Annotated in this window: 47 protein-coding genes (1 of these 47 only partly in view); 25 read left to right on the forward strand and 22 right to left on the reverse strand. The window is 64.7% G+C overall.

Features of this window, described 5'->3' with window-relative positions; translation table 11 throughout:
• Positions 1-421: 421 nt before the first annotated feature.
• Positions 422-760, reverse strand: coding sequence for a DUF6124 family protein (locus CAG31_RS08125; RefSeq protein ID WP_085579703.1), 339 nt, complete (start codon positions 758-760; stop codon positions 422-424).
• 130 nt (positions 761-890) lie between these two features.
• Between CAG31_RS08125 and CAG31_RS08130 the strand changes: the two genes are divergently transcribed.
• Positions 891-1,547, forward strand: coding sequence for a LexA family transcriptional regulator (locus CAG31_RS08130; protein WP_085580093.1), 657 nt, complete (start codon positions 891-893; stop codon positions 1,545-1,547).
• A gap of 39 nt (positions 1,548-1,586) precedes the next feature.
• On the opposite strand, the gene CAG31_RS08135 is transcribed toward CAG31_RS08130, so the two are convergent.
• From CAG31_RS08135 to CAG31_RS08150, 4 genes are read right to left on the reverse strand one after another with little or no spacing between them, the layout of a single operon-like run.
• The gene (locus CAG31_RS08135) at positions 1,587-3,536 is read right to left on the reverse strand and encodes an acetyl/propionyl/methylcrotonyl-CoA carboxylase subunit alpha (RefSeq protein WP_085579705.1); all 1,950 of its coding nucleotides are present in this window, start codon (positions 3,534-3,536) and stop codon (positions 1,587-1,589) included.
• Positions 3,536-4,351, reverse strand: coding sequence for a gamma-carboxygeranoyl-CoA hydratase (locus CAG31_RS08140; RefSeq protein ID WP_085579707.1), 816 nt, complete (start codon positions 4,349-4,351; stop codon positions 3,536-3,538). The genes CAG31_RS08135 and CAG31_RS08140 overlap by 1 nt, the downstream gene beginning before the upstream one ends.
• 13 nt (positions 4,352-4,364) lie before the next feature.
• On the reverse strand, positions 4,365-5,972 hold the full coding sequence (locus CAG31_RS08145; protein WP_085579708.1) for a carboxyl transferase domain-containing protein: 1,608 nt from the start codon (positions 5,970-5,972) through the stop codon (positions 4,365-4,367).
• Positions 5,973-5,984: 12 nt separating this feature from the next.
• Positions 5,985-7,148, reverse strand: a complete 1,164-nt coding sequence (locus tag CAG31_RS08150; protein WP_085579710.1) for an isovaleryl-CoA dehydrogenase — start codon at positions 7,146-7,148, stop codon at positions 5,985-5,987.
• Positions 7,149-7,463: 315 nt separating this feature from the next.
• On the opposite strand from CAG31_RS08150, the gene CAG31_RS08155 reads away from it, so the two are divergent.
• Positions 7,464-9,161, forward strand: a complete 1,698-nt coding sequence (locus tag CAG31_RS08155; RefSeq protein WP_085579712.1) for an AMP-binding protein — start codon at positions 7,464-7,466, stop codon at positions 9,159-9,161.
• Positions 9,162-9,798: 637 nt separating this feature from the next.
• Here the strand turns inward: CAG31_RS08155 and CAG31_RS08160 are convergent.
• The 3 genes from CAG31_RS08160 to CAG31_RS08170 form a co-directional block, all read right to left on the reverse strand.
• Complete coding sequence (locus CAG31_RS08160) at positions 9,799-10,698, reverse strand: hydroxymethylglutaryl-CoA lyase (protein WP_085579714.1); 900 nt, start codon at positions 10,696-10,698, stop codon at positions 9,799-9,801.
• Between the two features lie 146 nt (positions 10,699-10,844).
• Positions 10,845-11,246: a MerR family DNA-binding transcriptional regulator gene (locus tag CAG31_RS08165; protein WP_085579717.1), complete on the reverse strand. Its 402-nt coding sequence runs from the start codon at positions 11,244-11,246 to the stop codon at positions 10,845-10,847.
• 186 nt (positions 11,247-11,432) lie between these two features.
• Positions 11,433-12,362 (reverse strand): LysR family transcriptional regulator, encoded by a 930-nt coding sequence (locus CAG31_RS08170; protein ID WP_085579719.1) that lies wholly within the window; start codon positions 12,360-12,362, stop codon positions 11,433-11,435.
• 159 nt (positions 12,363-12,521) lie between these two features.
• Between CAG31_RS08170 and CAG31_RS08175 the strand changes: the two genes are divergently transcribed.
• Positions 12,522-13,751 carry an acyl-CoA dehydrogenase gene (locus tag CAG31_RS08175; protein WP_085579721.1) on the forward strand — a complete coding sequence of 410 codons (1,230 nt, stop codon included), beginning with the start codon at positions 12,522-12,524 and terminating at the stop codon, positions 13,749-13,751.
• Between the two features lie 46 nt (positions 13,752-13,797).
• Here CAG31_RS08175 and CAG31_RS08180 read toward each other — a convergent pair whose 3' ends face one another.
• The gene (locus CAG31_RS08180) at positions 13,798-15,138 is read right to left on the reverse strand and encodes a substrate-binding domain-containing protein (protein WP_085579723.1); all 1,341 of its coding nucleotides are present in this window, start codon (positions 15,136-15,138) and stop codon (positions 13,798-13,800) included.
• Positions 15,139-15,343: 205 nt separating this feature from the next.
• A complete protein-coding gene (gene xthA, locus CAG31_RS08185; protein WP_085579725.1) occupies positions 15,344-16,156 on the reverse strand; it encodes an exodeoxyribonuclease III in 813 nt (270 codons plus the stop codon).
• A gap of 198 nt (positions 16,157-16,354) precedes the next feature.
• Between xthA and CAG31_RS08190 the strand changes: the two genes are divergently transcribed.
• From CAG31_RS08190 to CAG31_RS08220, 7 genes are all read left to right on the forward strand, one after another.
• Positions 16,355-17,005 carry an N-acetyltransferase gene (locus tag CAG31_RS08190; protein WP_085579727.1) on the forward strand — a complete coding sequence of 217 codons (651 nt, stop codon included), beginning with the start codon at positions 16,355-16,357 and terminating at the stop codon, positions 17,003-17,005.
• Positions 17,006-17,071: 66 nt separating this feature from the next.
• Positions 17,072-18,799, forward strand: coding sequence for an autotransporter assembly complex family protein (locus CAG31_RS08195; protein WP_085579729.1), 1,728 nt, complete (start codon positions 17,072-17,074; stop codon positions 18,797-18,799).
• Positions 18,796-22,470 (forward strand): translocation/assembly module TamB domain-containing protein, encoded by a 3,675-nt coding sequence (locus tag CAG31_RS08200; protein ID WP_085579731.1) that lies wholly within the window; start codon positions 18,796-18,798, stop codon positions 22,468-22,470. The genes CAG31_RS08195 and CAG31_RS08200 overlap by 4 nt, the downstream gene beginning before the upstream one ends.
• Positions 22,471-22,731: 261 nt before the next feature.
• Positions 22,732-23,214, forward strand: coding sequence for a MarR family winged helix-turn-helix transcriptional regulator (locus CAG31_RS08205; protein ID WP_085579733.1), 483 nt, complete (start codon positions 22,732-22,734; stop codon positions 23,212-23,214).
• Positions 23,204-24,673, forward strand: coding sequence for an efflux transporter outer membrane subunit (locus CAG31_RS08210; protein WP_085579735.1), 1,470 nt, complete (start codon positions 23,204-23,206; stop codon positions 24,671-24,673). The genes CAG31_RS08205 and CAG31_RS08210 overlap by 11 nt, the downstream gene beginning before the upstream one ends.
• Before the next feature lie 15 nt (positions 24,674-24,688).
• Positions 24,689-25,891, forward strand: coding sequence for an HlyD family efflux transporter periplasmic adaptor subunit (locus CAG31_RS08215; protein WP_085579737.1), 1,203 nt, complete (start codon positions 24,689-24,691; stop codon positions 25,889-25,891).
• 120 nt (positions 25,892-26,011) lie between these two features.
• Positions 26,012-27,541, forward strand: coding sequence for a DHA2 family efflux MFS transporter permease subunit (locus CAG31_RS08220; RefSeq protein WP_085579739.1), 1,530 nt, complete (start codon positions 26,012-26,014; stop codon positions 27,539-27,541).
• A gap of 74 nt (positions 27,542-27,615) precedes the next feature.
• Here the strand turns inward: CAG31_RS08220 and lpxH are convergent, their stop codons facing one another.
• Entirely contained in the window at positions 27,616-28,368 is a 753-nt protein-coding gene (lpxH, locus tag CAG31_RS08225) for a UDP-2,3-diacylglucosamine diphosphatase (RefSeq protein WP_085579741.1), read from the reverse strand.
• The gene (locus CAG31_RS08230) at positions 28,365-28,871 is read right to left on the reverse strand and encodes a peptidylprolyl isomerase (RefSeq protein ID WP_085579743.1); all 507 of its coding nucleotides are present in this window, start codon (positions 28,869-28,871) and stop codon (positions 28,365-28,367) included. The genes lpxH and CAG31_RS08230 overlap by 4 nt, the downstream gene beginning before the upstream one ends.
• A gap of 253 nt (positions 28,872-29,124) precedes the next feature.
• Here CAG31_RS08230 and CAG31_RS08235 point away from each other — a divergent pair, with 253 nt between their 5' ends.
• Both CAG31_RS08235 and cysS read left to right on the forward strand, forming a co-directional pair.
• Positions 29,125-30,822 (forward strand): glutamine--tRNA ligase/YqeY domain fusion protein, encoded by a 1,698-nt coding sequence (locus tag CAG31_RS08235; protein ID WP_085579745.1) that lies wholly within the window; start codon positions 29,125-29,127, stop codon positions 30,820-30,822.
• An 18-nt stretch (positions 30,823-30,840) separates the two neighbouring features.
• Complete coding sequence (gene cysS / locus CAG31_RS08240; RefSeq protein ID WP_085579747.1) at positions 30,841-32,223, forward strand: cysteine--tRNA ligase; 1,383 nt, start codon at positions 30,841-30,843, stop codon at positions 32,221-32,223.
• A 201-nt stretch (positions 32,224-32,424) separates the two neighbouring features.
• On the opposite strand, the gene CAG31_RS08245 is transcribed toward cysS, so the two are convergent.
• Positions 32,425-34,257, reverse strand: coding sequence for a sigma-54-dependent Fis family transcriptional regulator (locus tag CAG31_RS08245; protein WP_085579749.1), 1,833 nt, complete (start codon positions 34,255-34,257; stop codon positions 32,425-32,427).
• Positions 34,258-34,507: 250 nt separating this feature from the next.
• Here CAG31_RS08245 and CAG31_RS08250 point away from each other — a divergent pair, with 250 nt between their 5' ends.
• Genes CAG31_RS08250 through CAG31_RS08275 form a run of 6 tightly spaced genes read left to right on the forward strand, consistent with a single transcriptional unit; the run spans position 34,508 to position 40,463 of the window.
• The gene (locus CAG31_RS08250) at positions 34,508-35,602 is read left to right on the forward strand and encodes an ABC transporter ATP-binding protein (RefSeq protein ID WP_085579751.1); all 1,095 of its coding nucleotides are present in this window, start codon (positions 34,508-34,510) and stop codon (positions 35,600-35,602) included.
• Positions 35,602-36,717 carry an ABC transporter ATP-binding protein gene (locus CAG31_RS08255; protein ID WP_085579753.1) on the forward strand — a complete coding sequence of 372 codons (1,116 nt, stop codon included), beginning with the start codon at positions 35,602-35,604 and terminating at the stop codon, positions 36,715-36,717. Before CAG31_RS08250 ends, CAG31_RS08255 begins: the two co-directional genes overlap by 1 nt.
• Positions 36,714-37,580, forward strand: coding sequence for a carbohydrate ABC transporter permease (locus tag CAG31_RS08260; protein WP_085579755.1), 867 nt, complete (start codon positions 36,714-36,716; stop codon positions 37,578-37,580). The genes CAG31_RS08255 and CAG31_RS08260 overlap by 4 nt, the downstream gene beginning before the upstream one ends.
• Positions 37,581-37,589: 9 nt before the next feature.
• Positions 37,590-38,390, forward strand: a complete 801-nt coding sequence (locus CAG31_RS08265) for a carbohydrate ABC transporter permease (RefSeq protein WP_085579757.1) — start codon at positions 37,590-37,592, stop codon at positions 38,388-38,390.
• Positions 38,391-38,400: 10 nt separating this feature from the next.
• On the forward strand, positions 38,401-38,673 hold the full coding sequence (locus CAG31_RS08270; RefSeq protein WP_085580095.1) for a DUF2160 domain-containing protein: 273 nt from the start codon (positions 38,401-38,403) through the stop codon (positions 38,671-38,673).
• A gap of 47 nt (positions 38,674-38,720) precedes the next feature.
• The gene (locus CAG31_RS08275; RefSeq protein ID WP_085579759.1) at positions 38,721-40,463 is read left to right on the forward strand and encodes an ABC transporter substrate-binding protein; all 1,743 of its coding nucleotides are present in this window, start codon (positions 38,721-38,723) and stop codon (positions 40,461-40,463) included.
• Positions 40,464-40,522: 59 nt separating this feature from the next.
• Here CAG31_RS08275 and CAG31_RS08280 read toward each other — a convergent pair whose 3' ends face one another.
• The 4 genes from CAG31_RS08280 to CAG31_RS08295 form a co-directional block, all read right to left on the reverse strand.
• Complete coding sequence (locus CAG31_RS08280; RefSeq protein WP_085579761.1) at positions 40,523-40,900, reverse strand: type II toxin-antitoxin system VapC family toxin; 378 nt, start codon at positions 40,898-40,900, stop codon at positions 40,523-40,525.
• On the reverse strand, positions 40,897-41,328 hold the full coding sequence (locus tag CAG31_RS28665; RefSeq protein WP_256575478.1) for a type II toxin-antitoxin system Phd/YefM family antitoxin: 432 nt from the start codon (positions 41,326-41,328) through the stop codon (positions 40,897-40,899). The genes CAG31_RS08280 and CAG31_RS28665 overlap by 4 nt, the downstream gene beginning before the upstream one ends.
• 177 nt (positions 41,329-41,505) lie before the next feature.
• Positions 41,506-42,906 carry a heavy metal sensor histidine kinase gene (locus tag CAG31_RS08290; RefSeq protein WP_085579763.1) on the reverse strand — a complete coding sequence of 467 codons (1,401 nt, stop codon included), beginning with the start codon at positions 42,904-42,906 and terminating at the stop codon, positions 41,506-41,508.
• On the reverse strand, positions 42,903-43,577 hold the full coding sequence (locus CAG31_RS08295) for a heavy metal response regulator transcription factor (RefSeq protein WP_085580099.1): 675 nt from the start codon (positions 43,575-43,577) through the stop codon (positions 42,903-42,905). The genes CAG31_RS08290 and CAG31_RS08295 overlap by 4 nt, the downstream gene beginning before the upstream one ends.
• 467 nt (positions 43,578-44,044) lie before the next feature.
• Between CAG31_RS08295 and CAG31_RS08300 the strand changes: the two genes are divergently transcribed.
• The 7 genes from CAG31_RS08300 to CAG31_RS08330 all read left to right on the forward strand — a co-directional run bounded on the left by CAG31_RS08300 (position 44,045) and on the right by CAG31_RS08330 (position 51,763).
• On the forward strand, positions 44,045-45,325 hold the full coding sequence (locus tag CAG31_RS08300; protein ID WP_085579765.1) for a TolC family protein: 1,281 nt from the start codon (positions 44,045-44,047) through the stop codon (positions 45,323-45,325).
• A 58-nt stretch (positions 45,326-45,383) separates the two neighbouring features.
• Positions 45,384-46,583: an efflux RND transporter periplasmic adaptor subunit gene (locus CAG31_RS08305; RefSeq protein ID WP_085579767.1), complete on the forward strand. Its 1,200-nt coding sequence runs from the start codon at positions 45,384-45,386 to the stop codon at positions 46,581-46,583.
• Between the two features lie 24 nt (positions 46,584-46,607).
• The gene (locus tag CAG31_RS08310; protein WP_085579769.1) at positions 46,608-49,757 is read left to right on the forward strand and encodes a CusA/CzcA family heavy metal efflux RND transporter; all 3,150 of its coding nucleotides are present in this window, start codon (positions 46,608-46,610) and stop codon (positions 49,755-49,757) included.
• 223 nt (positions 49,758-49,980) lie between these two features.
• The gene (locus tag CAG31_RS08315; RefSeq protein WP_085579771.1) at positions 49,981-50,181 is read left to right on the forward strand and encodes a co-regulatory protein PtrA N-terminal domain-containing protein; all 201 of its coding nucleotides are present in this window, start codon (positions 49,981-49,983) and stop codon (positions 50,179-50,181) included.
• An 80-nt stretch (positions 50,182-50,261) separates the two neighbouring features.
• Positions 50,262-50,594 carry a DUF2790 domain-containing protein gene (locus CAG31_RS08320; protein ID WP_085579773.1) on the forward strand — a complete coding sequence of 111 codons (333 nt, stop codon included), beginning with the start codon at positions 50,262-50,264 and terminating at the stop codon, positions 50,592-50,594.
• A 213-nt stretch (positions 50,595-50,807) separates the two neighbouring features.
• A complete protein-coding gene (locus CAG31_RS08325; protein ID WP_139831330.1) occupies positions 50,808-51,281 on the forward strand; it encodes an antitoxin Xre/MbcA/ParS toxin-binding domain-containing protein in 474 nt (157 codons plus the stop codon).
• Positions 51,278-51,763, forward strand: coding sequence for an RES family NAD+ phosphorylase (locus CAG31_RS08330; RefSeq protein WP_085579777.1), 486 nt, complete (start codon positions 51,278-51,280; stop codon positions 51,761-51,763). Before CAG31_RS08325 ends, CAG31_RS08330 begins: the two co-directional genes overlap by 4 nt.
• Before the next feature lie 125 nt (positions 51,764-51,888).
• On the opposite strand, the gene CAG31_RS08335 is transcribed toward CAG31_RS08330, so the two are convergent.
• From CAG31_RS08335 to nuoL, 5 genes are all read right to left on the reverse strand, one after another.
• Positions 51,889-53,214, reverse strand: coding sequence for an OprD family porin (locus tag CAG31_RS08335; RefSeq protein WP_085579779.1), 1,326 nt, complete (start codon positions 53,212-53,214; stop codon positions 51,889-51,891).
• A 174-nt stretch (positions 53,215-53,388) separates the two neighbouring features.
• A complete protein-coding gene (locus tag CAG31_RS08340; RefSeq protein ID WP_085579781.1) occupies positions 53,389-53,703 on the reverse strand; it encodes a DNA-binding transcriptional regulator in 315 nt (104 codons plus the stop codon).
• Between the two features lie 269 nt (positions 53,704-53,972).
• Positions 53,973-55,436, reverse strand: a complete 1,464-nt coding sequence (nuoN, locus tag CAG31_RS08345; protein WP_085579783.1) for an NADH-quinone oxidoreductase subunit NuoN — start codon at positions 55,434-55,436, stop codon at positions 53,973-53,975.
• Between the two features lie 7 nt (positions 55,437-55,443).
• Positions 55,444-56,976, reverse strand: coding sequence for an NADH-quinone oxidoreductase subunit M (nuoM, locus tag CAG31_RS08350; protein WP_085579785.1), 1,533 nt, complete (start codon positions 56,974-56,976; stop codon positions 55,444-55,446).
• Between the two features lie 39 nt (positions 56,977-57,015).
• Positions 57,016-57,671, reverse strand: partial view of an NADH-quinone oxidoreductase subunit L gene (nuoL, locus tag CAG31_RS08355; protein WP_085579787.1) — the final stretch only. The gene runs 1,198 nt beyond the window's last position; the window shows 656 of its 1,854 coding nt (coding positions 1,199-1,854); the start codon falls outside the window, past its right edge; it ends in the stop codon at positions 57,016-57,018.

The raw sequence follows: 57,671 nt of genomic DNA on the forward strand, positions 1-57,671 counted from the left end.
GAAACCGAGGGAATTTGCGGGGTGTGCGGGTGGGGGCGTCCTCCATGACGCGCAGGCAGCTTAGTGGCTGTGCGATTGGTTCTCAAGTGCTAAATGTCATTGTCTGGGGCCGGTGAGGCGGGGTTCGGCTTGCCAAGCGATATTCTTTTGATATTATCCGCGCCACTGAATTTGCAGCACCTGAAGACTTCATTAGCCTGAAGCCAAAAGCCAGAAAACTGGCAAAAAAAAGACCCGGCAAAAAGCCGGGTCAAAAACCGTGATTAGCCTGATGAGGAGATAGTCCAGAAGACCGACCTAAGGTCTCTGGTCCATCGGCCGGTCTCGCGACCAGCTGCGTCCAATAATAATCATTATCATTTGCAAGTCAAATGATTTTATCTGCGCGATCGGAAAAATCTTTCCGATCCGATTCCGTTCCTCAATGACCGCCGCCATCGAGCGAGTGATCGACCATCGCCCGTGCCATGTCCACCATGTGCACCACCGAAAACGCCAGATCCCGACTGACGCCCTGCAGCCCGTCCGTGGCCTTGATCGCCGTTGCCGCCGCGCAGCGCAGCAGGTCGGAGGCATGCACCAGGGATTCTTCGCTGCTGAGGTTGCGGTTGACGCCGAAGAAGCGGTCCTCGGTGTCGGGCTCGGACACAGTCGGTTTCAAGTAATAGTCCAGTGCGCGTTGCGCGGCAGCGCTGCCTTGAGGTGAAGTGAGCGTGGTGTCGATCTGCAGGTCGGGCAAGTCTTTGCTGGTGATGTTCATGGCGTGAGGTCACTCCCTGTTCGTGTTTGAATCCATGACCCAAGCATAATACTCGTCGTATTTGTGACCAGAATTTAAATACTACAATATGTGTTTTGCTGGCCGAAGGCGTCCACGTATGGTGCCGCACATGGATAAATGGATTGAATTGGTCAAGGCCAAAATGAGTGAACTCAAAGTCACTCAAGTCGAGCTCGGCGAACGCGTCGGCATGTCTCAGGGCGGCATCGGCCATTGGCTGAACAAGCGTCGGGAGCCGGGCGTCGATGAGATGAACCGGGTGCTCAAGGCGCTGGGAATGGACTTTCTCGAGGTGGCGCTGGTGATCCGCGAACCGCAGCCGGACGCCGACGAGGGAATGCCGCTGGCGCAGAAGTACAACCCGTACTTCCGCTACCCCGTCAACGACTGGCGCGAGCCCCTGCAGGTGCGTGAAGCCGAACCTGCGTATGCGGGCGTCCAGGACAAGCGCCGCTTCGAACTGACGGACTACCATGCCCGCGGCGCGGCGTTCTGGCTGCTGGTGACGGGGGACTCGATGACGGCGCCCAGCGGCCCGAGCATCGCCGAAGGCATGCTGATCCTGGTGGATCCGGCATTGGAGGCGGAGCCGGGCAAACTGGTGATCGCCCAATGGGCGGACAGCGATGAAGCGATTTTCCGCAAGCTGATCGAAGAGGGCGGCCAGCGTTACCTGTTGCCGCTCAATCCGACCTGGCCGAAAGCCCTGTTCACCGACGCGTGTCGAATCATCGGTGTCGTGGTGCAGGCAACAGCCAGGTTCTAGTCGGATCGATCCTCGCCAGGCGTAGGATCGATCTTCCTTTTACGCCTCTTCCAACTCGACCAGCGCGCTGCCTTCGCCGACCATTTCGCCTTCCTGGCAATACAGCGCCTTGATCACGCCGGCGTGGGGCGCGCGGATGCTGTGCTCCATCTTCATCGCCTCCAGCACCACCAATTGAGCGCCGGCCTCGACCGTTTGCCCGGCCTCGACCAGCACACGCACGATGCTGCCGTTCATGGGCGCCGTCAGGCCGCCCTGGTGGCTGTGGCTGGCTTCGACCGCACTGATCGGATCGTAGGTTTCGATGCGGCGCCATTCGCCGTCCCATTGCAGGTACAGAGCCTCCCCGTGGCGGATCGCCCGGTGCTGACGACGCAGGCCGTCGCGTTCGATCGACAATTGTTCGCCGATCAGCCTGGCGTCGCCGGCGGCGCCGAGGGTCAACGCCCGATCCTGTCCCTCGCAGCTCAGATGCAACGTGATCTCTTGCGGCAAGCCCGCGCGCAGACCGCTGTGCAAGGACCACGGTGAAGCCGGGTCATCCGCCCGTGCCGCACCCGGCAGGCTTTGCGCGAAGGCCTGCGCCGCCGCGTTCCAGAACGCATCGCTCAATGCGCTAGGCGCCGGCAGCAATTGTTCCTGATAACGGGGAATGAACCCGGTATCCAGTTCCGCAGCGGCAAAGGCCGGATGCGCGATGATCCGCCGCAGGAAGCCGATGTTGGTCTTCAGGCCGCCGATGGCGAACTCATCGAGCATGCTCAGCAAACGCAGGCGCGCCTGTTCCCGGTCTTCGCCCCAGGCGATCAGTTTGCCCAGCATCGGGTCGTAGTACGGCGAAACCCCGTCACCTTCCTCCACGCCGCTGTCCACCCGCCGACCCGGCCCGGCGGCCGATTCGCGGTACAGCGCCAGGCGGCCGGTGGCCGGCAGGAAATCGTTGGCGGGGTCTTCCGCGTACAGCCGCACTTCAATGGCGTGGCCGTTCAGCGGCACTTGATCCTGGGTGATCGGCAGCGCTTCGCCCCGGGCGACGCGGATCTGCCAGGCCACCAGGTCCAGCCCGGTGATGGCTTCGGTGACCGGGTGTTCCACTTGCAGCCGGGTGTTCATTTCCATGAAGAAGAATTCGCCGCGGGCATCCAGCAGGAACTCCACCGTGCCCGCGCCGACATAGCCGATGGCCTGGGCCGAACGCACCGCCGCCTCACCCATGGCCCGGCGCAGTTCGGGGCTCAGGCCGGGCGCGGGGGCCTCTTCGACGACCTTCTGGTGCCGACGCTGGATCGAGCAGTCGCGCTCGTTCAGGTACAGGCAGTTGCCGTGACGGTCGGCGAACACCTGGATCTCCACGTGCCGCGGCTTGAGCAGGTATTTCTCCACCAGCATCCGCGAGTCGCCGAAGGACGATTGCGCCTCACGCTGGGCCGAGGCCAGGGCTTCGGCCAGTTGGCTGACGTCCTCGACCACTTTCATGCCTTTGCCGCCGCCGCCGGCCGTAGCCTTGAGCAGCACCGGATAGCCGATGCGTTCGCAGGCTTCGCGGAAGGTGTCCAGGTCCTGCGCTTCGCCGTGATAGCCCGGCACCAGCGGCACGCCGGCGGTTTCCATCAAGGCCTTGGCGGCGGACTTGCTGCCCATGGCATCGATGGCGGAGGCGGGCGGGCCCAAGAAGAGCAGGCCGGCGTCTTCGATGGCGCGGGCGAACCCGGCGTTCTCCGAAAGGAACCCGTAGCCGGGATGGATCGCCTGGGCGCCGCTGGCCTTGGCCGCCGCGATCAGTTTGTCGATCTGCAGGTAGCTGTCGGCCGCCTTGCTGCCGCCCAGGTCGACGCGGATGTCCGCTTCCCGGCTGTGCCGGGCGTTGCGGTCGGTGGCGCTGTGCACGGCGACGGTGGTCAGGCCCAGGGCCTTGGCGGTGCGCATCACCCGGCAAGCGATCTCGCCGCGGTTGGCCACCAACAGGGTGGTGAGAACAGGTGCGCTCATCAACGCGGCTCCTTGGTGGTGGTTGCGGCTTGCCAGCTAGGTGGACGTTTCTGCAGGAAGGCGCGCAAGCCTTCCTGGCCTTCGGGGCTTACACGGATGCGGGCGATGGCGTTTTCCGTGTAGCGGCGCAGGGCCGGAGTCAGCGCGCCGTTGCCCACCTCGCGCAGCAGCTCCTTGCTGGCGCGCAGGGCGGCGGGGCTGTTGAGCAGCAGGTTGTCGACCCACTGCGCGACCTTGTGCTCAAGCTCGTCGGCCGGATAGCTCTCGGACAGCAAGCCGATCTCCCGCGCCCGCTGGCCGCCGAAGCGTTCGGCGGTCAGGGCGTAGCGCCGCGCCGCACGCTCGCCGATGGCCTGCACCACGAACGGGCTGATCACCGCCGGCGCCAGGCCGATGCGCACTTCCGACAGGCAGAACTGCGCATCGTCGGTGCCGATGGCCATGTCGCAGCAACTGATCAGGCCCAGCGCGCCGCCGAACGCCGCGCCCTGCACCACGGCCAGCGTCGGGATCTTCAGCTTGGCGAGGTTGTACATCAGTTCCGCCAGTTCCCGGGCGTCGTCGAGGTTGGTGTGGTAATCCAGTTCGGCCGACTGCTGCATCCAGGCCAGGTCAGCCCCGGCGCTGAAATGCTTGCCGCGGCCGCGCACCAGCAGGAAACGCAGGCTGGCGTCGCTGGCGATCTTGTCGAGGGCCAGGATCAGCTCGCGGATCATCTCGGCGTTGAACGCGTTGTTCTTCTCTTCGCGGCTGAGCCACAGGGTCGCGAAGCCCCGTGGGTCGCTCTGCAGTTCGAGGGTGTTGAAGTCGCTCATGAGGTTCTCCCGATCACATCCGGAACACGCCGAAGCGGCTCGGTTCGATAGGCGCGTTCAGCGACGCGGACAAGGCCAGGGCCAGCACGTCGCGGGTCTGCGCCGGGTCGATGACGCCGTCGTCCCACAGCCGTGCGCTGGAGTAGTAGGGGTGGCCTTGCTCTTCATACTGGTCGAGGATCGGCTGCTTGATCTCCGATTCCTGCTCGGCGCTGAAGCCCTGGCCGCTGCGTTCGGCCTGCTCGCGCTTGACCTGAACCAGCACGCCGGCAGCCTGTTCGGCGCCCATCACGCCGATCCGCGCGTTCGGCCACATCCACAAGAAGCGCGGGTCATAGGCCCGGCCGCACATGCCGTAGTTGCCGGCGCCGAAGCTGCCGCCGATGATCACGGTGAACTTCGGCACCTTGGCGCAGGCCACGGCGGTCACCAGTTTCGCGCCGTGCTTGGCGATGCCGCCGGCCTCGTATTTCTGGCCGACCATGAACCCGGTGATGTTCTGCAGGAACAAGAGCGGAATGCCGCGCTGGCAGGCCAGTTCGATGAAGTGCGCGCCTTTCTGCGCGGCCTCGGCGAACAGGATGCCGTTGTTGGCCAGGATCGCGATCGGGTAGCCGTGCAGGTGAGCGAAACCGCACACCAGCGTGGTGCCGAACAGGGCCTTGAACTCATCGAACACCGAGCCGTCCACCAGCCGGGCGATGACTTCGCGCACATCGAACGGCTGCTTGGCGTCGGCGGACACCACGCCGTACAGCTCGTCGCTGCCGTAGAGCGGGGCGATCGGCGCGCGTTGCTGCACTTCGCCGAGCTTGCGCCAGTTGAGGTTGGCCACGCTGCGGCGGGCGAGGGCGAGGGCGTGTTCGTCGCTTTCGGCGTAGTGGTCGGCCACCCCGGAGACCTTGCAGTGCACATCGGCCCCGCCCAGGTCTTCGGCGCTGACCACCTCGCCGGTGGCGGCCTTCACCAGCGGGGGGCCGGCGAGGAAGATGGTCGCCTGCTGGCGCACCATGATCGCTTCGTCGGCCATCGCCGGCACATACGCGCCGCCGGCGGTGCACGAGCCCATGACCACGGCGATCTGCGGGATGCCCATGGCGCTCATGTTGGCCTGGTTGAAGAAGATCCGCCCGAAGTGTTCGCGGTCCGGGAACACCTCGTCCTGACGCGGCAGGTTGGCGCCGCCGGAGTCCACCAGGTAGATGCACGGCAGGCGGTTCTGCTGGGCGATGGTCTGGGCGCGCAGGTGTTTCTTCACGGTCAGCGGGTAGTACGAGCCGCCTTTCACCGTGGCGTCGTTGGCCACGATCATGCATTCGACGCCTTCGACCCGGCCGATGCCGGCGATCACGCCGGCGGCGGGTACATCTTCGCCGTACACCGCGTGGGCGGCCAGTTGGCTGATCTCAAGGAACGGCGAGCCCGGATCGAGCAAACGGTTGATCCGCTCGCGCGGCAACAGCTTGCCGCGCGAGGTGTGGCGTTCCTGGGCTTTCGCGCCGCCGCCCTGGGCCACTTGGGCCAGCAGGGTGTGCAGGGCGTCCACTTGCTTGAGCATCGCCGCGCTGTTGGCGGCGAACTCCGCTGAACGGGGATTGAGCTGGGTGTGCAGGATTGCCATGGACAGCTCCGTTTAGCGGGTTTCGTTGAACAGTTCGCGACCGATCAGCATGCGGCGGATCTCACTGGTGCCGGCGCCGATTTCGTACAGCTTGGCGTCACGCAGCAGACGGCCCGCCGGGAATTCGTTGATGTAGCCGTTGCCGCCCAGGATCTGGATCGCGTCCAGGGCCATCTGCGTGGCGCGTTCGGCGGTGTAGAGGATCACCCCGGCGGCGTCCTTGCGGGCGGTCTCGTTGCGCTCGCAGGCCTGGGCCACGGCGTAGAGGTAGGCGCGGCTGGCGTTGAGCTGGGTGTACATGTCGGCGACCTTGCCTTGGATCAGCTGGAACTCGCCGATGCTCTGGCCGAACTGCTTGCGGTCGTGGATGTACGGCACGATCAGGTCCATGCACGCCTGCATGATCCCGGTCGGGCCGCCGGACAGCACGACGCGCTCGTAGTCGAGGCCGCTCATCAGCACTTTCACGCCGCCGTTGAGCACGCCGAGGATGTTCTCTTCCGGCACTTCGACGTCATCGAAGAACAGCTCGCAGGTGTTGGAGCCGCGCATGCCGAGCTTGTCGAACTTGTTGCTGCGGCTGAAGCCTTTCCAGTCGCGCTCGACGATGAAGGCGGTGATGCCGTGAGGGCCCTTTTCCAGGTCGGTCTTGGCGTAGATCACGTAGGTGTTGGCGTCGGGGCCGTTGGTGATCCAGGTCTTGCTGCCGTTGAGGACGAAGCGGTCGCCGCGCTTGTCGGCGCGCAGTTTCATCGAGACCACGTCGGAGCCGGCGTTCGGTTCGCTCATGGCGAGGGCGCCGACGTGTTCGCCGCTGATCAGCTTGGGCAGGTATTTGCTTTTCTGTTCGTGGTTGCCGTTGCGGTTGATCTGGTTGACGCAGAGGTTGGAGTGGGCGCCGTAGGACAGCGCGACGGAGGCCGAGCCGCGGCTGATCTCTTCCATGGCCACCACGTGCGCCAGGTAACCCAGGCCGGCGCCGCCGTACTCTTCCGGCACGGTGATGCCGAGCAGGCCCATGTCGCCGAACTTGCGCCACATGTCGGCGGGGAACAGGTTGTCGCTGTCGATCTGGGCGGCACGCGGGGCGAGCTGGTCAGCGACGAAGGACTGAACCTGATCGCGCAGCATGTCGATGGTTTCACCGAGGGCAAAGTTCAGGGTTGGGTAGCTCATGGGTCACCTTTTGGCTTTTTTGTCGGGTGGGGAGGGCGGCGGTTCGGCTCTCACCTTTACGTTAACGTAAGCCTGTGACGAATGGCTGTCAATCACCCTTTACGTTAACGTCAACTTGAGCGAGAGTAGAGCCAGTTCTGAAAGACCGGCGTCGCTCTTTGTGATGAGGGAGCTTGCTCCCGCTGGAGCGCGAAGCGGTCGCAAAATCGCAGTCTGCGGTGCGTCTGGCATCGTCGGCCTGCCGGTTTCACGACTGCTGCGCAAGCCTCTCGCCACCAGCGCCACGCTCCTACAAAAAAGACAATAGGGGTCGTCATGGATCAACCCAGTGCAAACCCGCAGCGCAGCTACACCCGCGGTTCCCAGGACAAAGCCTTGCTGGCGATGACCATCGGTCAGAAGTTCGACGAGACCGTCGCGCGTTACCCGGACGGCGAGGCGCTGGTGGTGCGCCATCAGCAGCGGCGCTACACCTGGCGGCAACTGGCCGAAGAGGTGGATCTGCACGCCAGGGCCTTGCTGGCGTTGGGGCTTGAGGCCGGCGACCGGCTCGGCATCTGGTCGCCGAACTGCGCGCAGTGGTGCATCACCCAGTTCGCCACGGCGAAGATCGGCGTGATCCTGGTCAACATCAACCCGGCTTACCGCAGCAGCGAGCTGGAATACGTGCTCAAGCAGTCCGGCTGCCAATGGCTGGTGTGCGCCGGCGCGTTCAAGAGCTCCGACTACCACGGCATGCTGCAAGGCCTGCTGCCGGAGCTGGCCGAGCAGTCCATCGGCCAGTTGCGCAGCGAGCACCTGCCGGACCTGCGCGGGCTGATCAGCCTGGATACGCAGCCGCCGTCGGGGTTCCTGCCGTGGTCGCAACTGGCGGACCTGGCCGCCGGGGTCACGGCGCAGCAACTGCGCGAACGCAGCGACAGCCTGCACTTCGACCAACCGGTGAACATCCAGTACACCTCCGGCACCACCGGTTTCCCCAAGGGCGCGACCCTCAGTCACTACAACATCCTCAACAACGGCTACATGGTCGGCGAAAGCCTGGGCCTGACCGCCGCCGACCGGCTGGTGATCCCGGTGCCGCTGTACCACTGCTTCGGCATGGTCATGGGCAACCTCGGTTGCGTCACCCACGGCAGCACCATGATCTACCCCAACGATGCGTTCGACCCGCTGCTGACCCTCAGCACCGCCGCCGAAGAGAAAGCCACGGCGCTGTACGGCGTGCCGACCATGTTCATCGCCATGCTCGATCAGCCGCAGCGCACGGAACTTGACCTGTCGGCCCTGCGCACCGGGATCATGGCCGGCGCCACCTGCCCGATCGAAGTGATGCGCCGGGTGATCAGCGACATGCACATGAGCGAGGTGCAGATCGCCTACGGCATGACCGAGACCAGCCCGGTGTCGTTGCAGACCGGTCCCGCAGATGAACTGGAACTGCGCGTCACCACCGTCGGCCGCACCCAGCCGCAGCTGGAAAGCAAGATCATCGACGAGGCGGGCAACCCGGTGCCGCGCGGCACCATCGGCGAGCTGTGCACCCGTGGCTACAGCGTGATGCTCGGCTACTGGAACAACCCGCAGGCGACCGCCGAGGCCATCGATTCCGCCGGCTGGATGCACACCGGCGACCTGGCCAGCATGAACGACGAAGGCTACGTGTGCATCGCCGGGCGCAACAAGGACATGATCATCCGCGGCGGCGAGAACATTTACCCCCGCGAGCTCGAAGAGTTCTTCTTCACCCACCCGGCGGTGGCGGACGTGCAGGTCATCGGCATTCCGTGCTCGCGCTACGGCGAGGAAATCGTCGCCTGGATCAAGTTCCACCCCGGCCACAGCGCCACCGAGCAGGAGTTGCAGGCCTGGTGCAAGGAGCGCATCGCCCACTTCAAGACGCCGCGTTACTTCCGTTTCGTCCAGGAGTTCCCGATGACGGTGACCGGCAAGATCCAGAAGTTCCGCATGCGCGAGATCAGCATCGAGGAGTTGCGCGACAGGCTGGGCTGACGCCATCGCCGGCCGGTTGGCTCCCACAGGCTTTGCTTCGCGCATTGCCGTGTGGGAGCGCGGGGATCGGTCGTCGGGGGTGTTTTCAGGATCGCAGACAGCACAAAGGGGAGCCGAAGCTCCCCTTTAATTTTGTCGTCGCGTGCTCTTTTTTATTATTGAGGGGCGGCCTGTTGTTGTTTTTGGTGACCGTGGCCCTTTGCTGCGTTTTTTGGCGATCCCCATCCGGGATCAAGAGCAAACGTATTTTTTTGAGCGCTGATCTGCTTTCTCGCTAGGCGATCCAACCGATACGGGAGCTACCTGAAGGTAGTTTTATTGTTCTCTGCCCGGTTGCGGGTCACTCCGAAGAGCACCCTGAAAAGCACACCTTCTCCAAAAAAATCTGTTAGCTGCGTCTCTGCCGTGTTGTTTTTGTTATGTCAGAGTCGTTTCGTCTTGTTTTTATTGGTTTGCCACTTTTTTATTCTTGTTATGCCAGAGAGATAGCAGTTGCCGTGCCAACTTTTAAAAATCCTTTAAATTCAATGGTTTGAGTTTTTTGAAGGATTTTTCCTTCAGGCAAAACCAGACAATTTGTTTCCGTGTTACTCGTTCGTGCCCGCATTCCGGGCCGCAGCGGTAACACCGTGTCCCCTCACTGTGCGCTGCGGGCCTTGGCCACGCGCGAACCGGTCGGGCGGCCCAGCACGGCGCTGATCTGCAGGCCCGCGGCAATCAAGGCGTCCAGGTCGATGCCGGTCTCGATGCCCAGGCCGTTGAGCAGGTACACCACGTCTTCGGTGGCGACGTTACCGCTGGCGCCCTTGGCGTACGGGCAGCCGCCGAGGCCGGCGATGGAGCTGTCGAACACGTTGATGCCTTCGAGCAGGCTGGCGTAGATGTTGGCCATGGCCTGGCCGTAGGTGTCGTGGAAGTGGCCGGCGAGCTTCTCCCGCGGCACCTGGGCCGACACCACCTCGAACAGCCGACGGGTCGCGCCCGCCGTGCCGGTGCCGATGGTGTCGCCGAGGGAGACTTCGTAGCAGCCCATCGCGTACAGCTCGCGGGCGACCGCCGCGACCTGCTCCGGTGCCACCGCACCTTCATACGGGCAGCCCAGCACGCAGGACACGTAACCGCGCACAGTGACGCCATGCTGTTTCGCCGCTTCCATGACCGGTGCGAACCGCGCCAGGCTTTCGTTGATCGAGCAATTGATGTTGCGCTGGGAGAAGGCTTCGGACGCGGCGGCGAACACCGCGACTTCCTTGACCCCGGCCGCCACGGCGTCCTCGAAACCGCGCAGGTTCGGCGCCAGCGCGCCGTAGGTCACGCCCGGCGTGCGCCGGATCTGGGCGAACACCTCGGCGGAGCCGGCCATCTGCGGCACCCACTTGGGCGACACGAAACTGCCGACTTCTATATAGCCAAGGCCGGCGGCGCTGAGCGCGTCGACCAGTTGCACCTTGTCGGCGACGCTGATGGGCTGGGCTTCGTTCTGCAGGCCATCGCGCGGGCCGACTTCGATCAGGCGTACTTGGGAGGGGAGGGACATGGCGTTGACCTGTTGTATGTGTCTGGCGTCTACGAGAGCCCTTGTGGCAGCCGGCCTGCCGGCGATTGCGGTGGTTCAGCCACGTCGATGTCGCCTGACGCTCCGCCATCGCCAGCAGGCTGGCTCCCACAGGGGATGGGGTGGGGCTATTGCACGGCCTGCTGACTCTTGAGCGTCTGCTCCAGCGCCTGCACGCAGCGTTCTTCGGCGGTGTCGAGTTCCAGCTTCATCTGTTCGATGTCCAGCAGTTGCTGTTCGAGCTGCGCGCGGCGTTCGCTGATTTTCGCCAGCATGCTGTTGAGCTGTTTGGTGTTGCCGCTGGACGGGTCGTAGAGCTCGATCAGTTCGCGGCATTCGGCCAGGGAGAAACCGATGCGCTTGCCGCGCAGGATCAGCTTCAGGCTGACCTTGTCGCGCGGTGAGTAGATGCGTTCCTGGCCTCGGCGCTCGGGGCTGAGCAGGCCTTGCTCTTCATAGAAGCGGATCGCCCGGGTGGTGATGTCCAGCTCGCGGGCGAGGTCGGAGATGCTGTAGGTCTGGCTGCTCATGGAAGCGCTCGAAAAGGGGTACTTGGCGCTAAGCTAATGGCAGGTTGACGTTTACGTCAAGGGGCGGCGGATTCGGTGTCTGTGCCGGCCCCATCGCCAGCAGGCTGACTCCTACAGCCATGTGCGCAACACAGGCCCATGTGGGAGCCAGCCTGCTGGCGATGAACGATGACGCGCAGAAAAGCCCTACACGCTGTCCAGCTTCTTCTCCTGCGCCGTCACCTGCTGGCACAGCTCGATCATCTGTTCGCGCATCCAGCGGTTGGCCGGATCCTGGTCGGTGCTTTCGTGCCAGTACAGGTGGGTCTCCACCGGCGGCACATCGTTGACCGGCAGGTTGAACGTCAGCAGGTCATGGCGGCGGGCGAAGCGTTCCGGGACGGTCATGACCATGTCGGTCTGCTGCAGCACCTGGGACGCCATCAGGTAATGCTGGGAACGCAGGGCGATCTTGCGCTGGATGCCCATCTTGCCCAGCGCCAGGTCCACATAGCCCAGCCCGTTGCGTCGGCTGGAGATGTGGATGTGGGTCAGCCCCAGGTAGTCGTCGAGGGTGACCTTTTCCTTGCCCGCCAGCGGATGGCCCTTGCGCATGGCGCACACGTAACGGTCTTCCATCAGCTTGACGTGGCGCACCTGCGGGTCGGTGTTGAGCGGGGCGTCGACGGCGAAGTCCAGGCGTCCGGCCGCCAGTTCCTTGGTGGTTTCCCGGCGTTTGGACAGGAAGCTTTCGATGACCACCGTCGGCGCCAGGCGCCGCAGGCGCTGGAACAGCGGCGGCAGGATCACGGCTTCCGTGAGGTCGGTCATGCTGATGCGGTACGTCTTGACGGCCTGGGCCGGGTTGAAGATCCGGCTTTCCTGCACCGACACCCGCAGCAGCGAGAGCGCGTTGCGCACCGGGCCGATGATGTTCTGCGCCATGGGCGTGGGCACCATGCCCTGGGCGGTGCGCACGAAGAGCGGGTCGTTGAAGGTCTCGCGCAGGCGGGCCAGGGCGTTGGACACCGCCGGCTGAGTGATGCCGACGATCTGCCCGGCGCGGGTCAGGTTCGCTTCGGTGTAGATCGCGTCGAAGACGATGAAAAGGTTGAGGTCGACCTTGCTCAGATTCATTGCGCGGCTTCTCTTGTTTTGTAGGCGGCCCGGAAAATCAACCGATCATATATCGGTGATGAATGTTTATACATGCCGAGAATAGGCTAGGTAAATTATCAGCGCTGTTCTAGCATCGATTGCATGATCTGAACAACCTCTCACCAAAAGGTAGTGCCCATGGATTTCGCTTATTCGCCCAAGGTTCAGGAACTGCGTGAGCGCGTGACCGCGTTCATGGACACTTACGTTTACCCCGCCGAGGCCGTGTTTGAGCGCCAGGTGGCCGAAGGCGACCGCTGGCAGCCGACGGCGATCATGGAAGAGCTCAAGGCCAAGGCCCGGGCCGAAGGCCTGTGGAACCTGTTCCTGCCGGAATCGGAGCTGGGCGCCGGCCTGACCAACCTCGAATACGCGCCGCTGGCGGAGATCATGGGCCGCTCGCTGCTGGGCGCCGAGCCGTTCAACTGCTCGGCGCCGGACACCGGCAACATGGAAGTGCTGGTGCGCTACGCCAACGAAGAGCAGAAGCAGCGCTGGCTCGAACCGCTGCTGCGCGGCGAGATCCGCTCGGCGTTCGCCATGACCGAACCGGACGTCGCGTCCTCCGACGCCACCAACATGGCCGCCCGGGCTGTGCGCGACGGCGACGAGTGGGTGATCAACGGCAAGAAATGGTGGACCTCCGGCGCCTGCGATCCGCGCTGCAAGATCCTGATCTTCATGGGCCTGAGCAACCCGGACGCGCCGCGTCACGCCCAGCACTCGATGATTCTGGTGCCGGTGGACACCCCCGGTGTGAAGATCGTCCGTCCGCTGCCGGTGTTCGGCTACGACGACGCGCCCCACGGCCACGCCGAAGTGCTGTTCGACAACGTGCGGGTGCCTTACGAAAACGTGCTGCTGGGCGAGGGGCGCGGCTTCGAGATCGCCCAGGGTCGCCTCGGCCCGGGCCGGATCCACCACTGCATGCGTTCGATCGGCATGGCCGAACGGGCACTGGAACTGATGTGCAAGCGCTCGGTGAGCCGCACCGCGTTCGGCAAGCCGTTGGCGCGCCTGGGCGGCAACGTCGACAAGATCGCCGACTCGCGCATGGAGATCGACATGGCGCGCCTGCTGACGCTGAAGGCGGCGTACATGATGGACACCGTCGGCAACAAGGTGGCCAAGAGCGAGATCGCGCAGATCAAGGTCGTGGCGCCGAACGTCGCGTTGCGGGTGATCGACCGGGCGATCCAGATCCATGGCGGGGCCGGGGTGTCGAACGACTTCCCGCTGGCCTACATGTACGCGATGCAACGCACCCTGCGCCTGGCCGACGGCCCGGACGAAGTGCACCGCGCGGCCATCGGCAAGTTCGAGATCGGCAAGTACGTGCCCAAGGAGATGCTGCGTAGCGAGCGCTGAGCCGGCGCTTTGTTGTGGCGAGGGAGCTTGCTCCCTCGCCCGACGCTCAGTGGACCCACACCTCCACCCGCCGATTCTTGATCCGCCCCTCGTCGGCGTTGTTGGCCGCCACCGGCATCAGCGCGCCGAACCCCCGCACCTCGCGCAACGTCACTCCGTTTTTCACCAACTCCCGCCGCACCGCCATCGCCCGCAGCTTCGACAGCAGGTCGGCCCGCGCCGGATCGTCCTTGGCGTCGCCGAAGCCCACCAGGGTCACCGCCCGGTCGGTCTTGCCGTGGCGTTGCAGGTAATCGAGCACCCGGGCCAGGTCCTGGCGGGCCTTGTTGTCCAGACTGGCGCTGCCTTCTTCGAAACGGAAGTTCACCGTCAGGCGCTGGGCGTGGCGGCTGAGGGATTGATACCCCTCGGGCATCAACGCGTTCGGGGAGACGGCGATGGGATGGATGGTCTGGGCGATGAACCCGTTGGCCGCCACGATCGCCTGGCCTTGAGGGCTTTGCGCGAACGCCGCCAACGCCATGGCCCAAGGGTTCTGGCTGGCGGGCGGCAAATAGAAGAACAGGCGCCGGGACAGCGGGTAGTCCTCGGTGGCGATCAGCCCCGGCAACGGTGGCATGGCCTGGGACTGGCCATCGATGATCGCCACCGCTTTGGCCTGGCGGATGTAAGGCAGGCCGATGAAGCCGATGGCCTGCGGGTCGGCGCTCACCGCGTCGGACAACTGCTCGCTGGACTCGAAACGCTTGGCTGCGCTGCTCAAGGTCTTAACGCGTCCGCTGAGCACCAGTTCCTTGAAGGTGTCCCAGGTGCCGGACTGATCATCCCGCGCATACAGGTGGATCGGCCCGCCGCTGGCGCCGACGGCTTCCCAGGTCTTCGCCTCGCCGCTGAAGATCCGGGCCAGCTGTTCGGTGTCCAGTTGCCGCACGGGGTTGTCGGGGTGAAGGATGATCGCCAGACCGTCGATGGCGATCACCTGTTCGGCGGCGGGGCTCTTCAGGTCGCCGAGGGCTTGCAGGGCGGCCAGTTCGCTGTCCTTGACCGGGCGCGACGACGCTGCGAGGTCGGCGCCGGCGCTCTTGAGCGCGGTGAAGCCGGTGCTGGAGCCATGGGCGGCGATCTCCACCACCACGCGCTGGCCTTGGGCGGTCTGGCCGACGATGCGTTGTTCGTTGGCGGTGTCCGGGTCTTCGTGGTGGATCTTGAGCAGGCCTTGCTCTTGCAGCAGCCCTTCGACCAGCGCAGGCCCCAGCGCCGCGCCGATGGTGTTGGAACCTTGGATGCGCAGCGCCGGGCCGTGTTCCGGGATCGGCAAGCCGTCGGCGCAGGCCATCGCCGGCAGCCAGGCGCCCAGCACAAGGGTCAACAGAACACGCAGGGTCATGCCGGCACCGTTTGCGGCCAAGGGGATTGCCGGGGAGATTAAGTCAGAAGGGTTTCGGAAAAATGACAGCGGCCCCACAGGATCTGCGGTCACCGCAAAACCTGTGGGAGCGAGCCTGCTCGCGATGAGGCCGTTTCAGTCACCGTTGCGGCGACGGGGTGGACGCTGTCGCCGCCCGGAGCAGGCCCGCTCCCACAGGTGGGGATCAGCTCAGCTCAAGCCAGATCGGCGCATGGTCCGACGGCTTTTCCATGCCGCGCAGCTCATAATCCACGCCCGCGGCCTTCACCCGCGGCAGTAAGGCCTGGGAGGTGAGGATCAGGTCGATGCGCAGCCCGCGCTTGGGCTCGTCCTCGAACCCGCGGCTGCGGTAGTCGAACCAGCTGAAGGTGTCGGCCACGTCCGGGTTCAGGTGCCGGAAGCTGTCGGTCAGGCCCCAGTTCTTCAGGCGCGCCATCCACTCGCGCTCCTCGGGCAGGAAGCTGCATTTGCCGGTCTTCAGCCAGCGCTTCATGTTGTCCGGGCCGATGCCGATGTCGCAGTCCTCCGGGGAAATGTTCACGTCGCCCATCACCACCAGCGCCTGATCGTTCTTGAACTGGCTTTCCAGCAGCTGTTGCAGGTCGCTGTAGAAGCGCTGCTTGGCCGGGAACTTGGTCGGGTGGTCGCGGCTTTCGCCCTGGGGGAAGTAGCCGTTCATGATGGTGACCTGTGTGCCGTCGGCATCGGCGAAGGTGCCCCAGATGAAGCGGCGCTGGGCGTCTTCCTCGTCGGTGGCGAAGCCTTTATGCACGGCGATGGGCGCCTGGCGCGAGAGCAGGGCGACGCCGTAGTGGCCTTTCTGGCCGTGGAAATGCACGTGGTAGCCCAGGGCGCGGATCTCTTCCAGCGGGAACTGGTCGTCGTGCACCTTGGTTTCCTGCAGGCCGATGACATCCGGCTGATGTTTCTCGATCAGCGCCGTCAACTGATGCGGACGGGCGCGCAGTCCGTTGATGTTGAAGGAAACAATCTTCATGGTCGGCAGTCCTGGCAAAAGGGCGATGCTAGCTGACATGTGGGATGGGGGCCAGTGTGGGGTAGGGGGATTCGCGGTGTTCTGTCAGATGTGCGTTGTCCTGACGTGGTCTATACCTTTTGGGAACTGCGCCGCCACCGGCAGGTTCGTACCAACTAGAGCGCCGCCGCAGCCGCGCCACCGGGGAGAATCACCGCCATGCCTGAGACCTCGACCGCCATCGCCGACATCCACATGCTCGACCGCGGCTATTCCCGCGAGGCGCGATCGCTGCTGTACCAGGCCTACCGTCATGAGCCGACGTTCGCCTACCTGTTCGAGGCCGAGCGCCCGGGCTACGAGCAGCGGGTGCGGGCCACGGTGCGCGAACTGGTCAAGCAGCATTTCGCCCAGGAGCTGCCGGCCACCGGCCTGCTGGTCAACGACCGCCTGATCGGCATCGCCCTGATCGCGCCGCCGCAGCGGCGGCTGGGCGTCACCGAGAGCTGGGCCTGGCGCCTGCGCATGGTGCTGAGCACCGGTCTGCGCTGCACCCGGCGCTACCTGGAATACCACGCCGCCGTGGCGGCCTGCGTACCCGGCGAGGCGGTGCATGTGCTGCCGCTGCTAGGCATTCACCCCCAGTTCCAGGGCAAGCATTTCGGCGAGCAGTTGCTGCAGGCGGTGCACAACTGGTGCGCGGTGGACGAGCACTCCCGCGGCGTGGTGCTCGACAGCGGCAACCCGCGCTATCTGGCGTTCTACCAGCGCCAGGGCTATGAAGAAATCGGCGAGGTGGCGGTCGGGCCGGTGCGCGAGCATGTGTTTTTCCACGCCAATCCGCAGGTGTTACATACTGCAACGGCTTGAGGGGCGAACTTTCCGCGGCCCCCAAGGCTCTATCACGCTCCCGAGCTCGTGATAGCATCCGCGCCTATGAAGTTTCCAGGAAGATTTACCGGTGGCGTGCTCCTGCTGTTAACCAGCTGCGCGGCGCTGGCGCAAAGTGAATTGGATGTGCGGGTCAAACCGTCCAACGATGAACTCAAGGCCAATATAGAAGGCTATATCGGCAGCCTCGGCGACCGCGACGAAGAAGCCTTGCTGCGCTTCAGCCGCGGCGCCGAAGAGCAGGCGCGCAAGGCTGCCCAGGCCTTGGGCTATTACCAGCCGCAGATCGACAGCGAAGTGAAGGGCGGCGACAAGCCGCGCCTGGTGCTCAAGGTCGATCCGGGCGAGCCGGTGCGCCTGCGCAACGTCACCGTGCGCATCGACGGCCCGGCCGCGTCGCTCAAGGTGTTCCGCGTACCGAAAAGCGACGCGCTCAAGCCCGGTTCGGTGCTCAACCATGGCCGCTACGAAGACGCCAAGCGGCTGATCCAGAACCAGGCCTCGCGCTACGGTTTCTTCAGTGGCCGCTTCACTCGTCAGAAGCTGTCGGTCGATCCCCGCGCCGGCGTCGCCGACATCGAACTGATCTACGACAGCGGCCCGCGCTATGCGCTGGGCCCGGTCAAGTTCGAAGGCGACACGCCGTTCGACGAAGACCTGCTGCAACGCATGGTGCCGTTCAAGGCCGGCGAACCGTACGATTCGGAGCTGATCGCCGAACTCAACCGGGCCCTGCAATCGAGCGGCTACTTCGAAGGCGTGCGCGTCGATGCCGCGCCGACGGCGGCCAAGAACGACGTGATCCCGGTGGACGTCAAGCTCGACACCCGCAAGCCGCGCACCATGGGGCTGGGCCTGGGCTACTCCACCGACGTCGGCCCGCGGGTCAAGGCCAACTGGACGCGCCATTGGGTCAACCCCCAGGGCGACAGCTACGGCTGGGAGGCCGAACTGTCGGCGCCCCGGCAGAACGTCGGGCTGTTCTACGACATCCCGCTCGACCCGCCCTTGACCGACAAGCTGCGCTGGGCCGGCGGTTACCAATACGAAGACATCGACGGCTCCGACACCCTGAGCAAGCTGCTCACCTTCGGCCCGGAGTGGCACAGCAAGCTGCCCAGCGGCTGGCAGCGGGTGATCTCGCTGAAATGGCAGCGCGAGGAATACCAGCTCGGCGATGACTCCGGCCTCAGCAACCTGCTGATGCCCGGCATCAGCTATGCGTACCTCAAGAGCGACAACCGCATCGACCCGCACAACGGCTATCGCCTGGCGTTCGAAAGCAAGGTGGCGAAGGAAGGGCTGGGCTCGGACAACAACCTGTTGTACGGCACGGCGCTGGTCAAGGGCCTGACCACGGTGTTCGACAAGCACCGTTTCCTCGGGCGGGTGCAGGTCGGCGGCAGCGCCACCAACGGCTACAAGTCGGTGCCGCCGTCGCTGCGGTTCTTCGCCGGCGGCGACCAGAGCGTGCGCGGCTACGACTACCAGAGCCTGTCCCCGGAAAACGCCAAGGGCGACCGCATCGGCGGCCGCTACATGGTGGCCGGCAGCGTCGAGTACCAATACTCGATCGCCGAAAAGTGGCGGGTGGCGACCTTCGTCGATCAAGGCAACTCTTTCAACAAGCTCGAACTGCCGAACCTCAAGACCGGGGTCGGCATCGGGGTGCGCTGGGTGTCGCCGGTGGGGCCGATCCGCCTCGACCTGGCCCACGCGCTGGACGACGACGGCGGCATCCGGCTGCACTTTTCGATGGGGCCTGAGCTGTGAAGCGTGCTGTGAAGATTTCGTTGCTGGCGCCCGGGGCGCTGGCGCTTTTGCTGGTGTCGGGCGCCGGGCTGGTGCTCGGCACCGAGACCGGCAGCCGTTGGGCGTTGGGCCTGGTGCCGGGCCTGAGCGTGGACAATTTCCAGGGCCGGCTCGGCGGGCAGTGGAGCGCCGATCACCTGCTGTGGCAACAGGACGGCAACCGAGTCGAGCTGGACCGGCCGGTGTTCGAGTGGTCGCCGCTGTGCCTGGCCCGCATGACCCTGTGCATCGAACAGCTCAAGGCCGGACAGGTGCGCCTGCACTTTGCGCCGGGCACGGAAACCACCGAGAGCGGCCCGGTCAAGCTGCCGGATCTGCAACTGCCCGTGGCCATCGAGCTGGGCGACGTGCAGGTCGACAGCCTGCTGCTGGACGGCAATGAACAGCTCAAGGACTTGCGCTTGGCCGCGCACTGGACGGCCAAGGGCATGCAGATCGACAACGTGCAGTTGCAGCGCGACGACCTGAGCCTGAAGCTGGCCGGCCTGCTGCAACCGACCGGCGACTGGCCGCTGACCGTCGAAGGCCAGCTGACGCTGCCGGCGCCGGGCACCAAACCGTGGACGCTGGCGCTGAAGGTCGACGGCGACCTGCTGAAAACCCTCAATCTGCACGCCGACAGCCACGGCTACCTCGACGGCCAGTTGAGCGGCGAACTGCAGCCGCTGGCGGAACACCTGCCCGCCAAGGTGCGCATCACCAGCGACGCCTTCAAGCCGAGCGCCGATCTGCCGGACACCCTGCAATTCAACCAATTGCTGCTGACCGGCGAAGGCGACCTGAAAAACGGCTACCGCCTGCAAGGCAACGCCACGCTGCCCGCCGAGCAAGGCCCGGTGGCGCTGGTGCTGCAAGGCCAGGTGGATGCCAGCGGCGCGCAGATCGCCGGCCTCGACCTGAACGCCAACGACAAGCAAAGCCTCAAACTCACCGGTCATATCGACTGGAGCAAGGGCTTGAGCGCCCAGGCCAACATCGACTGGCGGGACTTCCCGTGGCGTCGGCTCTACCCGGAGATCGACGAGCCGCAAGTCGCCTTGCGCACCTTCACCGGCGAAGTCTCCTACACCGACGGCCAGTACCTCGGCAATTTCGCCGCCGCCCTGGACGGCCCGGCGGGGGCGTTCAGCTTGAGCAGCCCGTTCAGCGGCAACCTCAAGCAAGTCTTTCTGCCGCAACTCAAGCTGGAGGCCGGTCAGGGCAAGGCCGAGGGCCATGTGAACGTGCAGTTCGCCGACGGCATTGCCTGGGACACCGCGCTGGAACTGTCGGCCCTCAACCCGGCGTACTGGCTGGCGGAGCTGCCGGGCACCCTGGCCGGGCCGCTGAAAAGCAAAGGCGAGATGAAAGGCGAACGCCTGAGCCTCAACGCCGACCTCGACCTCAAGGGCAAGCTGCGCGGCCAGCCGGCGGTGCTGCAAGCCAAGGCCGACGGCGCCGGCGAGCAATGGAACCTCAACGCCCTGCAGATCCGCCTCGGCGACAACAGCATCAGCGGCAAGGGCAGCCTGCAGCAGAAGCTCACCGGGCAGGTCGACATCAAGCTGCAACGCCTGGCCCAGCTCTGGCCGCAACTGCGCGGGCAGGTCAATGGCCGGGTCGATGTGGCCGGCACGCTCAAGGCGCCGCAGGGCAAGCTGGATCTGCAAGGCTCGCAACTGGCGTTCCAGGACAACCGCCTGCAAAGCCTCAACCTCGACGCCACCCTCGACGGCGCGCAGCGCGCGAAGATCGACCTCAAGGGCAGCGGCATTCAGGCCGGCGACACCTCGCTGGGCACGCTGACCGTCAGCGGCCAGGGCGACATCCGGCAGCAGAAGCTCAACCTCGACCTGCTCGGGCCGAAGCTCAAACTGGCCCTGGGCCTGGACGGCAATCTGGACAAGGGCAACTGGCGCGGGCGCCTGGCCAGCGGCGACATCCAGGCCGGCGGCCAGGACTGGAAGCTGCAAGGGCCGGCGAAGCTCGAACGCCTGGCCGACGGCAAAATCAACTTCGGCGCCCATTGCTGGATCTCCGGCAACGCCAGCCTGTGCGGCGAAGACCAGCGGCTGATGCCCGACCCGAAACTGCGCTACCACCTCAAGCAATTCCCGATCGAAAGCCTGGCCGCCTGGCTGCCCAAGGATTTCGCCTGGCAGGGCCGGCTCAACGCCGACCTGCAACTGGACCTGCCGGCCAGCGGCCCCAACGGCCTGATCAGCGTCGACGCCAGCGGCGGCACCTTGCGCGTGCGTGAAAAGGACCAGTGGCTGGACTTCCCGTACCAGACCTTGCGCCTGTCCAGCAAACTCACGCCCAAGCGCATCGACACCGACCTCAACTTCGTCGGCGGCAAACTGGGCGAGCTGATGGTGCAGGCCCAGCTCAACCCGCTGCCGAAGAACAAGCCCTTGAGCGGTTCGTTCCGCCTGACCGGGCTGGACCTGTCGGTGGCGCGGCCGTTCGTGCCGATGGTCGAGAAACTCACCGGGCGCCTGAACGGCAGCGGCACGGTGTCCGGCGGCCTGCTGGCGCCGCAGGTCAACGGCACCGTGCAGTTGAGCGACGGCGAAGTCTCGGGGCCGGAGCTGCCGATGGAGTTGCAGGCCCTGCAACTGCAAGCGGTGATCGCCGGGGAAAGCGTGCAACTGAACGGCGGCTGGAAAAGCGGCAAGGCCGGGCAGGGCAGCCTGAACGGCAATGTCGCCTGGGGCCAGGCGCTGGCGGTCGACCTGGCGCTCAAGGGTACGCAGCTGCCGGTCACGGTCGAACCTTACGCCAAACTGGAAGTGGCGCCGGACCTGAAGATTTCCATGGCCGGCGACGAACTGGCCATGGCCGGCAAGGTGATGGTGCCCAAGGGCGAGATCACCGTGCGCGAATTACCGCCATCGACCGTGAAAGTCTCCGATGACACAGTCATCGTCGGCCAACAGACCGAAGAGGGCAAAACGCCGCTGGCCATGAAGATGGACATCGACGTGATCGTCGGCCAGGACAAGCTGAGCTTCGCCGGGTTCGGCCTCACCGCCAACCTGCAAGGCCAGGTGCACATCGGCGACAACCTCGACACCCGCGGCGAACTGTGGCTCAACGACGGCCGCTACCGCGCCTACGGCCAGCGCCTCAACGTGCGCCGGGCGCGGCTGCTGTTCGCAGGCCCCATCGACCAGCCGTACCTGGACATCGAAGCGATCCGCCAGACCGACGACGTCATCGCCGGCATCCGCTTGAGCGGCAGCGCCGAACAGCCGACCACGCAGATCTTCTCGGAACCGGCGATGAGCCAGGAGCAAGCGCTGTCCTACCTGGTGCTGGGCCGTCCGCTGAGCAGCAACGGCGAGGACAACAACATGCTCGCCCAGGCCGCGCTGGGGCTGGGGCTGATGGGCAGCTCCGGGGTCACCAGCGGGCTGGCCAAGAACCTGGGGATCCAGGATTTCCAGCTCGATACCCAGGGCAGCGGCAACACCACCAGCGTGGTGGCCAGCGGCAACATTTCCGAGAAGCTCAGCCTGCGCTACGGCGTGGGGGTGTTCGAGCCGGCCAACACCATTGCCTTGCGCTACAAACTGAGCAAGAAGGTTTACCTCGAAGCCGCCAGCGGCGTGGCCAGTTCGCTGGACATCTTCTACAAGCGGGATTTCTAGGCCGCTCACTCCGAAACCGAGTCGTTCCCATCGCGGGCAAGCCCGCTCCCACAGGTTCCTGGGTCGTATACACAATTAGTGCACGACGCCGAACCCTGTGAGAGCGGGCTTGCCCGCGATGGCGTCCGCCTGTGCGCAACCAAAGACCCAGTCCGGCAGTCAACTAATAACAAAGCAACCTAACGATTGCGTTGACATTCGCTGCCTAAGCAGTAATATTTCGTCACACATTCACTGCCTAGGCAGTCATTAGGTGCGCAAATGAAGCATTTCACCCCCGACGAATTCAAGAACTGCCATCTGGGCCTGCTGCTGGGCCGCGCCGCGTTGCTCAAGGACCGGATCATCGATACCCACATGGAGCCCCACGGCATCACCGCCGCGCAGTTCAAGGTGCTGATCATCGTGGCCCAGTACGGCGTCGATACACCGGCCGAGCTGTGCCGGCACCTGTCGCTGGACAGCGGTTCGATGACCCGCATGCTCGACCGTCTGGAGCAGAAAGGCTTCCTGATCCGCCAGCGCAGCGAAGACGATCGCCGTCAGGTGCGGCTGAAGCTGACGGAGCAGGGCCAGCAACTGGCCGACCGCCTGCCGCAGATCGGCGCCGACGCCATGAACGAACTGGCCGGGGCGATCACGCCCGACGAGCTGGTGACCCTGCAACACATCCTCAAGAAAATTCTGCTGGCCGCCGGCGACTCGATCACCGTGCTGCGCCTGGGTGAGCACAATGAGCGGTAAGACCTTGCGCAGCGGCGTGACGCTGCTGCTGTCGGCGATGATCCTCGCCGGCTGCGCCAACTACAGCGGCCTCGAAACCGAAGGCGTGCGGCTCGACGCCAAAAGCCTGAAGGCAGGACAGTCGCTCGACGGCGTGACCCTGTCGCCCGCCGCCTGGCCGAAAAGCGACTGGTGGACCGGCCTCGGCGATCCCCAGCTCGACGGCCTGATCCGCGAAGCCCTGCGCGACAGCCCGGACATGCAGATCGCCGAAGCCCGCGCCCACCAGGCCAACGCCGCCGCGTCCGCCGCCGATGCCGAACGCTACCCGACCCTCGACGCCAGCGCCGGCATCAGCCGTTCGCGCCTGGCCCGCGACCAGGATCCGCGGGGGCAGGGCGGGGCGTACTCCACCGTGCGCAACCTCAGCGCCGGCTTCAACTACAACTTCGACCTGTGGGGCGGCCAGCGTGACGCGTGGGAAGCGGCCCTGGGCCAGGCCCGCGCCGCCGAAGTCGACCGCCAGGCCGCGCAACTGACCTTGGCCGCCGACGTGGCCCGGGCCTACAGCGACCTCGGTCAGGCGCACATCGTCCACGACCTGGCCAGCGAAGACCTCAAGCGCACCCGGCAGATGCTCGACCTGAGCGAGCGGCGCCTGCGTTCCGGCATCGACAGCCAATACCAGCTGCAACAGACCCAAAGCCTGGAGGCCAGCTCCGAAGCCAGCCTGGTCGACGCGGAAAAACGCCTGAACAGCGCCAAGATCGCCCTGGCCGTGCTGCTCGGCAAAGGCCCGGACCGCGGCAACGAAATCGCCCGGCCGAACGTCCTCAAGGCCAGCGCCGTGGCGCTGCCGTCGGTGCTGCCGGCCGAACTGCTCGGCCGTCGCCCGGACCTGGTGGCCGCACGCTGGCGCGTGGAGGCCGCGAGCAAGGACATCGCCTCGGCCAAGACCCGCTTCTACCCCAACCTGAACCTGACGGCCGCCGCCGGCGCCGAGTCCTTGCTGGGCGACGCGATGTTCGGTTCCGCCAGCCGCTTCTTCAACATCGCGCCGACCCTGTCCGTGCCGATCTTCGACGGCGGACGCTTGCGGGCCAACCTCGACGCCAAGGACGCCGACTACGACCTGGCGGTGGCGCAGTACAACAAAAGCCTGGTGAAAGCATTGGGCGATGTCAGCGACAGCCTCAACCAGTTGCGTGACATCGGCCGGCAGATCGGCGCCCAGCAGCATGCGACCGAGATCGCCCAGGAGTCCTACAACACCGTCGTCCAGCGTTACGGTTCCGGCATCGGCAACTACCTGGACGTGCTCAGCATCGAGCAGCAACTGCTGCAGGCCCAGCGACAGCTGGCCAGCCTCAACGCCGAGCAGATCGACCTGTCGATTCAACTGATGCAAGCGCTGGGCGGCGGCTTCCAGGGTGACACCCTGACCGCAGCCAATACCGCTCCAGCCACGCCGCACAACTAAATCAAGGTACTTGCCATGGCCACTGCGCAAAACACTCAAGCTCAAGACAACGCTCAAGACACCGGCAACCCGCGCAAGCGCAAGGCGATGCTGGCGGGGCTGGCCCTTGCGGTCGCCGTCGCCTGCGCCGGCGTCTGGGGCTATCACCAGTTCTACGGCCGCTTCAGCGAAAGCACCGACGACGCCTACGTCAACGGCAACGTGGTCGAGATCACGCCGTTGGTGACCGGCACCGTGGTCAGCATCGGAGCCGACGACGGCGACCTGGTGCAAGAAGGCCAGGTGCTGGTGAACTTCGACCCGAACGACGCCGAAGTCGGCCTGCAGAGCGCCCAGGCCAAACTGGCCCGCACCGTGCGCCAGGTGCGCGGCCTGTACAGCAACGTCGACGGCATGAAAGCCCAGGTCAACGCCCAGCAGGCCGAAGTGCAGAAGGCCCAGGACAACTTCAACCGCCGCAAGAACCTCGCCGCCGGCGGGGCGATTTCCCAGGAAGAGCTGTCCCACGCCCGTGACGACCTGACCTCGGCGCAGAACGCCCTGGCCAACGCCAAGCAGCAACTCAAGACCACCAGTGCGCTGGTCGATGACACCGTGGTGTCGTCGCACCCGGACGTGATGGCCGCCGCCGCCGAACTGCGTCAGGCCTACCTGAACAACGCGCGCAGCACGCTGATCGCGCCGGTCACCGGTTATGTCGCCAAGCGCACCGTCCAGCTGGGCCAACGCGTGCAGCCGGGCACCGCGCTGATGGCGGTGATCCCGCTGAACCAACTGTGGATCGACGCCAACTTCAAGGAAACCCAGTTGCGCGACATGCGCATGGGCCAGCCGGTGGAGATCGAGTCGGACATCTACGGCAGCGACGTGAAGTACAGCGGCACCGTGGACAGCCTCGGCGCCGGCACCGGCAGCGCGTTCGCCCTGCTGCCGGCGCAGAACGCCACCGGCAACTGGATCAAGATCGTCCAGCGCGTGCCGGTGCGCATCCACATCAACGCCGAAGAGCTGGCCAAGCATCCGCTGCGCGTGGGTCTGTCGACCAACGTCGAGGTCAACCTGCACGACCAGAGCGGTCCGGTGCTGGCCCAGCAGCCGCCGCAGAAGGCGTCGTTCACCACCAGCGTGTATGACCGTCAGCTGTCCGAGGCCGACGCGATGATCACCCAGTTGATCCACGACAACAGCGCCGCCGTCAGCAAGACCGCGCAACGCTGACACCCTCCCTGTGGGAGCGGGCTTGCCCGCGAAGGCGACCATCCCGGCAACGCAGATGCCGGCAAGAGCGTCGCCCTCGCGCGCCCGCTTGCTCCTACAAACAGGCTCCAAGGATCCGCAATGAGCAATAACGCCTCTTTTGCGCCGCCCAGCCTGGTGCTCAGCACCATCGGCCTGTCGCTGGCGACCTTCATGCAAGTGCTCGACACCACCATCGCCAACGTGGCGCTGCCGACCATCTCCGGCAACCTCGGCGTGAGTTCGGAGCAGGGCACCTGGGTGATCACCTCGTTTGCCGTGAGCAACGCCATCGCGCTGCCGCTCACCGGCTGGCTGAGCCGGCGCTTCGGCGAGGTGAAGCTGTTCCTGTGGGCGACCATGCTGTTCGTGCTGGCCTCGTTCCTGTGCGGCATTTCCACGTCGATGCCGGAACTGATCGGCTTTCGCGTCCTGCAAGGGCTGGTGGCCGGTCCCCTGTACCCGATGACCCAGACCCTGCTGATCGCGGTCTACCCGCCGGCCAGGCGCGGCATGGCCCTGGCGTTGCTGGCGATGGTCACGGTGGTGGCGCCGATCGCCGGCCCCATCCTCGGCGGCTGGATCACCGATAGCTACAGCTGGCCGTGGATCTTCTTCATCAACGTGCCCATCGGGATCTTCGCGGTGATGGTGGTGCGCCAGCAACTGGCCAAGCGGCCGGTGGTCACCAGCCGTCAGCCGATGGATTACGTGGGGCTGATCTCATTGATCATCGGCGTCGGCGCGTTGCAGGTGATCCTCGACAAGGGCAATGACCTGGACTGGTTCGAGTCGAGCTTCATCATCATCGGCGCGGCGATCTCGGTGGTGGCGCTGGCGGTGTTCGTGATCTGGGAAATGACCGACCGGCACCCGGTGGTCAACCTGCGCCTGTTCTCGCACCGCAACTTTCGCATCGGCACGCTGGTGCTGGTGTTGGGCTACGCCGGGTTCTTCGGCATCAACCTGATCCTGCCGCAATGGCTGCAGACCCAGATGGGCTACACCGCCACCTGGGCCGGGCTGGCGGTGGCGCCGATCGGGATCTTGCCGGTGGTGCTGTCGCCGTTCGTCGGCAAGTACGCGCACAAGTTCGACCTGCGCCTGCTGGCGGGGCTGGCGTTCCTGGCGATCGGCCTGAGCTGCTTCATGCGCGCCGAGTTCACCAACGAGGTGGACTTCCAGCACGTCGCCCTCGTGCAGCTGTTCATGGGCATCGGCGTGGCGCTGTTCTTCATGCCGACCCTGAGCATCCTGATGTCCGACCTGCCGCCGCACCAGATCGCCGACGGCGCCGGGCTGGCGACGTTCCTGCGTACCCTGGGCGGCAGCTTCGCGGCCTCGCTGACCACCTGGATCTGGATCCGCCGCGCCGACCAGCACCATGCCTACATGAGCGAAAGCATCAGCACCTACGAGCCGGCCACCCGGGAGGCGCTGAACAACCTGGGCGGGGCGGGCAACCCGGCGTATGCGCAACTGGATCATGTGCTGACCGGCCAGGCCTACATGCTTTCCACCGTGGACTATTTCACGCTGCTGGGGTGGGGGTTCATGGCGCTGATCCTGATCGTGTGGCTGGCCAAGCCGCCGTTTTCCGCCAAGGCGGGGCCGGAGGCCAGCGGCCACTGAGGTGTGCGCTTTGGCGTCCTTGCGGACGCTATCGCCAGCCTGCTGGCGATGACGCCGGTTCAGGCGCCGCAGGATTAAGGCGCGGGAGAAGGCAACGCCGGCGGCGGAGCGAAATCGAACGGCGCCAGCGCAAAGCCGTTGTCGTCCACCTGCAATGCCCAGCCCTGGCGGTCCCAGTCCCCCAGCACGATCCGCTTGGCCGCCTGGTCGCCCAGTTGCAGCTTGTGGATGGCCGGCCGGTGGGTGTGGCCGTGGATCAGGGTCTTCACCCCGTGTTCCTGCATGATCCGCGGGATTTCCTCGGGCGTGACGTCGACGATGTCATTGGCCTTCATCCGCGTCTGCGCACGGCTTTCGCTGCGCAGCTTGCGCGCCAGCTTGTGCCGCGTGCCCAAGGGCAGGTGGCGCAGGATGAACAGGGTGACGGGGTTGCGCAGGTAGCGGCGCAGCTTCATGTAGGCTTCGTCGCGGGTGCACAGGCTGTCGCCGTGCATCAGCAGGACGGGTTCGCCGTTGAGTTGCACGACACTCGGATCCTTCAGCAGCGTGCAGCCGGCCTCTTTGCAGAAGGCCTGGCCGAGCAGGAAGTCGCGGTTGCCGTGCATCAGAAAGATTGCGGTGCCGCTGTCGCTCAGTTCGCGCAGGGCCCGGCAGATGGAACGCTGGAACGGAGTCATGGCATCGTCGCCGATCCACGCCTCGAAAAAGTCGCCCAGGATGTACAGCGCACTCGCCGAGCGGGCGCGTCCGGCGAGCAAATCCAGAAACGCCCGGGTGATGTCCGGGCGCTCCTCTTCCAGATGCAAGTCTGAAATCAGCAATATCACGCTTCGATGATCTCGGCTTTCTCGATGATCACGTCGTCTTTCGGCACGTCCTGGTGGCCGGCCTTGGAGGTGGTGGACACGCCTTCGATCTTGTCGACCACGTCGGTGCCTTCAACCACTTTGCCGAACACGGCGTAGCCCCAGCCCTGAACGGTCTTGCCGGTGTGGTTCAGGAAGCTGTTGTCGGAGGCGTTGATGAAGAACTGCGCCGAAGCCGAATGCGGCTCCATGGTGCGGGCCATGGCGATGGTGTACTTGTCGTTCTTCAGGCCGTTGTCGGCTTCGTTCTGGATGCTCGGGCTCTTGTCTTTCTTTTCCGACATGCCCGGCTCGAAACCGCCGCCCTGGATCATGAAGCCCTTGATGACGCGGTGGAACACGACGTTTTCGTAGTGACCTTTCTTAACGTATTCGATGAAGTTGGCCACGGTGATCGGGGCCTTTTCAGCGTTCAGTTCGATGACGATGTCACCGTGGTTGGTGGTCAGTTTGACTTGAGTCATGGTCAGTACTCTTTATAAGGAATTCGTGGTCTTGGAGCCTCAGGCCCCGCAACCGGTTCAGCCGGTTTCGGCCAAGGTGCGCAGTTTAGCGTGACGGGCGCGAATTTCGAGGCTGTTTTTCACCGGTCCGCGATTAAATGCGTTCCTTTTGTGGGGCCTGCTCTGTCAGCCCCTTGACGGCATCGGCTATGATAGCGGCTTTGTTTTGTCTGGCCCCCTCACGGCGGCCGCGCACATGTACGTCAAGGATCCTATGAGCAAGCCCACCGTCGACCCGACCTCGAACGCCAAGACCGGCCCAGCCGTGCCGGTCAATTTCCTGCGCCCGATCATCCAGGCGGATCTGGACTCGGGCAAGCACACGCAGATCGTCACCCGTTTCCCGCCTGAGCCCAACGGCTACCTGCACATCGGCCACGCCAAGTCGATCTGCGTGAACTTCGGCCTGGCCCAGGAGTTCGGCGGCGTCACCCACCTGCGTTTCGACGACACCAACCCGGCCAAGGAAGACCAGGAATACATCGACGCCATCGAAAGCGACGTCAAATGGCTGGGCTTCGAATGGGCCGGCGAAGTGCGCTACGCCTCGCAGTACTTCGACCAGCTGCACGACTGGGCCGTCGAGCTGATCAAGGCCGGCAAGGCCTACGTCTGCGACCTGACGCCCGACCAGGCCAAGGAATACCGCGGCAGCCTGACCGAGGCCGGCAAGGACAGCCCGTTCCGCTACCGTTCGGTGGAAGAGAACCTGGACTGGTTCGCCCGCATGCGCGCCGGCGAGTTCCCGGACGGCGCCCGCGTGCTGCGCGCCAAGATCGACATGGCCTCGCCGAACATGAACCTGCGCGACCCGATCCTGTACCGCATCCGCCACGCCCATCACCACCAGACGGGCGACAAGTGGTGCATCTACCCCAACTACGACTTCACCCACGGTCAGTCGGACGCCATCGAAGGCATCACCCACTCGATCTGCACCCTGGAGTTCGAAGGCCACCGTCCGCTGTACGACTGGTTCCTCGACAACCTGTCGGTGCCGGCGCACCCGCGCCAGTACGAGTTCAGTCGCCTGAACCTGAACTACACCATCACCAGCAAGCGCAAGCTCAAGCAACTGGTCGACGAGAAGCACGTCAACGGCTGGGACGATCCGCGCATGTCCACGCTGTCGGGCTTCCGCCGCCGTGGCTACACGCCGAAATCGATCCGCAACTTCTGCGAAATGATCGGCACCAACCGTTCCGACGGCGTGGTGGACTTCGGCATGCTTGAGTTCAGCATCCGCGACGACCTCGACCAGAGCGCGCCGCGCGCCATGTGCGTGCTGCGTCCGCTGAAGGTGGTCATCACCAATTACCCGGAAGGCCAGGTCGAGAACCTCGAACTGCCGTGCCACCCGAAAGAGGACATGGGCGTACGCGTCCTGCCGTTCGCCCGGGAAATCTACATCGACCGCGACGACTTCATGGAAGAGCCGCCCAAGGGCTACAAGCGCCTGGAGCCGGCCGGCGAAGTGCGCCTGCGCGGCAGCTACGTGATCCGTGCGGACGAGGCCATCAAGGATGCCGACGGCAACATCGTCGAGCTGCGCTGCTCGTACGACCCGGACACCCTGGGCAAGAACCCTGAAGGCCGCAAGGTCAAGGGCGTGATCCACTGGGTGCCGGCGGCCGCCAGCGTCGAGTGCGAAGTGCGCCTGTACGATCGCCTGTTCCGTTCTCCGAACCCGGAGAAGGCCGAGGACGGCGCCAGCTTCCTGGACAACATCAACCCTGACTCCCTGCAGGTCCTCACCGGTTGTCGTGCCGAACCTTCGCTCGGCAACGCACAGCCGGAAGACCGTTTCCAGTTCGAGCGCGAAGGCTACTTCGTCGCAGACATCAAGGACTCGAAACCGGGCGCACCGGTATTCAACCGTACCGTGACCCTGCGCGACTCCTGGGGTCAGTGATTCAGTCAAGGAATTAACGTGCTTACGATCTACAACACGCTCACCAAGAGCAAAGAAGCCTTCAAGCCGCTGGACGGCAACAAGGTGCGCATGTACGTGTGCGGCATGACCGTGTACGACTTCTGCCACCTGGGCCACGGCCGCAGCATGGTCGCGTTCGACCTGGTGACCCGCTGGCTGCGGTTCAGCGGCTACGACCTGACCTATGTGCGCAACATCACCGACATCGACGACAAGATCATCAACCGGGCCAACGAGAACGGCGAGTCGTTCGAAGCGCTGACCGAGCGCATGATCGCGGCGATGCACGAGGACGAAGCGCGCCTGAACATCCTCAAGCCGGACATGGAACCGCGTGCCACCGACCACATCCCGGGCATGCACGCGATGATCCAGACCCTGATCGACAAGGGCTACGCCTACGCGCCGGGCAACGGCGACGTGTACTACCGCGTCGGCAAGTTCATGGGCTACGGCAAGCTGTCGCGCAAGAAGATCGAAGACCTGCGCATCGGCGCGCGGATCGAGGTCGACGAGGCCAAGCAGGATCCGCTGGACTTCGTGCTGTGGAAAGCGGCCAAGCCGGGCGAGCCGAGCTGGGAATCGCCGTGGGGCGCCGGGCGTCCGGGCTGGCACATCGAGTGCTCGGTGATGTCCACCTGCTGCCTGGGCGAGACCTTCGACATCCACGGCGGCGGCAGCGACCTGGAGTTCCCGCACCACGAGAACGAGATCGCCCAGAGCGAGGCGGCCACCGGCAAGACCTACGCCAACGCGTGGATGCACTGCGGCATGATCCGCATCAATGGCGAGAAGATGTCCAAGTCCTTGAACAACTTCTTCACCATCCGCGACGTGCTCGACAAGTACCACCCGGAAGTCGTGCGTTACTTGCTGGTGTCGAGCCACTACCGCAGCGCGATCAACTATTCGGAAGACAACCTCAAGGACGCCAAGGGCGCCCTGGAGCGTTTCTACCATGCGTTGAAAGGCCTGCCGGCCGTGGCGCCGGCCGGTGGCGAGGCGTTCGTCGAGCGTTTCACCACGGTGATGAACGACGACTTCGGCACGCCGGAAGCCTGTGCGGTGCTGTTCGAGATGGTGCGCGAGATCAACCGCCTGCGCGAAAGCGACATCGACGCGGCGGCCGGTCTGGCGGCGCGCCTGAAGGAACTGGCCAGCGTGCTGGGCGTGCTGCAGCTGGAGGCCGACGACTTCCTGCAGGCCGGCGCCGAAGGGCGTGTCGATGCGGCCGAGGTCGAAGCGCTGATCGCTGCACGCCTGGCGGCGCGGGCCGGCAAGGACTGGGCCGAATCCGACCGCATCCGCGACCAGCTCACCGCCATGGGCGTGGTGCTGGAAGACGGCAAGGGCGGCACGACCTGGCGTCTGGCTGACTGATTGCCGTTGCTTGCCGCAAAACAAAACCCGCCTTGTGCGGGTTTTGTTTTTTTGCTGCCTCAGGATCCTGAGGCGTCCGGGCTGACGCTATCGCTGGCAAGCCAGCTCCCACAAATTTCACAGGTGTTCATCAGTTTTGCGGACGACTCAATTCCCTGTGGGAGCTGGCTTGCCAGCGATCAGGCCCGCCCGTCTAGTGCGTCATTCAGCCTGGCGCAACCGCTTGTACAAGGTGTTGCGGCTGACCCCCAATCGCCGCGCCAAGTGGGAAATGTTCCCTCCGGCTGCCCGCAACTCCCGGTTCAGCGCTTCGGCATCGTTCAGGTCGATTTCCAACGGCGCCATCGTCTCCACCGGCTCCATCTCCAGATCGACAAAAAAATCATCCGGCAAGTGTTCGGGTCGCACCGGTTGATCTTCGGCCATGGCAAGCGCCACCTGCATCACGCTGCTGACCTGGCGCAGGTTGCCGGGCCACGGATGACGGCCAAACAATTCCAGCACCTCCTGGCTCAACCCCGCCCATTGCGTGGGTTCGCGATGCTGTTCCCATAACCGTTTGAACAGCGCCTCCTTATCGCTGCGCTCGCGCAAGGGCGGCAGTTCCAGCGTCAGGCCGCCGATGCGGTAATACAGGTCTTCGCGAAAGCGCCCCAGCTGCACCTGTTCGCGCAACGAGCGGTTGGTGGCGGAGATGATCCGCAAGTCCACCGGGAACAGCTCGCCGCTGCCCACCGGCTGCACGCAACGCTCCTGCAGCACCCGCAGCAGGCGGGCCTGGGTCGGCAGGGGCATGTCGCCGATCTCGTCGAGGAACAGCGTGCCTTTGTCGGCCTTGCGGATCAGGCCGATGCTGCCTTTCTGGTTGGCGCCGGTGAACGCACCCTTTTCGTAGCCGAACAGTTCGGACTCCACCAGTTCGGCGGGGATCGCCGCGCAGTTGACGGCGATGAACGCCTGTTTGCTGCGGGAGCTGGCCTGGTGCAAGGCCTTGACGAAGACTTCCTTGCCGACGCCGGTCTCGCCGTGGATCAGCAGCGGAATGTCTTTCTCCAGCAGGCGTTCGGCCTGGCGCACGGCCTTTTCCACGCGGCTGTCGCCGAAGTGCAGGGTGCCCAGGCTGACGGCGGCGGGCGCAGCCGCCTTCGGTTCGGCGAACACCCGGGGCTGGACGAGCGCCTGTTTCGGCCGCCTCAGCAGGCACTGGAAGCGGTTGCGCCCTGCGGTCTGCAACGCGAACGGCAGGCCGTCGGGCTGGTTGATCAATTCCAGCAGCGACACCTGGAACAGGCTTTCGACGCTCACCCGCGACAGGCGCAGGCCCAGCAGGTTGTCGGCCCGGCGGTTGGCCGACAGCACCTGGCCGCTTTCGTCGAAGACCAAAAGCCCGGCCCACTGGCTGTCGAGGTTGTTCAACCCGGTGTTGAAGGTCAGCTCGAAGTGCTGGCCGCGGAACAGGTTGAGGATCAGCCGGTTCTCCACGGTCTGGCTCATCATCTTGACCATGCCCAGGGTGTGGGAGGGCGGCAGGTAGCTGTCGCTGGAGACGTCCAGCACCGCGATCACCTTGCGTTCGGCGTCGAAGATCGGCGCGGCCGAACCGGTCATGAAGCGGTTGGCCTTGAGGAAATGCTCGTCGTGCTCGATGTGCACCGCCTGCTCGCAGGCCAGGGCCGTGCCGATGGCGTTGGTGCCGCTGGAGCGTTCCATCCAGCTGGCGCCGGCCTGGAAACCCCGGGCCTGGTTCGGCTCGATGAAGCGCTGGGTGCCCCAGGACGTCAGCACCTGGCCCTGGTTGTCGGCGAGCATGATCAGGCAGTTGGAGTTGCTCAGGATGTTCTCGTAGTAGGGCAGCACTTCCTGGTGGGTGGTCTGCACCAGCGAGTGGTGGCTGTCGAGCAGGCGGGCGATGCCGGCGGCGGGCAACTGGTCGAACGCCGGGACGCTCTGATGGCTCAGGCCGTAGGCGCGGCAGCGGGACCAGGAGGTCTGGACGATGGCGTCATGGGACAGCGGCGGGGCGGGTGCGGCCATGGCGGTCAGCCTCCGGATGCAGCGTTCTTATTGTTGTTATGGGGCCCACGGAACCGGGCGAAAGCCTCGGTAGAGTGTTGTTCACCTGTGTTCATTGTCAATCGCCGAGGTGTTCAAATGTGTTCAGCAATGAACAGGGTTTGTCGGCGCTTTCGGCGATTTTCGCGACAAATCAACGGCTTGGGATTTCTGGCACGAATGTCGCTCTGCTGCACACGCCACAGGACTCCAACAATAAAAAGGCCGAGCCATGTCACTCACCCTGGAGCATGTCAGCCGCACCGTCGAGGGCCAGACCTGGATCGACGATGCCTGCCTGACCTTCGAACCCGGATCCTTCAACGTTCTGCTGGGGCGCACGCTGTCCGGCAAGACCAGCCTGATGCGCCTGATGGCCGGGCTGGACAAGCCCGACAGCGGCCGCATCCTGATGAACGGCGTCGATGTCACCCAGCGCCCGGTGCGGTTGCGCAACGTGTCGATGGTCTATCAGCAGTTCATCAATTACCCGACCATGACGGTGTTCGATAACATCGCCTCGCCGCTGCGCCAGGCCGGGATCGCCGACGACGTGATCCAGGGCAAGGTGCTGGAGACGGCGAAGATGCTGCGCATCGAGAAGTTCCTCAAGCGCCATCCGCTGGAACTGTCCGGCGGCCAGCAGCAGCGCACGGCCATGGCCCGGGCGCTGGTCAAGGACGCCGAGCTGATCCTGTTCGACGAACCGCTGGTCAACCTCGACTACAAGCTGCGCGAGGAACTGCGCCAGGAAATGCGCGAGCTGTTCAAGGCCCGCCACACCATCGCCGTCTACGCCACCACCGAGCCCAACGAGGCGCTGGCCCTGGGCGGCACCACCACCATCCTTCACGAGGGCCGGGTGATCCAGAGCGGCGTCTCGACCGAGGTCTACCAGCAGCCCAAGACCGTGCTGGCCGCCGAGCTGTTCTCCGAGCCGCCGATCAACCTGATGCCGGGCCGGATCGCCGGCAACGAGGTGAGCTTCGCCAACTTCGTGCACTTCCCGCTGAACGTCGACCTGCGCCCGGTGGGCGAGGGCGAATTCCGCTTCGGCGTGCGTCCCAGCCACATCTCGCTGGTGCCGAGCAACGATGACGACCTGGAGCTGGCGGTCACCGTCGAAGTGGCGGAGATCAGCGGCTCGGAAACCTTCCTGCACGTGCGCAACGAGCATTTCCTGCTGGTGCTGCACCTGCCGGGCGTCCACGAGTACGACGTCGACGCGCCGATCCGCATCTACATCCCCACCCATAAACTGTTCGTGTTCGATGCGCAGGGCCGTCTGGTGCAGGCACCGGGCCGGCGCGTCGCGAGGGTCGCCTGATGGCCGAGATCCGCTTGCAGCACCTGGCCCACAGCTACACCCGCACCCCGGCGGGGCCTGAGGACTACGCGATCCGCGAGATGGACCACGTCTGGGAGCAGGGCGGCGCGTATGCCTTGCTCGGCCCGTCGGGGTGCGGCAAGTCCACCTTGCTCAACATCATTTCCGGCCTGCTCAGCCCGTCGCAGGGGCATGTGCTGTTCGACGGCAAAGCGGTCAACGACCTGTCGCCGGAGCAGCGCAACATCGCCCAGGTGTTCCAGTTCCCGGTGGTCTACGACACCATGACGGTGTTCGACAACCTGGCGTTCCCGCTGCGCAACCAGGGGCTGGCGGAGGCGAAGGTGCACAGCAAGGTGCAGGAGATCGCCGACGTCCTCGACCTGCAGAGCCTGCTGAACAAGAAGGCCCGCAACCTCACCGCCGACGAAAAGCAGAAAGTCTCCATGGGCCGCGGGCTGGTGCGCGACGATGTCTCGGCGATCCTGTTCGACGAGCCGCTGACGGTGATCGACCCGCACCTGAAATGGAAACTGCGGCGCAAGCTCAAGCAGATCCACGAGCAGTTCAACATCACCATGGTCTACGTCACCCACGATCAGCTGGAGGCCTCGACCTTCGCCGACAAGATCGCGGTGATGTACGGCGGCCAGATCGTCCAGTTCGGCACGCCGCGGGAACTGTTCGAGCGGCCGAGCCACACCTTCGTCGGCTACTTCATCGGCAGCCCGGGGATGAACCTGATCGAGGTGCAGCCGCAGCCCGGCGGGGTGGGGTTCGCCTCGACCCACCTGCCGTTGTCCGAGGCCCTGCAGCGCCACATCGAGCACGGCCAATGGAAGAACCTCAAGGTCGGCATCCGCCCCGAGTTCGTCCATGTCTGGGACGAGCCGTTCGAGGACGCCCTGCAGGCCAAGGTCGTGCACGTCGAAGACCTCGGCACCTACAAGATCCTCACCCTCAACCTCGACGGCGTGCCGCTCAAGGTGCGCCTGGCCGAAGACAAGCCGGTGCCCCAGGGCATTGCGCACATCAGTTTTCCGGCCCAGTGGCTGATGGTGTACGCCGACGAGTTCCTGCTCGACACCACCGACGACAGCGAGGTGCTGCCATGAACAAGGTGCAGAACAACAAGGCCTGGTGGCTGGTGCTGCCGGTGTTCCTGCTGGTGGCGTTCAGCGCCGTGATCCCGATGATGACGGTGGTCAACTACTCGGTGCAGGACATCTTCGACCAGTCCAGCCGCTACTTCGTCGGCGCCGACTGGTACCGGCAGGTGCTGCTCGACCCGCGCCTGCACGACTCGCTGCTGCGCCAGTTCATCTATTCGGCCTGCGTGCTGGTGATCGAGATCCCGCTGGGCATCGCCATCGCCCTGACCATGCCGACCAAGGGCCGCTGGTCGTCGGTGGTGCTGATCGTACTGGCGATCCCGCTGCTGATCCCGTGGAACGTGGTGGGCACCATCTGGCAGATCTTCGGCCGCGCCGACATCGGCCTGCTCGGGGCGGGCCTCAATGCCGTGGGCATCAGCTACAACTACGCGGCCAACACCATGGACGCCTGGGTCACGGTGCTGGTGATGGACGTGTGGCACTGGACGTCGCTGGTGGCGCTGCTGTGCTTCTCCGGCCTGCGGGCGATCCCCGACGTGTACTACCAGGCGGCGCGGATCGACCGGGCCTCGGCCTGGGCGGTGTTCCGCCACATTCAGTTGCCCAAGCTGAAAAGCGTGCTGCTGATCGCGGTGATGCTGCGCTTCATGGACAGTTTCATGATCTACACCGAGCCGTTCGTGCTCACCGGCGGCGGGCCGGGCAACGCCACCACGTTCCTGAGCCAGACGCTGACCCAGATGGCCGTCGGCCAATTCGATCTGGGGCCGGCGGCGGCGTTCTCGCTGGTGTACTTCCTGATCATCCTGCTGGTGTCCTGGCTGTTCTACACGGCCATGACCCACAACGACGCCAACCGCTGAGGCCCGGCCATGAGCAAGAGAAAGCTGATTCCGCTGCTGGTGTACATCCTGTTCCTGCTGGTGCCGATCTACTGGCTGCTGAACATGTCGTTCAAGAGCAACACCGAGATCCTCGGCGGGCTGACGGTGTTTCCCCAGGACTTCACCTGGCACAACTACAAGGTGATCTTCACCGACCCGAGCTGGTACACCGGCTACCTCAACTCGCTGTACTACGTGAGCCTGAACACGGTGATTTCCCTGAGTGTGGCGCTGCCGGCGGCCTATGCGTTCTCGCGCTACCGGTTCCTGGGCGACAAGCACCTGTTCTTCTGGCTGCTGACCAACCGCATGGCGCCGCCGGCGGTGTTCCTGCTGCCGTTCTTCCAGCTGTATTCGTCGATCGGCCTGTTCGACACCCACATCGCGGTGGCGCTGGCCCACTGCCTGTTCAACGTGCCGCTGGCGGTGTGGATCCTGGAGGGCTTCATGTCCGGGGTGCCCAAGGAAATCGACGAGACCGCCTACATCGACGGCTACAGTTTCCCCAAGTTCTTCGTGAAGATCTTCATCCCGCTGATCGGCTCCGGCATCGGCGTCACGGCGTTCTTCTGCTTCATGTTTTCCTGGGTCGAGCTGCTGTTGGCGCGCACGCTGACGTCGGTGAACGCCAAGCCCATCGCGGCGGTGATGACCCGCACGGTGTCCGCGTCGGGCATCGACTGGGGCGTGCTGGCGGCGGCGGGGGTGTTGACCATTTTGCCGGGCATGCTGGTGATCTGGTTTGTCCGCAACCACGTGGCCAAGGGCTTTGCCCTGGGCCGGGTATGAGGAACCGATGATGGAATGGATGAGCTGGACGATCCCGACGGCGGCGTTCTTTGGCGTCATCGCCCTGATCCTGGTGGCCATGACCACCTGGGAACTGCGTTCGCCAAGCGTTGTGCGCAAAGGTTTCCTGCCGATCGCCACCACCCGTGGCGACCGCTTGTTCATCGGTCTTCTGGGCAGCGCCTACCTGCATTTGCTGGTGATCGGCGTCACCGGTTGGAGCATCTGGATAGCGTTTGCGTTGTCTGTGGTGTGGCTGTTGGCTGTGATGCGTTGGGGGTGACCGAATCGCTCGGCGATGCGGCTCCGGAACTTAAACAGGAGGTCTCTATGTTCGACAAAAACAATAAGCTGCGACATAGCATTTCATTGGCGGCCCTGCTGGCCTTGAGCGGTCTGAGCGCTTCGGCCTGGGCCGATGCCTACGAAGAGGCGGCGAAGAAGTGGATCGGCAGCGAGTTCAAGCCGTCCACCCTGACGGCCGATCAGCAACTGGCGGAACTGAAGTGGTTCATCAAGGCCGCCGAGCCGTTTCGCGGGATGGACATCAAGGTCGTCTCGGAAACCCTGACCACCCACGAGTATGAGTCCAAGGTGCTGGCCAAGGCCTTCACCGAAATCACCGGGATCAAGGTCACCCACGACCTGCTCCAGGAAGGCGACGTGGTGGAGAAGCTGCAGACCGTGATGCAGTCGGACAAGAGCATCTATGACGGTTGGGTCAACGACTCCGACCTGATCGGCACGCATTTTCGCTACGGCAAGACCGAAGCGATCAGCGACCTGATGGCCAACGAAGGCAAGGACTTCACTTCGCCGACCCTGGATCTCAAGGACTTCATCGGCACCTCGTTCACCACCGCGCCGGACGGCAAGCTGTACCAATTGCCCGACCAGCAGTTCGCCAACCTGTACTGGTTCCGCGCCGACTGGTTCGAGCGCGCGGACCTGAAGGCCAAGTTCAAGGAAAAGTACGGCTATGAGCTGGGCGTGCCGGTGAACTGGTCGGCCTACGAGGACATCGCCAAGTTCTTTAGCGAAGACGTCAAGGAAATCGACGGCAAGCGCATCTACGGGCACATGGACTACGGCAAGAAGGATCCGTCCCTGGGCTGGCGCTTCACCGACGCCTGGTTCTCCATGGCCGGCGGCGGCGACAAGGGCCTGCCCAACGGCTTGCCGGTGGACGAGTGGGGGATCCGCGTCGAGGATTGCCATCCGGTGGGCTCCAGCGTGACCCGCGGCGGCGACACCAACGGCCCGGCGGCGGTGTTCGCCACCACCAAATACGTCGACTGGCTGAAGAAGTACGCGCCGCCGGAAGCCGCAGGCATGACCTTCTCCGAGTCGGGGCCGGTGCCGTCCCAGGGCAACATCGCCCAGCAGATCTTCTGGTACACCGCGTTCACCGCCGACATGACCAAGCCGGGCCTGCCGGTGGTCAACGCCGACGGCACGCCGAAATGGCGGATGGCGCCGTCGCCGCGCGGGCCGTACTGGGAAGAGGGGATGAAGCTGGGCTATCAGGACGTGGGTTCTTGGACGTTCATGAAATCCACGCCCGAGAAGCAGAAGCTCGCGGCCTGGCTGTACGCGCAGTTCGTGACCTCGAAAACCGTGTCGCTGAAGAAAACCATCGTCGGCCTGACGCCGATCCGCGAGTCGGACATCAACTCCCAGGCCATGACCGACCTGGCGCCCAAGCTCGGCGGCCTGGTGGAGTTCTACCGCAGCCCGGCCCGCATCCAGTGGACGCCGACCGGCACCAACGTGCCTGACTACCCGCGCCTGGCGCAGCTGTGGTGGAGCCACATCGCCGAAGCCGCCAGCGGCGACAAGACCCCGCAGCAAGCCCTCGACGGCCTGGCCAAGGATCAGGACGCGATCATGACCCGCCTGGAACGCTCCAAGGCCCAGGCCACCTGCGCGCCGAAAATGAACCCCGAGCGCGATGCGCAATACTGGTTCGACCAACCCGGCGCACCGAAGCCGAAACTGGCCAACGAAAAGCCCAAGGGCGAGACCGTGAGCTACAACGAACTGCTCAAGTCGTGGGAGGCGGCGCGCAAGTGAGGGCGGGGACGTAACGAATGAACGGCACCGGAAGGTGCCGTTCTTGTTTCTGCATCGGATTAAACCAGAACAGCCAGATCGGTGTATTGAGCCACCACAGGGTCGGCGGTCAGCAATTTCATGGGCTCTGTCAGTGCGGCGGCGATGATCAGACGGTCGAAGGGGGCGCGGTGATGAGGCTGAAGATCCTTCACGGCGATGGCGTGTTCGGTGGATACGGGCAGTTCGATGAAACCGCTTTCGAGGCAGTATTGGCGGATTTCCTCCAGATCGACACTCAGCTTGCCGAGCCCCACTTTGATCGCCATCTCCCAAAACGATGCTGCACTGACATAGATGTCGGCAGCGTTGTCGATGAGCTTTCTGGCCTTGATCGACAGTCTCGGGTTGTCATCGAGTGTCCAGAGCAGGATATGGGTATCGAGCAACAACCTCATGCTTGAGTGCCTTCGAAGGCATCCAGCATCTCGTCTGACAATGGGGCGTCGAAGTCATCGGGTAGCGTCAGTTTTCCCTTCATGGCTCCGATGCGCCGGGCATCGGGTTTTCCGGCGGGAACGAGGCGTGCGAGTGCACGACCATGTTTGGCAATCGTGATGATTTTTCCGGCTGCGGCTTCATCGACGAGTTTGGACAGGTTGTTTTTGGCTTCGGCCAACGGAACGATGATCATCATGTTTCCCCTGAGTTCTGGACAAATATAGCCAGAATGTTGTGGGGCCGCAAAAGGGTGCGATTGTTCAGCGCAGACAAGTGCCCGGCGGACTGATCCCGCTCCGTATGCCGTTGCCGCGCCCCAAACCTGTTGTCGAACGGCCAACGTATCAAGGCCTTCAATCCATTCGCAAAAGGTGTCCCGTTTCATCATCCGGCCTCGCTCCGATAGTCCATCCGTCAGGCACTACCCTAAAGAGTTTCACTGAGGCTGGCTGTAGGACGAAACGGACGTTACGGCGCGAGCTTTCGGCGTTTGTGGGGGGATGGGGCGCAGCGGTAACGAATCCTACAAGAGCTGCGGTGCACCCCATCGAGCCGGAGCGACTCACGTATCCGAATTGGGAAACCCCAACCTGAACACCGTCATCGCCCCCGGCAGGCTCTTCACCTCGGCCACGCCCCGGTGCAGGCTCATGATCGAGCGCACGATGGCCAGGCCCAGGCCGGTGCTGCCCTGGGTGCGCGAGCGGCTGCTGTCGACCCGGTAGAAGCGGTCGAACAGGTGCGGCAGGTGCTGCGCCTCGATGCCGGCGCCGGGGTTGCTCACCAGCAGCGAGGACTGGGCGGCGCCCCGTTCGATCAGCAGGGTGACCGTCTTGCCGTCCGGGCAGTGGCGCAGGGCGTTGGAGAGCAGGTTGGAGATCGCCCGCTGGATCATCAGGCGGTCGCCCAGCACGCGGGCGCTGCCGATCACGCTCAGCTGGATCCGCTTGTCCTGGGCCGTCAGGGCGAACATCTCGGCCACTTTGCGCGCTTCGTCCGCCAGCTCGACCGGTTCGAACGGCGCCAGCGCCGAAGGATGGCTGACCTGCGCCAGGAACAGCATGTCGGACACGATCCGCGCCACCCGTTCCAGTTCCTCGATGCAGGACACCAGCACGTCCTGGTACTCCTCCACGCTGCGTTCCCGGGACAGCGTCACCTGGGCCTTGCCCATCAGGTTGTTGATCGGCGTGCGCAGTTCATGGGCCAGGTCGTCGGAAAACTGCGACAGCTGCTGCACCCCCGCGTCCAAGCGATGGAGCATGACGTTGATGCCCTGGGCCAGCTCGCTCAGTTCCTGAGGCATGTTCACCACCGACAGGCGATGGTCCAGGTCCTGGGTCGAGACCATCGCCGCCACCTTGCGGAACTCGCGCATCGGCGCCAGCCCCCGCTGCACGGCGCCCCAGGCGCTGAGCCCGATGAAGATCAGCAGCAGCGGCAGCGCCATCAGCGTCGAGCGCAGGTAAGCGCTGAGCAAGGCCTGGTCGTGGGCGTTGTCCACCGACAGCAGCAGCGGCACGCGGGTGCCGTCCTTGAGGCGCACGAGCTTGGTCGCCGTGAGGAACTTGGCCCCGGCGGAGTCGGTGCTGGCGGTGTAGGCCAGTTCGTCGGTCGCCGTCCGCGCGGCCTTGAGCTCCAGACGCGGATCGGCCATGCCGGCGCCGGACTTGAGCAGCGGCGTGCGCGGGTTGTCGAGGTCGTAGAGGGTCAGGGTGAGGTTGTCATGGCCCATGACCTGATCCAGCAGGATGTGGGGTTTGGAGCGGATCTCACCGGGGTCGGTGTACAGCGACAGGCTGTGCTCGACCTGTTCCATCTTGCTGGCCAGGCTGTCCCGGGACAGTGCGTTCAGTTCATGGGTCAGGGCGAAGTAGGCCAACACCGCCAAGAACACCACCAGCAGCGCGCCCAGCGCGCTGACCGTGATCCCCAGGCGCATCGACAGGCTGACCGGCTTCATTCCCGCGCCTCCAGCACATAGCCGACGCCGCGCAGGGTGTGGATCAGCTTGCTGGCGAACGGGTCGTCGATCTTGGCCCGCAGGCGACGGATCGAGACCTCCACCACATTGGTGTCGCAGTCGAAGTTCATGTCCCAGACCAGCGAGATGATCTGGGTGCGGGTCAGCACCTCGCCGGACTGGCGCATCAACAGGTGCAGCAGGGCGAATTCCTTGGTGGTGAGGTCGATGCGCTGCCCGTCGCGAAAGGCCCGGTGACGGCCCGGGTCGAGCTCCAGGTCGGCCACCTTGAGCACCTGCGGCACCGGGATGTTCTCGCTGCGGCGCATGAGCGTGCGCACTCGCGCCAGCAGTTCGGGAAACTCGAACGGCTTGACCAGATAGTCGTCGGCGCCCAGGTCCAGGCCGCGGATCTTGTCGGCCAGGCGGCCGCGGGCGGTGAGCATCATCACCCGGGTGGAGCGGGTGCGGCGCAGTTGCTCAAGCACGCTCCAGCCGTCCAGTTCCGGCAGGTTGACGTCGAGGATCATCAGGTCATAGGCCTGCTGTTGCGCCAGGTGCAGCCCGTCGGCGCCGTTGGCCGCACGGTCGACGACATAACCGCTTTCCGTCAGCCCCTGGTGCAAGTATTCGGCAGTTTTAAGCTCGTCCTCGACAATAAGGATTCGCATGGTCAATCACCACTTTCATTGAAGGGTCAATTAATGGATCAGGCTGTGGAAGTTATTGTTCTTATCGGCCGGTTCAGTTGTTTAGTTGCGGCGGTCCAATGTGTTTCCTGCGGGCATTTGGCCGAAGGAAGGCGTGCAGGATAAAGTCTGTAGTCACTTCAGGGTCAAACGAAGTCGTTGATCGGATGCGCCTAAATCGGCCTTCTGCGACGGTCTGTCGCAGCGCTGAGGGCGATTTTTCATGCACTTCATGAATCCAGGAGTGCGGCAAGTGCTGTTCGGCAGATACTCGAAGAGTAAGTGTTTCGTTGTATTTCTAATTGGCCGTGCACACTTCCATGCTAGAGCAAAAGTTACCGGGTCAACGCTGGATAACGTATTTGTAATGTTCCAGTCACCTTGTCGATAAGTTCAAAACCCTACCGTGGCGGCATCGAAGATTCCCGAATCGAAAAGGAAACATTCAATTGCCCGGTTTAAATGAACGGACGGCGCGCCCGCGCCTGAAAAACACGCGGCGGGTGTTGTATGCCGCCGGCCTCCTGCTGTGGGGCGGCTGCGCCATGGCGGTCGTTTCGCCGGGCCCGGCGCTGACCCTCGACCAGGCCCTGCAGACGGCCTTCGCCGGCAACCCCGAGTTGGCGGCGGCCGGCTGGGAAATCGGCATCGCCGCGGGCGAACGGCAGCAGGCGGGGCTGATCCCCAACCCGGAGGTTTCCTGGGAGGCCGAAGACACCCGCCGCGAGTCGCGCACCACCACGGTGACCCTCAGCCAGCCCATCGAGTTGGGCGGCAAGCGCGGGGCCCGGATCGACGTGGCAAGCCGGGCACAGGACGCGGCGGGCATTGAGCTTGAGCGCAAGCGCCTCGGCCTGCGCGCCGACGTGATCCAGGCCTACACCGCCGTGCAGACGGCCCAGCAACGTCTGCAACTGTCCCGTCAGTCGCTGGCGTTGGCCGAGCATGGCTTGCGGGTGGCGCAGGGACGGATCGGGGCGGGCAAGTCGTCGCCGGTCGAAGGCACGCGGGCCGAGGTGCAATTGTCGGAGGTGCGCCTTGAGCTGAGCCGGGCCGAGCGCGACCGGGCCAACGCCTGGCAGCAACTGGCGCAGGTCATGGGCGCGCCGTTGCCGGACGCGGCCGAGGTGCCGCCGGCTGCCGCGAGTCTGCCGGCGGTGCCGCCGTCGTCCCGGTTGCTCGGGCGCCTGAACGAGACCGCCGAACTGCGCCTGGCGGCGTTGCAGATCGACCAGCGCGAAGCCTCGTTGGGGCTGGAGAAAGCCCAGCGGATTCCGGATCTGACCGTCAGCGTCGGCAGCCAGTACAGCGAAACGGAACGTGAGCGGGTCAACGTCGTCGGGCTGTCGATGCCCATTCCGCTGTTCAACCGCAATCAGGGCAACGTGTTGGCCGCCGCGCGCCGCGCCGATCAGGCCCGGGATCTGCGCAACGCCACGGAGCTGCGCCTGCGCACCGAAATCCAGACCGCGCTGGAGCAATGGCGGACCGCCAACGGCGAAGCGCAGGCGTTCGACCAGAACATCCTGCCGGCCGCGCAACGGGCCGTGGACAGCGCCACCCGTGGCTTCGAAATGGGCAAGTTCGCCTTTCTCGACGTACTCGACGCCCAGCGCACCTTGATCGGCGCCCGCACCCAATACGTCCAGGCCGTCGCCGAGGCGACCGACGCCCGGGTGCGCGTCGAGCGCATTTTCGGCGATCTCGACGCGTTCGCCGCCGGTCGCTGAATTTCATTGTTTCGATCACCGCAGCGCGGCATCGGCGGCGCGGCGCAGAGGAGTTTCCATGGATAAAAAACTGATGGCGGTCGCGGTGGCGACCTTGAGCCTGGGCATCGGAATCGGCGCGTTGTGGGTGGGCAACCTTTCCGATGGCGCCCATGCCGACGAGGCGGCCGAGCACGCGGAGCATGCGGCCGAAAGCGCAGCGGCCGAAGGCGGGCACGATGAAGGCGAAGAAGGGCAACTGACCCTGAGCGCCGAACAGATCGCCGCCTCGGGCATTCAACTGGCCCAGGCCCAGGCGGCGGGGCTGAGCTTCGGGTTGCCGTTCCCCGGCGAAGTGCGCTTCGACGAAGACCGCACCGCGCACGTCGTGCCGCGGGTGCCCGGCGTCGTGGAGTCGGTGCCGGTGGTGCTCGGCCAACCGGTGAAGAAGGGCCAGTTGCTGGCGGTGATCGCCAGCCAGCAGATCTCCGATCAGCGCAGCGAGCAGGCGGCGGCGCAACGTCGCCTGGCCTTGGCGCGCACGACCTATGAACGGGAGAAGCAGCTGTGGCAGGACAGGATTTCCGCCGAGCAGGATTTCCTTCAGGCCCGCCAGGCGCTGGAAGAGGCCGAGATCGCCCTGGCCAACGCCCGGCAGAAGATCAGCGTGCTCAGCGGCAGCATGGCCGCCGCTGGAGGCAACCGCTATGAGCTGCGCGCGCCGTTCGACGGCGTGGTGGTGGAGAAGCACCTGACGCCGGGCGAGGTGGTCGACGAGACCACCAACGCGTTCACCCTGTCGGACCTGTCGCGGGTGTGGGTGACCTTCGGCGTTTCGCCCAAGGATCTGAACCGGGTGCAGGTGGGCAAGCCAGTGACCGTCAGCGCGCCGGAACTCAATGCCGAAGTGGCCGGCACCGTGGCTTACGTCGGCAATCTGCTCGGTGAGCAGACGCGCACCGCGACGGTCCGCGTGACCCTGGCCAACCCGCAGGGCGCCTGGCGTCCGGGGCTGTTCGTGACGGCGTTGGTGGCCACCGACAGCCGGCAGGTCAAGGTGGCCGTGCCGGAGGCCGCGATCCAGACCGTGGAGGACCGGCCCACGGTGTTCGTGCGCACCGGCGACGGCTTCAAGGCGCAAGCGGTGGTGCCGGGCAGCCGCGCCGCCGGACTGGTGGAAATCACCGAAGGGCTGGAGGCCGGCACCCAGGTCGCCGCCGCCGGCAGCTTCATTCTCAAATCGGAATTGGGCAAGGCCTCGGCCGAGCACGCTCACTGATCCGTCTTCGACAAGAAGGTCCCCATGTTTGAACGCCTGATTCAGTTCGCCATCGAGCAGCGCTTCATCGTGCTGCTCGCCGTATTGCTCATGGCCGGCCTCGGCGTCGCCAGTTATCAGAAGCTGCCGATCGACGCGGTGCCGGACATCACCAACGTCCAGGTGCAGATCAACACCGGCGCCGCCGGGTTCTCGCCGCTGGAGACCGAGCAGCGCATCACGTTCCCCATCGAGACGGCGATGGCCGGCTTGCCGGCGCTGGAGCAGACCCGTTCGCTGTCGCGTTCGGGCCTGTCCCAGGTCACGGTGATCTTCAAGGACGGCACCGACCTGTTCTTCGCCCGGCAACTGGTCAACGAACGCCTGCAAGCGGCCAAGGAGCAGTTGCCCGAAGGCGTGGAGGCGGTGATGGGGCCGATCTCCACCGGCCTGGGCGAGATCTTCCTGTGGACGGTGGAGGCCCGCGAAGGTGCGCTCAAGGACGACGGCACGGCGTACACGCCGACCGACCTGCGGGTGATCCAGGACTGGATCATCAAGCCGCAGCTGCGCAACGTCCCCGGTGTGGCCGAGATCAACACCATCGGCGGGTTCGCCAAGGAGTACCAGATCGCCCCTGACCCGAAACGGCTGGCGGCCTACAAGTTGACGTTGACCGATCTGGTGACGGCGCTGGAACGCAACAACGCCAACGTCGGCGCCGGCTACATCGAGCGCAGCGGCGAACAGCTGCTGATCCGCGCGCCGGGGCAGGTGGCGGGCACCGAAGACATCGCCAACATCGTGATGGCCAACGTCGACGGCACGCCGATCCGGGTGAGGAACGTGGCCACCGTCGACATCGGCCGGGAACTGCGCAGCGGCGCCGCCACCGAGAACGGCCGCGAAGTGGTGCTCGGCACCGTGTTCATGCTGATCGGCGAGAACAGCCGCACGGTCTCCCAGGCGGTGGCCGGCAAGCTTGAGCAGATCAACCGCTCGCTGCCCAAGGGGGTGGTCGCGGTGCCGGTGTACGACCGCACGCACCTGGTGGACAAGGCCATCGCCACGGTGAAGAAGAACCTGGTGGAAGGCGCGGTGCTGGTGATCGCGATCCTGTTCCTGTTCCTGGGCAACATCCGCGCTGCGCTGATCACCGCCATGGTGATTCCGCTGTCGATGCTGTTCACCTTCACCGGCATGTTCACCAACAAGGTCAGCGCCAACCTCATGAGCCTGGGGGCGCTGGACTTCGGCATCATCGTCGACGGCGCCGTGGTGATCGTGGAAAACACCCTGCGCCGGCTGGCCCATGCGCAGCGGCATCACGGGCGGCTTTTGACCCGCTCCGAGCGCTTCCATGAGGTGTTCGCGGCGGCGAAGGAGGCGCGGCGCCCGCTGATCTTCGGCCAACTGATCATCATGGTCGTGTACCTGCCGATCTTCGCCCTGAGCGGCGTCGAAGGGAAAATGTTCCACCCGATGGCGTTCACCGTGGTCATCGCGTTGCTCGGCGCGATGCTGCTGTCGGTGACGTTCGTGCCGGCGGCCATTGCGCTGCTCGTCACCGGCAAGGTCAAGGAAGAAGAGGGCGCGGTCATGCGGGGCGCGCGCCGGGCGTATGCACCGGCGCTGGCCTGGGTGATGGGCCACCGCAAGGCGGCGCTGGGCCTGGCGTTGGGCACGGTGGTGCTCAGCGGCGCGGTGGCCGCCCGCATGGGCAGCGAATTCGTGCCCAGCCTCAGCGAAGGCGATTTCGCCCTGCAGGCCTTGCGCGTGCCGGGCACCAGCCTGACCCAGTCGGTGGACATGCAGCAGCGCCTGGAAACCCTGATCCTGGGCAAGGTGCCAGAAGTCGAGCGGGTGTTCGCCCGCACCGGCACCGCCGAAATCGCCTCCGACCCGATGCCGCCCAACATCTCCGACAGTTACGTGATGCTCAAGCCCAAGGACCGGTGGCCGGATCCGGGCAAGTCCCGCGAGACCCTGATGGCCGAGCTGCAACAGGCGGCGGCGACCTTGCCGGGCAGCAACTATGAGCTGTCGCAGCCGATCCAGCTGCGCTTCAACGAGCTGATCTCCGGCGTGCGCAGCGACGTGGCGGTCAAGGTGTTCGGCGACGACATGGACGTGCTCAACGCCACGGCGGCGAAGATTGCGGCGTCGATGCAAAAGGTCAGCGGCGCATCCGAGGTCAAGGTCGAGCAGACCACCGGGCTGCCGGTGCTGACCATCAACATCGACCGCGACAAGGCCGCCCGCTACGGGCTCAACGTGGGCGATGTGCAGGACACCATCGCGGTGGCGGTCGGCGGGCGGCAGGCCGGCACGCTGTATGAGGGCGACCGGCGGTTCGACATGGTCGTGCGCCTGTCCGACGCCATGCGCAAGGACATCGACGGCCTGTCGGCGCTGCTGATCCCGGTGCCGGCGCTCAACGGCGCCGCCGACCGGGTCGGGTTCATCGCGCTCAAGGAGGTCGCCAGCCTCGACCTGGTGCTGGGGCCCAATCAGGTGAGCCGCGAGAACGGCAAGCGCCTGGTGATCGTCAGCGCCAACGTGCGCGGGCGCGACATCGGCTCGTTCGTCAGTGAGGCCGCCGAGGCGATCGGGCGCGACGTGCAGGTTCCGGCCGGTTACTGGACGAGCTGGGGCGGTCAGTTCGAGCAGTTGCAGTCGGCGGCCAAGCGTCTGCAGATCGTCGTGCCGGTGGCGCTGCTGCTGGTGTTCGGGCTGCTGTTCATGATGTTCAACAACCTCAAGGACGGCCTGCTGGTGTTCACCGGCATTCCGTTTGCGTTGACCGGCGGCGTCATGGCCCTGTGGCTGCGGGACATTCCGCTGTCGATCTCGGCGGGCGTGGGTTTCATCGCGTTGTCCGGGGTGGCGGTGCTCAACGGGCTGGTGATGATCGCGTTCATCCGCAACCTGCGGGAGCAGGGACGCTCACTGGCCGAGGCGATCGACGAAGGCGCGCTGACGCGGTTGCGGCCGGTGCTGATGACGGCGCTGGTGGCGTCCCTGGGCTTCATTCCCATGGCCCTGGCCACCGGCACCGGCGCGGAGGTGCAGCGCCCGCTGGCCACGGTGGTGATCGGCGGGATCCTGTCCTCGACCGTGCTCACGCTGCTGATCCTGCCGCTGCTCTACCGCCTGGCCCACCGTCGGGACGAGGACGTGGCCCCAGGCCGATAGCGGTCTCCCTGTAGGAGCGAGCCTGCTCGCGATAGCGTTTTGTCAGCCGGCATCGTAGTCGACTGACACGCCGCCATCGCGAGCAGGCTCGCTCCCACAGGTGGTTTTGGTGCGTGGTGCCTGCGGCGGCAGGCACATGACGGATATGTAATGTGCGCGCCACCGTCACGAAAGGTACGGGTTGTTACCTTGGATCCGTCAGTTACCCAATGAGGAATCAAGCATGAAACCTGTACAGATCGGTGCCTTTCTGGCGGCGTTGGCGGTGTCTTCCCTGGCCATGGCCGAAGGCGGCGGCGACCGGACGTTCGAGCGGATGATGACGGCCAACGACCGTTCGGTGGAGCTGTTCGTCGCCAAGGAGAAGGCCCGCGAGCCGGTGGTCGTCAACGAGAAGAAAGACGACGCCACCCAAGACCTGTAAGCGTGCCGCGCTTGCGCAAGCCCGTCATCGCGCGTCGATGCCGGGCTTTTTCATGAGTCAGCTACGGAAAGGAAACGGATATGAAAGCCATCCGATCGATTGTGTTCGCCGGTGCCCTGGCGATGTCCCTGAATGCGTTGGCCGAGGGCGGCGGTGACCGTACGTTCGAAAAGGCCCTCGGCGCCAATGCCAAGGCCATGGAGCAGTACGCCGCCAGCCAAGGCAAGGCGGCGCCGGTGGTGCAGGCGTATGAGTACGGGATGAAGCTGGATGTGGTCAAGGTGGTGAGTGTCGTGCGCCCGCAGACAGCCTGCGCGGTGGTGCCGACGGCGATGACCTATGAGGATTCGCAAGGACGGCTCAACACGGTCACCTACACCGTGGCGGGCGATTGCCGCAAACGGGGAGGGTGAGCGCCTACAGCAAAGACCCGGTTTTCATGAAAAGCCCTGAATTCTCTGACAGCTTTTTAAGGTTGGCTTCAGAAGACTCGTCACTTACCCTCAGGGCGGATGGATTTCATTGGATACCAAAAGGACGGGTCAATCTTGGAAGCAGCATTCACTTGCCTGAGTGGCGACATTTGGCGTTATGATTGCGTCAAATGTCGTATGGAGGGCGTCGATATGTCCACGGTAACAACGGCCTCGGTCCCGAGGGTGCGCAAGACCATCAGAAGGCCGACCGAGGTGCTGCTTCATGGCCGCAAGGGCGACACGCGCCTGTCGATCCTCCAGTACACCAAAGAGGGTTTCAGCCTGAGCGCGGTCAAGGACATGCTGGCCCTGTCGGCGCTGTACATGGAGCACGACCTTGTCCAGCGCATCACGGGGAAGTCCATCCGCACCGTCCAGCGCCTGGCGAAGGAGACCGGTTCGGTTCGCCTGAACCCGCAGCAGAGCGCCGTCGCTTTCCAGTACGCGCAAGTGCTGGAGCATGCCACCGAGGTGTTCGGCAATCAGTTGCTGGCCGAGGACTGGCTGAAGAAGCCCTGCAAGTACCTGGACGGCAATGTGCCGCTGGAACTGATCGACAATCCGCTGGGCTTCCAGGTGGTGGAGGACTACCTGACCCGGATCGAGCACGGGGTCTATCAGTGAATCCCTTGCCCTGGGACGGCAAGTGGTACGCCTGGCGCCTCGACCGTGAGGTCTACAAGACGACCTGGGATAGCGGCATCGGTGCGCAACGCTCCGGCGGTCGCTGGAACCCGCCCGGTCGCCGGGTGATCTACGCATCGGCCGACCCGGCCACCGCCATCCTGGAGGTGGCGGCCCACCTGGGCTTCGATGCGCTGGACACCGTCCCGCACGTGCTCACCTGTTTCGAAGTGCGGGATCCCTCGACGATCAAGGTCGTCCAGCCCGAAGACGTCCCCAACCCCAACTGGCTCATCCCGGCCCAACCTTCCCCCAATCAGCAACAGTTCGCCGAGAGGCTGCTGGCGCAACATCCCTTTGTGCTGATCCCGTCGGCCGTGACACGGCATTCGTGGAACCTGCTGGTGAGCTGCGACCTGGCGGCGGATCAATTCACCTTGGTCTCGCAGGAGCGTTTCGGCCTGGACACGCGGTTGGTCTAGCAGGACTGTCCCGTCGGGCGACGTCATTGCCGGGCAAAAAAAAGGCGCCCCGAAGGACGCCAAAGATTCACCTCTTACCAAAGGAGCAAGGAGCTTCTAAAGGTGAATGGGGTTGATCCGCTCGGTCAGAGAATCGCCAGCGGGTACTCGACGATCACCCGCACCTCATCCAGATCCGACTCGAACGCCGTGGCTCGGGTCGTGGCTTGACGCAGGCGCAGCGACATATCCTTGAGCGAACCGCTCTGCACCACGTATTTCACTTCGATGTCCCGTTCCCAGCGCTTCTGGTCGGTCAGCGGATTGCCCTCGGCGTCACGGCGCATGTACACGGCATTGGCGTTGGAGTAGTCGGCGTCCGTGCCGCGGGCGTAGCGGGTCATGAACGACAGGCCGGGCACGCCGTAGGCGCTCATGTCGAGGTCATAGCGCACCATCCACGAACGTTCCTTGGGCGAGTTGAAGTCGCTGTACTGGATGGAGTTGTCGAGGAAGATCGAGTCTGACTGACGCAGGTAGTCGAAGTCGTCGTCGCCGTTGTTGCGCTGGTGGGACAGGGCCACGGAGTGCGCGCCGAGCTTCACGCCGACCCGGCCGCTCCAGATGTCGTTGTCGAACTTGCCGAGCAACTGTTTGCCCTCATCGACCGCCTTGTAATAGTTCAGGCCGCCGAACAGCGACAGGTCGTCCGACAGCGGATACGTCCAGGCGGTGCCGGCGTAGTACTGGTTCCAGGCATCTTTCAGGCGACTGGAGTACAGGCTGAAGCTCAGGTTCTTGTTCAGCGCATAATCGCCGCCGCCGTAAGCGATCCAGGGCGAATTGACGGGGCCGGCATAGAAGGTCGCGAAGTTGTCGCGCAAGTCGCTGGACACCGGTTGGCTCATCGCATGCAACCGGCCGCCCTGGATCGACAGGCCTTCGATGCTGGTGTTGGTCGCCGTCACGCCGCGAAAGCTTTCCGGCAGCAATCGCGAATCACCCGCCGCCACCACCGGGTTGGCCGGGAACACGTCGCCGATCTTCACCACCGTATCGAAGGCCCGCACCTTGGCGGCGGCGCCGACCTTGGTGTATTCGTCCCGGGCTTGACCGTCACGATCCACCGGCAACACATCGAACGAGCTGCGGCCGCCGTTGCGGCCGTCGCCGGTGTCGAGCTTCAGGCCGATCATCGCAAACGCATCCACCCCGACCCCGACGGTGCCCTGGGTGAAACCGGATTCGAACTTGCTGATGACGGCGTGGGCCCAGGCTTCGGAGTAGCCGTTGCCGGTGGGGCTGGATTGGCCGTCGCGGTGATCGCGGTTGAAGTAGTAGTTGCGGTTGAGCACCGTCAGGCTGCTGCCCTCGATGAAACCCTCGGCCTTTTCCTGCGCAAGCGCGGCGGTCGGTCCGGAGCCGACAACCACGGCCAATGCGGCCATCGACATTCTTGAATTGTTAACCATCAATCACTCCTGGAGTTCGGCAGAACGGGAACGTGCTTCGGCGTGGATCTTGTTGTTCGGCGGAAAGGGCCGCCGTTGGGGTCGCCGGGTGACATCGTTGCAAGCTGCGGATAACGCCAAGGTGATGGGGGAATTACATTTTCGTCATGTGGGTGAGGGGACGGTCATGAACGGTCAGGTCAGGGCTGCAAGTTGTTCGATCGTCTGCGGAAAACGCTCGACCAAGCGGATCAGGGTGGTGGCCTGGGCATTGGGGGTTGCCCGTCCCTGTTCCCAGTTTTCGAGCGTTCGGGTGTTGGTGCGCAGGTACATCGCGAACACCGAGCGCGAGAGATTGAGCTGTTGGCGGATAGCGATCAATTCATCGGCGGTGACAGGCATCAGTTTGGGCAACTGAACCTTGTGGGTCCGCAGTGTGATCTTGCCTTGGCGCTCGTCGGCCAGGGCTTCGACGCCATCCATCAGCTCGGAAAAAATGTCACGTTTCATAGTGGGAGCATTCATCTTCTGTACGTTACCTGCGTATAGTTTTGTCCCGAAAACCGAATGGGTCAAGGCCTCTAGGCCATCCTTTTCGCCCCCTTTTCAACGGTAGTCACGGATTGTAAAAACGCCTGTAGGAAGAATCGACCACTCACGCGAGAGACTTCGGGAATGGTTGAAGGTGGAAGGGGTAGGGCGCTCGCAACCGATCCCCTAAACGCAAAAACGGCACCCGAAGGTGCCGTTTCTGTTTACCGCCGAAGGTCGCCGGGGGATCAGCCCGCCAGACCCGATTGCTGAACCAGGTTCAGCAGCGGCTGAGGGTACAGGCCGAGGAAGAACGCCAGGACGGCGATGGCCAGCAGCATCACGCCGCCTGCCTTCTGCTCCCAGTGCAGCTGGGCGTCGTGGCGGCGCAGGTTCGGCTCGATCAGGTACAGGGTGACCATCACGCGCAGGTAGTAGAACACGCCGATGGCGCTGCCCAGCACCAGCGAACCGACCAGCCACCATTGGTGCGACTCGACACCGGTGGCGATGATGTAGAACTTGCCGATGAAGCCGGCGGTCAGCGGGATGCCGGCCAGGGACAGCATCATCACGGTCAGCACGGCGGTCAGGTACGGACGGCGCCAGAACAGGCCGCGGTATTCGTACAGGGCATCGGCGTCACGGCCGTTGTACGGCGAGGACATCAGGGTGATCACGCCGAACGCGCCGAGGCTGGTGATCACGTAGGTGACCAGGTACACGCCGATGGCTTCCACCGCCAGGCCCTTGCTCGCCACCAGTGCGATCAGCAGGTAGCCGAAGTGCGCGATGGACGAGTAACCGAGCAGACGCTTGAGGTTGCTCTGGGTCAGGGCCAGCAGGTTGCCGAACAGGATCGAGGCGATGGCGATGACGGTCAGCACGTTGCTCAGCACGCCGCTGCTGGCGGCAGGGGAGATCTGGAACAGACGCACCATCACGGCGAACACGGCCACTTTCGACGCGGTGGCCAGGAACGCGGCCACCGGCGCCGGAGCACCTTCGTACACGTCCGGGGTCCATAGGTGGAACGGCACCAGCGACAGCTTGAACGCCAGGCCGATCAGCATCATGCCCAGGCCCAGCTGGGCCATCGAGCTCGGCAGGCCGGTGGCGGCCAGCGCCTGGCCGATGCCGTTGAAGCTCAGGGAGCCGGCGTCGGCGTAGAGCAGGGCCATGCCGAACAGCAGGAACGCGGAACCGGCCGCCGACAGCACCATGTACTTGATGCCGGCTTCCAGCGAACGCTTGTTGAAGAAGGCGTAGGCCACCAGACCGTAGACCGGCACCGACAGCAGTTCCAGGCCGATGAACAGGCCGGCCAGGTGCTGCGCGCTGACCAGGACCAGGCCGCCGGCGGCGGCCATCAGGATCAGCAGGTACAGTTCTTCACGGTTGCCCGGATAACCCGAACCGCCGTCGCCCAGGTAGGCGTGGGCGAGGGTGACGCAGGCGAGGGTGGCGACCAGGATCAGCGCCATGTACAGGCAGGCGAACGTGTCGATCTGCAGCAGCGGGGTCACGGCCAGGGGCGCGACTTTCAGTGCCGGCAGGATCGACAGCAACGCCAGGTTCAGGCCCGCCACCGAAATCAGGAAGGTCTGCGAGTGGTTGCGGCGCCAGGCGATGGCCAGCATCACCACGATGATGGTGAGGCTGGTGATCAACAGTGGCGCTAGCGCAATAAAGTGTTGGATCGTGAATTCCATAGCGCTCTTACCGGGCCGAAGCGAGTTGAGTGAAGGCGGAGCCGAGCCACTGCTGCACGCCATGCATGGTGGCGGCAGAGGTGTCGAGGAACGGCTGCGGGTACACGCCGAGGTAGATCAGCAGCACCGCAAGGCCCAGCACCATGATCAGTTCGCGACCGTCCATGCCGTGCAGGATCGAGTCCGACTTGGACGGGCCGAAGTAGGCGCGGTGGATCATGATCAGCGAGTAGACCGAACCGAACACCAGGCCGGACGTGGCGATCGCGGTGATCCACGGTGCGCTGGCGAAGGTGCCGATCAGGATCAGGAACTCGCCGACGAAGTTGCCGGTGCCCGGCAGGCCCAGCGAGGCCGCCGCGAAGAACAGGCTGATCGCCGGCAGGTACGCGATGCGCGACCACAGGCCGCCCATCTCGCGCATGTCACGGGTGTGCAGGCGCTCGTACAGCTGACCGCTGAGGATAAACAGCGCCGCCGCCGACAGGCCGTGGGCCAGCATCTGGATCACGGCGCCCTGCAGGGCCAGTTGGCTGCCCGAGTAGATGCCGATCAGGACAAAGCCCATGTGGGAAACGGACGAGAAGGCGATCAGACGCTTGATGTCGGTTTGCGCGAACGCCAGGAACGCACCGTAGAAGATCCCGATCAGACCGAGGGTCATGGCGATCGGCGCGAACTCGGCCGAAGCGTTCGGGAACAGCGGCAGGGCGAAGCGCAGCAGGCCGTAGGCAGCGGTCTTCAGCAGGATGCCGGCGAGGTCGACGGAACCGGCGGTCGGCGCCTGGGCGTGGGCGTCAGGCAGCCACGAGTGGAACGGCACGACCGGCAGCTTCACCGCGAAGGCGATGAAGAAGCCGAGCATCAGCACGTACTCGGTGGTGGCCGACATCTTGGTCTTCAGCAGGTCCGCGTAGTTGAAGCTGATCACGCCGGTGCTGTTGTAGTTCACCAGCACCAGACCGAGGATCGCCACCAGCATGATCAGGCCGGACGCCTGAGTGAAGATGAAGAACTTGGTCGCGGCGTAGATCCGGGTCTTCTTGCCGTCCGAGGAGCTGTGACCCCAGAGCGCGATGAGGAAGTACATCGGCACCAGCATCATTTCCCAGAAGAAGAAGAACATGAACAGGTCGAGGGCCAGGAACACGCCGACGACACCGCCCAGGATCCACATCAGGTTCAGGTGGAAGAAACCGACGTGACGCTGGATCTCTTTCCACGAGCAGAGCACCGAGAGGACGCCCAGCAGACCGGTCAGCAGGATCATCAGCAGCGACAGGCCGTCGAGGGCCAGGTGCACGTTGATGCCGAAGCGCTGGATCCAGACATGCTTGAACTCAAGCGCCCAGGTCGGGTCGGCACCGGGTTTGGGTGCAAACGAATAGTCGCCGTGGGCCCACAGCCAGAGGCCGAGGGCGAGCAGCAGGGACATGGTGATCAGCGCAATCCAGCGGGGGAGGGTGGCGCCGAAGCGCTCACCCAGCCAGCACAGCAGGCCGCCGATGAAGGGGATCAGGATTAGCCAAGGCAGAATCATGACGGGCTCGTTTCCTTTCGCAAATTCGCAAGGTTCATATCAGACCGCTACCAGCACGACAGCACCGATGACCAACACGGCACCGGCTGCCATCGAGGCGGCGTACCAACGCAGTTGACCGGTCTCGGTACGGCTCAGGGCGGTGTGGCCGCCCTTGGCCATGCGCGGGATCAGACCGATGGTCTGGTCGAGCGGGTCTTTGCGCAGTGCATGGCTGATCGCAAGGTACGGCTTGACGAACAGTTTGTCGTAGATCCAGTCGAAGCCCCAGGCGGCGAACCACCAGGCCGACAGCAGACGGCCGATGCCGCTGTTGGCGACGGCGGTCACGAAGCGGCGCTTGCCCAGGAACAGCAGGGCGGCCAGCAGGATACCGGCCAGGGCGATGGCGCCCGAGGCGATCTCCAGGCTGTGCTTGGCTTCGCCGCCGGCGTGGCCGACGCTTTCCGGCAGCACACCGTGCAGCGGCGGAACGATCATGGCGCCGACGAAGGTCGACAGCACGATCAGCACCGACAGCGGCAGCCAGTGGGAGATGCCGTGGCCGGCGTGGGCTTCGGTCTTGGCTTCACCGTGGAACGCGATGAAGATCAGGCGGAAGGTGTACAGCGAGGTCATGAACGCACCGACCAGGCCGGCGTACAGCAGGCCTTCGTGGCCGCTGGCGAACGCTTCCCAGAGGATCTCGTCCTTGG

It is taken from the genome of Pseudomonas sp. R25(2017) (assembly GCF_002112565.1).
Taxonomy (GTDB): Bacteria; Pseudomonadota; Gammaproteobacteria; order Pseudomonadales; family Pseudomonadaceae; genus Aquipseudomonas; species Aquipseudomonas ekonensis.

Excerpts from the sequence above, each read along its gene's own strand:
- CAG31_RS08290 (WP_085579763.1), bottom strand. The coding sequence starts at position 42,906 with ATGAAGCCGGTCAGCCTGTCGATGCGCCTGGGGATCACGGTCAGCGCG.
- CAG31_RS08315 (WP_085579771.1), top strand. The coding sequence starts at position 49,981 with ATGAAACCTGTACAGATCGGTGCCTTTCTGGCGGCGTTGGCGGTGTCT.
- xthA (WP_085579725.1), bottom strand. The coding sequence starts at position 16,156 with ATGAAGATTGTTTCCTTCAACATCAACGGACTGCGCGCCCGTCCGCAT.
- CAG31_RS08245 (WP_085579749.1), bottom strand. The coding sequence starts at position 34,257 with ATGGCCGCACCCGCCCCGCCGCTGTCCCATGACGCCATCGTCCAGACC.
- CAG31_RS08320 (WP_085579773.1), top strand. The coding sequence starts at position 50,262 with ATGAAAGCCATCCGATCGATTGTGTTCGCCGGTGCCCTGGCGATGTCC.
- CAG31_RS08340 (WP_085579781.1), bottom strand. The coding sequence starts at position 53,703 with ATGAAACGTGACATTTTTTCCGAGCTGATGGATGGCGTCGAAGCCCTG.
- CAG31_RS08215 (WP_085579737.1), top strand. The coding sequence starts at position 24,689 with ATGGCCACTGCGCAAAACACTCAAGCTCAAGACAACGCTCAAGACACC.
- CAG31_RS08205 (WP_085579733.1), top strand. The coding sequence starts at position 22,732 with ATGAAGCATTTCACCCCCGACGAATTCAAGAACTGCCATCTGGGCCTG.
- CAG31_RS28665 (WP_256575478.1), bottom strand. The coding sequence starts at position 41,328 with ATGAAACGGGACACCTTTTGCGAATGGATTGAAGGCCTTGATACGTTG.
- CAG31_RS08280 (WP_085579761.1), bottom strand. The coding sequence starts at position 40,900 with ATGAGGTTGTTGCTCGATACCCATATCCTGCTCTGGACACTCGATGAC.
- CAG31_RS08260 (WP_085579755.1), top strand. The coding sequence starts at position 36,714 with ATGAACAAGGTGCAGAACAACAAGGCCTGGTGGCTGGTGCTGCCGGTG.
- CAG31_RS08135 (WP_085579705.1), bottom strand. The coding sequence starts at position 3,536 with ATGAGCGCACCTGTTCTCACCACCCTGTTGGTGGCCAACCGCGGCGAG.
- CAG31_RS08180 (WP_085579723.1), bottom strand. The coding sequence starts at position 15,138 with ATGACCCTGCGTGTTCTGTTGACCCTTGTGCTGGGCGCCTGGCTGCCG.
- CAG31_RS08130 (WP_085580093.1), top strand. The coding sequence starts at position 891 with ATGGATAAATGGATTGAATTGGTCAAGGCCAAAATGAGTGAACTCAAA.
- CAG31_RS08220 (WP_085579739.1), top strand. The coding sequence starts at position 26,012 with ATGAGCAATAACGCCTCTTTTGCGCCGCCCAGCCTGGTGCTCAGCACC.
- nuoN (WP_085579783.1), bottom strand. The coding sequence starts at position 55,436 with ATGGAATTCACGATCCAACACTTTATTGCGCTAGCGCCACTGTTGATC.
- CAG31_RS08210 (WP_085579735.1), top strand. The coding sequence starts at position 23,204 with ATGAGCGGTAAGACCTTGCGCAGCGGCGTGACGCTGCTGCTGTCGGCG.
- CAG31_RS08265 (WP_085579757.1), top strand. The coding sequence starts at position 37,590 with ATGAGCAAGAGAAAGCTGATTCCGCTGCTGGTGTACATCCTGTTCCTG.
- CAG31_RS08230 (WP_085579743.1), bottom strand. The coding sequence starts at position 28,871 with ATGACTCAAGTCAAACTGACCACCAACCACGGTGACATCGTCATCGAA.
- CAG31_RS08305 (WP_085579767.1), top strand. The coding sequence starts at position 45,384 with ATGGATAAAAAACTGATGGCGGTCGCGGTGGCGACCTTGAGCCTGGGC.
- CAG31_RS08150 (WP_085579710.1), bottom strand. The coding sequence starts at position 7,148 with ATGAGCTACCCAACCCTGAACTTTGCCCTCGGTGAAACCATCGACATG.
- CAG31_RS08235 (WP_085579745.1), top strand. The coding sequence starts at position 29,125 with ATGAGCAAGCCCACCGTCGACCCGACCTCGAACGCCAAGACCGGCCCA.
- CAG31_RS08175 (WP_085579721.1), top strand. The coding sequence starts at position 12,522 with ATGGATTTCGCTTATTCGCCCAAGGTTCAGGAACTGCGTGAGCGCGTG.
- CAG31_RS08250 (WP_085579751.1), top strand. The coding sequence starts at position 34,508 with ATGTCACTCACCCTGGAGCATGTCAGCCGCACCGTCGAGGGCCAGACC.
- CAG31_RS08295 (WP_085580099.1), bottom strand. The coding sequence starts at position 43,577 with ATGCGAATCCTTATTGTCGAGGACGAGCTTAAAACTGCCGAATACTTG.
- CAG31_RS08165 (WP_085579717.1), bottom strand. The coding sequence starts at position 11,246 with ATGAGCAGCCAGACCTACAGCATCTCCGACCTCGCCCGCGAGCTGGAC.
- CAG31_RS08145 (WP_085579708.1), bottom strand. The coding sequence starts at position 5,972 with ATGGCAATCCTGCACACCCAGCTCAATCCCCGTTCAGCGGAGTTCGCC.
- CAG31_RS08325 (WP_139831330.1), top strand. The coding sequence starts at position 50,808 with ATGTCCACGGTAACAACGGCCTCGGTCCCGAGGGTGCGCAAGACCATC.
- nuoM (WP_085579785.1), bottom strand. The coding sequence starts at position 56,976 with ATGATTCTGCCTTGGCTAATCCTGATCCCCTTCATCGGCGGCCTGCTG.
- CAG31_RS08190 (WP_085579727.1), top strand. The coding sequence starts at position 16,355 with ATGCCTGAGACCTCGACCGCCATCGCCGACATCCACATGCTCGACCGC.
- CAG31_RS08275 (WP_085579759.1), top strand. The coding sequence starts at position 38,721 with ATGTTCGACAAAAACAATAAGCTGCGACATAGCATTTCATTGGCGGCC.
- CAG31_RS08335 (WP_085579779.1), bottom strand. The coding sequence starts at position 53,214 with ATGGTTAACAATTCAAGAATGTCGATGGCCGCATTGGCCGTGGTTGTC.
- CAG31_RS08255 (WP_085579753.1), top strand. The coding sequence starts at position 35,602 with ATGGCCGAGATCCGCTTGCAGCACCTGGCCCACAGCTACACCCGCACC.
- CAG31_RS08160 (WP_085579714.1), bottom strand. The coding sequence starts at position 10,698 with ATGTCCCTCCCCTCCCAAGTACGCCTGATCGAAGTCGGCCCGCGCGAT.
- CAG31_RS08310 (WP_085579769.1), top strand. The coding sequence starts at position 46,608 with ATGTTTGAACGCCTGATTCAGTTCGCCATCGAGCAGCGCTTCATCGTG.
- CAG31_RS08170 (WP_085579719.1), bottom strand. The coding sequence starts at position 12,362 with ATGAATCTGAGCAAGGTCGACCTCAACCTTTTCATCGTCTTCGACGCG.
- CAG31_RS08155 (WP_085579712.1), top strand. The coding sequence starts at position 7,464 with ATGGATCAACCCAGTGCAAACCCGCAGCGCAGCTACACCCGCGGTTCC.
- CAG31_RS08195 (WP_085579729.1), top strand. The coding sequence starts at position 17,072 with ATGAAGTTTCCAGGAAGATTTACCGGTGGCGTGCTCCTGCTGTTAACC.
- CAG31_RS08140 (WP_085579707.1), bottom strand. The coding sequence starts at position 4,351 with ATGAGCGACTTCAACACCCTCGAACTGCAGAGCGACCCACGGGGCTTC.
- CAG31_RS08125 (WP_085579703.1), bottom strand. The coding sequence starts at position 760 with ATGAACATCACCAGCAAAGACTTGCCCGACCTGCAGATCGACACCACG.
- CAG31_RS08270 (WP_085580095.1), top strand. The coding sequence starts at position 38,401 with ATGGAATGGATGAGCTGGACGATCCCGACGGCGGCGTTCTTTGGCGTC.